Here is a 56,725-nt window from a genome sequence, read left to right on the forward strand (position 1 = left end):
CCGTCGCCTGCATGATCGGGCAACTGCTCAAGGACGCCCTGCACGAGACCGTCCACACCGCCGGGGTCCCCGAGGAAGCGGCCAAGGCGATGCTGTTCGGGCACGTGCAGATCGCGCTGACCAACACGCTGCGCGGGTCCAACCCGTTCTCCGACGCCTGCCTCATCGCCATGGACTACGGCCGCGAATCCATCGTCAAGGACGACTGGAAGAAGATCTTCCGCGACGACGAACTCGACCGCGTCATCACCAAGATGCTGAAGCTGGAGAAGATCGAGCGCTGAGCCGGGTCGATGCGACGAGGGGCCGGGACGAGTTCGTCCCGGCCCCTCGTCGCGCGGTGGGTCAGGAGTGCGCGCGGCCGGAACCGCTCTGCACGCCGGGGGTGCTGGTCCCGGCCCAGGAGGCGAGCAGGCCGAGTCGCTCGGCGGAGGACGAACCGGGCTCGGCCGTGTAGATCAGCATCGTCAGACCGGGCTCGTCGGTCAGCGCCAGCTCCTGGTACGCCAGGGTCACCTCCCCGACGACGGGGTGGTGGAACCGCTTGGTGCCGGTCCCGTGGGTGCGGACGTCGTGCGACCCCCACAGGCGGCGGAACACCTCGCTGCGCGTCGACAGCTCCCCCACCAGGTCCTGCATGGCCCGGTCGTGCGGGTCACGGCCGGCGTCGGCGCGCATCACCGCCACGCACATCTGCGCGAACACCTCCCAGTCGGGGTAGAAGTCGCGCGAGGCGGGATCGAGGAACTGGAAGCGGGCCAGGTTCACCGGCCGGGCACCGGCACCCCCCGCGACGCCGTCGCCGTCCCCGATGGCGGGGGCGTAGAACGCGCGCCCCAGGGCGTTCAGCGCGACGAGGTCCTGACGGGCGTTGCGCACGAAGGCAGGACCACCGGTGATCGACTCCAGCGTCCACCGCAGGGAGGGGCTCGGCGTGGCGGCCTTGTCCGTGCGGCGACGGGCGCGGCGGGAGACCGGGACACCGTCCGCGGCCCGGGCGAGGTCGAGCAGGTGCGCCTGCTCGGTCTCGTCCAGCTTCAGCGCCGTGCCGATGGCGTCGAGGACCGAAGCGGAGGCACCGGCGATGTCGCCGCGCTCGATGCGCGAGTAGTACTCGACGCTGACCCCGGCCAGGATCGCGACCTCGGCCCGTCGCAGCCCGGCCACGCGCCGGTTCACCCCCGCGGGCAGCCCTGCGGCCGCGGGGGTGACCTTCGCGCGCCGCGACATCAGGAAGTCGCGCACCTCAGACCGGTTGTCCACGGGTTCCACGCTAGGTGAGCGGGTCGCCGGTGGGGGTGCCCTGTCAGGGCACCCCTCGCCGGCCCGGTCCCACGCGCTGAGGGGTGCCCTGTCAGTACGTGCTCCAGCAGGGACTCCCGCGACCTCGTCGCGAGGTGTTGCCTGGAGGCAACGCCGCTCCGGCCCCCGGAGCGGTCAGTCCGCAGCCGAGTGAGGAGATCGTCCGCGTGCGTGGAGCAGAGGTACCGGTGCGGGGGGACGTTCCCCGGACCCACCGCGGCGACGGTCCGCCGGACGCACCCGTCGGGCAGCGCGGACCCGCTCAGGCCGAGGTCGCCGCGGCCCTGGTGGCCACGGTGGTCTTCCTGACCGCCATCGCCCCGCTGGCCACCGACACCTACGTCCCGGCCTTCCCGGCCGTGGCCGACGACCTGGCCGCCGCCGCGACGCAGGTGCAGCTGACGCTGACCACCTTCTTCGTCGGGATGGCCCTGGGGCAGCTGATCGGCGGGCCGGTCTCGGACCAGCGCGGCCGCAAGCGGCCGCTGATCGCCGCGGTGGTCGTCATGACGCTCGCCTCCGTCGCCTGCGCGCTGGCCCCGGGCATCGCGGTGATGATGGTCGCCCGCGCCGTGCAGGGTTTCGCCGGCGGCTGGGCCATGGTCATCGGCCGCGCCGTCATCGTCGACCTGGCCTCCGGCGCCCAGCTGGTCCGCGTCCTCAACGTCATCGCCGCCGTCGGCGGCATCGCCCCCGTCGCCGGTCCGCTGCTGGGGGCGGTGATCCTGCACCTGTCGGGCTGGCGAGCCTCCTTCTGGGCCCTCGCCGTGCTCGGGGTGGCCATGACGGTCGCCGTCCTCCTGGTGGTGCCCGAGACGCTGCCGCCGGCCGCGCGGCACGGCGGGGGCCTGCGCGCCGTCGTCACCTCCGGGCGCCAGGTGCTGCGCAACCGCCGCTACGTCGGGTACGTCCTGGTCGCCGGGTCCTCGATGGGCGCGATCTTCGCCTACGTCTCCACCTCGGCGTTCGTGCTGCAGTCCGTGAACGGACTCTCCCCGATCGTCTACTCCCTCGACTTCGCCGCCAACGCCGTCGGGATGACGATCGCGGCACTCGTCGCGGCCCGCCTGGCGGGACGGGTCCCCACCCGCAGGATCATCGTCTTCGGGCAGGTCCCGGCCCTGGCCGCGGGGATCGCGATGCTCATCGGGGCGCTGTGGTTCCAGACACCCCTGCTGCTGGTGATCGTCGTCTTCTTCGTGCTGATGACCACCGCGGGACTCATCGGCCCCAACGGCGGAGCCCTGGCCTCCGCCGAGGTGCCCGAGCACCCCGGCACCGGCTCCGCCGTCCTGGGTTTCGTGCAGTGGTCGTTCGCCGGTCTCACCGCCCCCCTGGCCGGCCTCGGCGGCGAGCGCAGCGCCGTGCCGATGGCGGTGCTGGTGATCGCCTGCACCACCCTGTCCGTGGTCGGCCTGGCCGTGGCCCGCCCGCGGCGGACCACCGGCCCCGCCCCCGGCCCACCCGAGAACTGACCAGAGGAAGGACACGACCGTGCAGATCACGCGGAACTCGATCCAGACCGTCAAGGGCCCGCCCGCCTGGTTCACCGGCGACGTCCACATCGACGCCGTCGCCGCAGCACCGGCCCCCTCCCGGGTCAGCGCGAACCTCGTGCGCTTCGCGCCCGGGGCCCGCACCCACTGGCACCGCCACCCGTTGAGCCAGACCGTCTTCGTCACCGAGGGCGTCGGGCTGTGCCAGCGCCGTGGCGGACCGGTGGAGGTCATCCGCCCCGGGGACCGGGTCCTGTTCGAGGCCGACGAGGAGCACTGGCACGGCGCCGCGCCGGGCCGGTTCATGGTCCACCTGGCCATCAACGAGGGCGACGACGAGAACGCCGTCGTGCACTGGTCGACCCCGGTCACCGACGAGGAGTACAGCGCGCCGCCCGCGCCGTGAAACCCCCGGTGACGCTGCACCGCACCACCACCCCCACCGATCGACCACCGACAGGAACGAGCACACCGTGAGCACCACCGTCCCCGCATACGCCGCCCCCGCCGCCGGGGAACCGCTGGTTCCCACCACCGTCGAACGCCGCGACGTGGGCCCGAACGACGTCCTCATCGACGTCCGGTACGCCGGCATCTGCCACTCCGACATCCACACCGTCCGCGGTGAGTGGGGTCCGCAGGACTACCCCCTGACGCCCGGCCACGAGATCTTCGGCCACGTCGCCGCCGTCGGACCCGACGTCACCACCCGCCGGGTCGGCGACCGCGTCGGCGTCGGCTGCATGGTGAACTCCTGCGGCGAGTGCGCCAACTGCGTCCGCGGGGAGCAGCAGTTCTGCCTCGACGGAACGGTCTTCACCTACGGTTCCCCCGACCGCGACGGCACCACCACCCAGGGCGGGTACTCCACCCAGGTCGTCGTCGACGCCGGGTTCGTCCTGTCGGTGCCCGAGGGCATCGAGGACGAGCAGGTCGCCCCGCTGCTGTGCGCGGGAGTCACCACCTACAACCCGCTGAAGCACTGGGGCGCCGGCCCGGGCGAGAAGGTCGCCGTCGTCGGCCTCGGCGGACTGGGGCACCTGGCTGTCAAGATCGCCCACGCCATGGGCGCTGAGGTCACCGTGCTGTCGCAGTCGCTGAAGAAGCAGGAGGACGCCCTGCGCCTGGGCGCGGACCACTACTACGCCACCAGCGACCCGGCCACGTTCGAAACCCTCGCCGGCACCTTCGACATCATCGTCAACACCGTCAGCGCGGACCTCGACGTCGCCGCCTACCTCGGTCTGCTGAACCTGCACGGGGCCATGAGCAACGTCGGGGTCGCCCCGAGCCCGATGAGCGTGCCCGGCGGGCTGCTGAACGGGCACAAGTCGCTGACCGGTTCGATGATCGGCGGGATCCCCGTCACCCAGGAGGTGCTGGACTTCTGCGCCGAGCACGGCATCGGCGCCGACGTCGAGGTCGTCCCCGCCGCGAGGATCAACGAGGCGTACGAGCGGGTCCTGGCCTCCGACGTGCGCTACCGCTTCGTCATCGACACCACCACCCTCACCGCCTGAGGGCCTCGCCCGCGGTCCGCGGCGGGTCCGGGCAGCGGCCCGCCCGCCGCGTCGCGCTGACGGTCGCGTCAGCCGACGACCTCCCAGGCGACCTCGGGCACCGGCGCCGACGGGTCCAGGGCGGCCCGCGCGCACGCCCGCCCCTGCTCCCGCAGCGGGTTGGTGACCGAGACGACGCCCGCGGCCAGCGCCGCCGCCGAGGCGTCCCACCCGGCGATCCGGGCCGCGCGCCCACCCAGTTCGGCGTGGACGCCGAGGGCCAGTTCGTCGCTCATCGCCAGGACGACGGCCCCCGCGCCCAGGCCCAGCGCGCGGGCGGCCCACGCCCCCTGCGCACGCTCGTTGCGCTCCACGACGGCGACCGGGACGGTCGCCCAGTCCCGGCCCGCGGCGGTGACCGCGTCGCGGTACCCGGCCAGCCGTTCCCGGGTCACCGGGAACGGGACGTGCCCGGGCAGCCCGGCCGCCGGGCCCACCCGGGCCTCGCGGGAACGGTCCAGCGGGAAGCTCACGACGACCGGGGTGCCGCCGTCGGCGAGCGCGGCCGTCGCCACCGCCGCCGCCGCGGCCCGGTCGTCGGGCCCGACGCGGACGATGCCCGGGCGGGCGGGGCCGCCCTGGACGGCGGCGGGGCGGCCGCCGGCGCTGACGGCCGCGAGCACGGGGTCGTCCTCCGTGGTGGTCCACAGGACGTAGGCGTCGACGGCGGCGTCCCGGACGCGGTCGACGTCACCGCTGTCCCCCCCGGTGGGGATGAGCACCATCCCGAGGTCGTCCTCGACGCAGACGTCGGCGACGCCGGCGAGGAACTGCGCCGCCTGCGGGTCGTCGAACGCGTAGGACAGGTGCTCGCCCAGGACGACGCCGAGCTGCCCGGAGCGGCCCGAGCGCAGGGCGCGGGCGGTGCGGTCGGGCCGGTACCCGAGCCGGTCGGCGACCTCCAGGACCCGCCGGCGGGTGTCCTCGGCGACCCGGCCGGGGCGGTTGAACGCGTAGGAGACCGTCATGGCGCTGACGCCCGCCTGCGCGGCCACGTCCTTCACGGTCACTCGTCCTGGCACGACCGCAGCCTATGTGTGTAACGTTACGCAAATGACGTCGAGAACGTCCACCACCACCGCCGCCCACTCCGCCTTCGCCGCCTTCGGCGTCTTCTGGGGGACCTGGGGCGCCGCCCTGCCCGCCGTCCGCGACCAGGCCGGCCTGAGCGCCGCCCAGCTCGGCACCACCCTCGTCTTCGTCGGCGCCGGCGCCGCCCCCGCCATGGCGCTCACCGGCCGGCTCGTCGACCGCGCCGGGCCGCGCACCGCCGCCGCGCTCCTGCTCGCCCTCGGCCTGGCCGGGCTGCTCGTCGCCGCCGGCGCCCGCGGACCGGCCACCGCGATCCTCACGACCCTGCTGGTCGGCGCCTGCTCCGGCGCCGCCGACGTCGCCGCCAACAGCCTCGCCGGCCAGGTCGAGCACCGCACCGGCCGCCCCGTGCTCACCCGCGCCCACGGCGTGTTCTCCCTCGCCGTCGTCGCCTCCAGCCTGGGCGCCGGCGCGCTGCTCGGCACCGGCGCCGGGCTCACCGGCGCCTTCGCCGCGAGCGCCGCCGTCGTGACCGCCCTGGCCGCCGTCGCCTGGTGCGGCGCCGGACCCCGACCCGCGCCCTCCCCCACCGGCCCGGCCGCGCGCCGCGGGCCGCTGCCGCCCCTGGTGGCGCTCGGGGTCGTCGGCGCCCTCGCCTTCGCCACCGAGAACGGCCACCAGAGCTGGGGCGCCGTCCTGGTCACCGACCGGTTCGCGGCGGCGCCGGAACTGGCCGCGACCGCACCCGCGACGTTCGCGGCCGGTGCGGCGCTGGCGCGGCTGACGCTGGCCCCGCTGTCCCGCAGCCACCCCACCGCGCTGCTGCTGGGCGGCGGCGTCACCGCCGTCGCGGGCAGCGTCACCCTCGCCCTGGCCCCCACCGTGCCGATCGCCCTGGCCGGTCTCGTGGTCGCCGCCCTCGGCACCGCCCCCCTGTTCCCGACCCTGCTCAGCCGCGGCCTGCGCGCCGTCCCGCCCGAGCAGCACGGCCGCGCGACCTCCGCCGTCGCCGCCACCGCCTACCTCGGTTTCCTGCTCGGGCCCGCCTACGTGGGGTTCCTCGCCGGGGCCGGGGGCCTGCGCACCGCGGTGCTGGGGGTGGCGGCGCTCGCGGTGCTGTTCACCCTCGCCGCGGCGCCGGTGAGCCGCTGGGCCGGTCGCCGCGTCCCCGCGGCCTTCGCGGTGAGCGACCGGTGACCGCCCCCGGTGACGACGTCCCCCGCGTCCGGGTACCCCGCCCGCGTCGCCCGGTGGAGCACGTCCGGGGCGGCCCGGCCGTCCCCCGGCCGCGGCGGGGGACCGCCCTAGGCTGGCGCCCCACCCCCGACGACGAGGACGTGACCATGGACAGCCTGACGTTCCCCTCCGACGCCGACGGCCTGGAGGTCCACGCCTACCACTGGCCCGCCCCCTCGCCCCGGGCCACCGTGCAGGTCGTGCACGGCCTCAGCGAGCACGCTCCGCGCTACGACCGGCTGGCCCGGGAACTCGTGGCCGCCGGGTACGACGTCTGGGCCCACGACCACCGCGGCCACGGGGCCTCGGTCGACGCCCGGACACCGCTGGGGAGTTTCGGCGCCGGCGGCTGGGCGGGCCTGCTGTCCGACGTCGTGCGGTTCTCCGGGCACGTCGAGGCGCAGCACCCCGGCCTGCCGCACTTCGTGATCGCGCACTCGATGGGTTCCTTCGCGCTGCAGAGCGTCCTGCTGGACCACTCCGCGCGCTACGACGGCGTCGTGCTCAGCGGGTCCACCGCGATCGACGTGTTCGCCGCGGGCCTGCCGGCCCCGCAGGAGGGCCGCAGCGGGGACCTGTCGGCGTTCAACGCCGCCTTCGAGCACCGCACGGGGTACGAGTGGCTCAGCCGCGACGAGGCGGAGGTGGACGCCTACGTCGCCGACCCGCTGTGCGGGCAGGACAGCGCGCCGGAGGTGATGCCGGCGTTGTTCTCCTCCCCCCGGGTCGCCGACCCCGCGGAACTGGCCGGCATCGAACCGGACCTGGCGCTGCTCGTCGTCAGCGGCGGCGACGACCCGCTCGCCGGCGGGGGCGAACTCCCGCACCTGCTCGGCCGGCGCTACCGGGAGGCGGGGGTCCGCGACGTCGAGGTGGAGGTGTACCCCGGGGCGCGGCACGAGGTGTTCAACGAGACCAACCGCGACGAGGTCACCCGCCAGGTGGTCGGCTGGCTGGACGCGCACGCGGGGCGCCCGGCCACCAGGAACTGAGGCACCCCGGCCCGCACCTCTCCCCGTGATCAAGGAAACCCGCACGGCGATCAAGGACAGCCGGGGCCGCACCCTGCCGGGTGTCCTTGATCGCCGCGCGGGTTTCCTTGATCACGGAGGGCTGATCGCAACCTGGGTTGACACGACCCCGTGCGCAACCTAAGTTGACGACGTGGACGCCACCCGGTTGGCCGGCGCCGCCGCCGACACCAGCGACACCTCGCGCGGCCTGCGGGCCGTGGCGGCGCTGCGGCTGCTGCTGGAAACCCTGGAACTGCGCCAGGTCGAGCAGGCCCTGCGGCAGGGGACGTCGTGGTCGGAGATCGCCGCCGACCTCGGCGTGACCCGCCAGGCCGTCCACAAGAAGTACGCCCGGCGACTGCGCGACGTCGCCGCCGACGAACGGGGGGAACGGTCGTGACGGTGTTCCGACGGGGCAGGAACCGCGGGCAGGGGCGTTCGATGCTGCGCCAGTCCCGCTACGTCACCTCCGCAGCGCTGGAGGAGGCCGCACGCCTGGGCCACCCCGAACTCGACCTGGAACACCTGCTGCTGGGGTTGCTGGTCACCGGTGGCCCCAGCGCCGCCCTGCTCACCACCGCCGGGATCGACCTGCCCGCGCTGCGCCGCGCCGTGGCCGAAGTGCAGCAGCACGACCTGGCCCACCTCGGCGTCCAGGTCCCCGCCCCCGCCTCCCCCGACGGACCGGAACCCTCGTTCCGCGCAGCGCAGGCGATCCCGTTCAACGACCGCGCGATGGCGGTCATGAAGCGGATCCCCTACGACGGCGACGACCGCGAACTGCTGCTCGCGCTGCTGGACGACGAGGGCCGCCGCGTCGAACGCGTCCTGGCCCACCTCGGCGCCGACGTGGACGCGCTGCGCGCGGCGAGCGCGCCGGACGCGGCCGCCCCCGGGATCACCGCGGGAGAATCGGACGGGGCGGGTTTCGTCCACGTCCAGGACGTCCCGGTCGACGCCGCCCGCGTGTGGGACCTCGTCTCCGACGTGCGCCGCCGGTCGGAGTGGGACGACGCGTGCGTCGAGGCCGGCACCGGACCCGACGGGGTGGAACGGCTCACCTACCGCGGGCGGCGCCGCGAGGTGGTCGTGGAACGGGTCGTCACCCACCTCGTCCCCGGCCGCGAGATCGCCTGGCGGAGCTTCCGCGTCGGGGGCCGCGAGAGCGGGTCGACGTCCCGGGTCCGGGTCGAACCGGTGGGCGTCGGCTGCCGGCTGCACCTGGAGGTGTCACCCGGACGGCCAACCCTGCTGCGCCGGGTGCTGCGGCCGCTCATCGCGCGACTGGCGGCGAGCCAGTTGCGCTGGCACGCCCAGGCCATCGCCCGCGCCGCCACCCGCTGAAACCCGTCCGCAGAACTCCCCGAACCCCTGGAGGATCCTCGTGCCCACCCTGCGCGGCGTCGTCGCGGCGACCGGAGGAACCGTGCTGCTGCTGGCCGCCGTCGTGGCTCTGGCCGTCGGCCGGGCACCGCTGAGAAGCGCGTTCCCGGTGCTGGACGGGGTGGTCCTGCACGTCGCGGTCCTGGGCGCGGTGTCCGCCGGGAGCTGGCTGCTGGTGCACGCCTGGAACACCCGGCGCCACGCCGGACGCCCCGATGGGATCCGGGTCCCCGACGACCAGACCCAGGCCCCGGCAACCCCCACGACGATCAAGGAAACCCACCCCGCGATCAAGGACAGCTGAGCGACACCCCCGCAGCGGCGTCCTTGATCGCCGCCGGAGTTTCCTTGATCGCCGTTCGGGTTTCCTTGATCGCCGGGGTCACCAGCGCAGCAGCACCTTGCCGGAGGCGGTGGGGTCGGCGGCCACCGCGAACGCCTCCACCGCGTCGGCCACGCCGAACTCGTGGGTGACGACCCCGTCGACGCGCAGCGACCCGTCGGCCAGGGCGTCCAGCACGTCGCCCATCTCGTCGACGAACCGGAAACTGCCCAGGATCCGCAGTTCCGCGGTGATGGCCCGCGCCATCGGCACCGGCACCTCCCCCGGCGGCAGCAGGCCGACCAGGACGAGGGTGGCCGCCGGACCCACCCCGGCGACGGCGGAGACGAAACCCCGGGGGGAACCGGAGGACTCGAAACCGACGTCGGCCCCGACCGCGGCGATCGCCCCGGCGTCGGTCGCGACGATCCCGCGGTCCGCGCCCAGGGCGAGCGCCCGCTCGATCGCGGAGGCGTGCAGGTCGGTGACGACGACCTCCCCGGCCCCGGCGCGGCGCAGCACCGCGACGATCAGCAGCCCGATCGGCCCGCAGCCGATGACCAGCACCTTGCGGCCGGTGACGTCACCGGCGCGGGCGACGGCGTGCCAGGCCACCGAGGCGGGTTCGGCGAGGGCGGCGGTGCGCAGCGGCAGCCCGTCGGGGACCACGCGCAGCGCGCCGGCGGCCACGGTGAAGCGGGCGGTGAAGGCGCCGTCGGTGTGCGGGACGTGCGCGGCGCTGCCCAGGTAGGTCCCGGCCGGGGAGAGGTTCGGGCGCCCGAGCGGGTGCGGGGCGTGGGGGTCGAGGGTTCCCGCGGGGTGGACGGCGACGCGCGTCCCGGCGGCCGGGCCCGACCCGTCGGCGGCGGCGCGCTCGACGACGCCCACGACCTCGTGCCCCAGGACCAGGGGCGCGCGCAGGACCGACTCCCCCGCCCGGCCGTGGGACACGTAGTGCAGGTCGCTGCCGCACACGCCGCCGTGGGTGATGGCGACGAGCGCCTCGTGGTCGGCGGGTTCGCGCACCGGACGGTCCTCGACGCGCAGGTCGCCCACGCCGTGCACGACGACGGAGGGGTTCACAGGACCGCCAGCATGCCGCCGTCGACGTGCAGCGTCTGCCCGTTGACGAAGTTCGAGGCGTCGGAGGCGAAGAACAGCAGCGCGCCGACGAGGTCCTCGGTCTGGCCCCACCGCCCGGCGGGGGTCCGCCCCTCCACCCACCGGCTGAACTGCTCGTCGGCGACGAGGGCCGCGGTGAGCTCGGTGGCGAAGTAGCCCGGGCCGATGGCGTTGACCTGGATGCCGGAACCGGCGAGGTCGGCGCACATGCCCTTGGTGAGCATCTTCAGCCCGCCCTTGGTCGCCGAGTAGGGGGCGATTCCGGGGCGGACGACCTCGCTCTGCACGGAGAGGATGTTGATGATCTTCCCTCGGCCGCGGGCCCGCATGCGCCGGGCCACCGACCGCGCGACGTAGAAGGCGCTGGACAGGTTGACGTCGAGCATCCGCTGCCAGTCGGCGTCGGAGAACTCGGTGAACGGGGCGCGCTGCTGCACGCCGGTGTTGTTGACGAGGACGCCGATCGCGGTGCCCGCGTCCTCCAGTCCCGCGACCGCGGCCTCCACGGCGGCGGGGTCGGTGACGTCGAAGGCGCAGGCGACGGCCCGGCCGGTGGCGCCGTCCAGGGCGGTGAGCTTCTGCGCGACGTCCTCGGCGACGGCCTGGTCACGGCCGTTGACGACGACGGTCGCCCCGGCCCGCACCAGCCCCTCGGCCAGGGACCGGCCGATGCCGCGGGTGGAGCCGGTGACCAGCGCGACCCGGCCGGTGACGTCGAAGAGCGCGTTCACCCGCCCCCCGCCGGCCGGTCGGTCGTCAGGCCCTCGGCCTCCAGGACGTTCTGCGGTCCGCACAGGTCGATGGTGGGGCGTCCGGCGCGGTGCTGCCCGACGAGGCGCCGGGGGCCGGGGGCGGTACCGGCTGCCGGGGTCAGCGCGTCCCGGTGTCCCGGCTCGTCGGCGCGGTGGTCCCCGCGCCCGGACCCGCGGCGGGATCGACGACGACGACGGCGGTGCCGGTGTGCGAGCGCCACTGCTGCGCGGCGTCGTCGACGTCGGTGACCAGGACGTCGACGGCTCCGGGCGTCAGCACCAGGTGGGGGGCGGTGGTGTTCAGCTTGGTCCGGTCCGCGAGCACCGCGACCCGGGTGGCGCTGTTCGCCATCGCCACCTTCACGGCGGCGTCGCCGGCGTCGACGGAGGTGGCCCCGGCTTCGGGGTCCAGGGCGCAGGTGCCGAGGAACGCCCAGTCGGCCCGGTACCGCTGCACCCCGGCGACGGCGCCGGGTCCGGTGAGGAAGCGGGAGCGGCCGTCCCACTGCCCACCGGTGACGTGGACGGTGATGGCCGGGTCCGCGTCGAGGACCGACGTCACGTCCACGGAGTTGGTCACCACGGTCAGCGGGCGGACCTGGCGTGCGGCCACGAGGGCGTGCGCCAGGCCGAGGACCGTGGAACCGGTGTCGAGCACGATCGTCTGGCCCGGGCGGACCAGTTGCGCCGCAGCGACACCGATGGCCTGCTTCGCCCCGGCGGCCAGGTGCTCGCGCGCGCCCCAGGACATGCGGGCGGGGTCGAGGGCGATGGCCCCGCCGTGGGTCTTCTGCAGGTGCCCGGCGCCGGCCAGGGCGCGCAGGTCCCGGCGGACGGTGTCCTCGGAGACGCCCAGTTCCTGCGCCAGCGCGGCGACCTCGACGCGGCCGTCCCGCTGCAGCCTCAGCAGCACCTCCTGCCGACGTTCCCTCGTGAACATGCCTGGATCCTCTCACGCATGCCGAAATGGCCTTGACTGTGCCGAAGTGTGCACGATCTACTCCTCGGGTGCCCGACCACGCGACCTCCCCACGACCACCCGGCGCCACAGCGGACGCCCCGACCGCCCGGGACGGCGCCGGCCCGGTGGCCGGGCTCGCGGTGGCGGGGGTGGTCGGCTTCCTCGTGCTCGGCGCCCTCAGCAGCGCGCTGGGCCCCGCCCTGCCGGTCCTGAGCTCGCGCCACGGCCTCGACGCCTCCGGCGCGGCCCTCCTGCTGGCGGCGTTCTCGGCGGGCGCGACCCTCGGCGCGGGCCTGGCCGGGTCCGTGCGGGGCCGCGTGCCGGACCGGACGTCGCTGACGGTGGGGGCGACGGTCGTGGCCCTGGGCAGCGCGGTGCTGCCGCTGACCACCGGCGTCGCCGGCGCGATCGGGTGCCTCGTGCTCGTCGGCGTCGGCTTCGGCGCCGTGGACCTGCTGCTCAACCTGGTCCTGGCCGCCTCCGGAGACGGCGGCGGTTCGCTCCTGATGGCGGTCAGCGCCGCCTTCGGCGTCGGCGCGGTGGGCGTGCCGCTGCTCATCGGGTGGCAGCCGGGACGGCTGGCCCTGCCGTTCTGGGTGTGCGCTGGCGGCGCCCTGCTGCTGCTGGCGCTCACCTCCCGCCTGCGGCTGCCGGCCGTCGCCCGGTCCCGCCCCGGCGCCGCCCGGACGCGCGGCGGGAGCCGGGGCACGGCCCCGGCCGTCCTGCTGGGAGCCGTGCTGCTCGGCTACGTCACCCTCGAGGGCGGGGTGGCCGGCTGGGAGACCACCCACCTGCGCGCCACCACCGACGCCTCACCCGCTCAGGCGGCCACCGCGGTGGCGCTGTTCTGGGGCGGGCTGACCCTCGGTCGCCTGCTGGCCGCGCCCCTGGTCGCGCGCCTGCACCCGCGCCGCCTGCTCCTGCTGGCCCTGGGTGCGTCCACCCTCGGCCTCCTGGTGGCGGCGGTCCCCGGCGCCGCGGTCCCGGCCTACGCCGCCACGGGTCTCCTGCTCGCCCCCGTCTTCCCCGCGGTCGTCGCCTGGCACACCGCGCGCCGCCCCGACGGGCGCGGAGTGGTCGCGCTGTTCGCCGCGGCCCTGGCCGGGCCCGTGGTCACCGCACCGCTCACCGGCGCGGTGATCGAGGCTCACGGCGCCGCGGCGATCCCGTGGGTCCTGGCCGCCCTCGCGGCGGGCACCACCGCCCTCGCCGCCTCCACCCGATCCTCGGGGGCGCTGCGGTGATCGAGTCGCACGGGGATCCCGAAGGGGTGCAGGTCATCGTCCTCAACCCCCGGGGAGAGGTCCTGCTGCAGTTGCGCGACGACGTCCCGGGCATCCCCTACCCGGGCCGCTGGTGCCTGCCCGGCGGCCACCTCGAGGACGGCGAGGAACCCGCGGCCGCGGCGGTGCGCGAACTGCGGGAGGAGATGTCGCTGGACCTGCCGCCCTCCTGCCTGCACCACGTGGTCACCGCCCGACGCCACTACGGGGTCGAGCACACCTTCTGGACGCCCCTGGACCTGGACGCGCGACGGGTGCCGCTCACCGAGGGACGAGCCGTGCGCTTCCACGCGATCCAGCGGATCAGGTCCCTGGACCTGGGGTACGAGGACGACCGCGTCCTGGAGGAGTTCTTCGCCGGCCCGGGCCCGCGGTGACGCGGACGGGGCGGGGACGGGCGCACCCCTGCACCCTCGCCGACGTGGCCGGGGCGGCGGGGGTTTCGCCCAGCACGGTGTCGAAGGTGGTGCGCGGGGTTCCCGGCGTCTCGGCGGGAGTGCACGAGCGGGTGGACCGGGCAGTGGCGGAACTGGACTACCGCCCCCACCTCGCGGGCCGGTCCCTGAGCACCGGGGCGAACCACCAGCCGGTGACCGTGGCGGTCCCCACCCTCGTGAGCGCCTACCACCGCCGACTCGCCGGGGAACTGATCCGCGCCGCCCGATCGGCGGGACTGCGGAGCGTGGTCGTCGAGACGAGCGGGGCGGCCGACGTCGAGGCCGACCTCCTGGCGGCGGCCGCTCACCGGCGCGCACCGCTGCTGCTGGCCTCGCCCCACCCGCGCGACGATCCCTCCTGCGGGGCGGTCCCCGCCGTCCTGCTCACCGACCTGCCCGTCGGCCGGCCGGCCGACGGGCCCCGCGGCGCCCACCCGGACCGCGTCGCGGTGGACTCCGCGGGTGCGGCGGACCTGTGCACCACCCACCTGCTGCAGCGAGGCCGACGTCGCCTCGCGCTCGTCGGTTCCGTCGGCGGCGCGGGCCGGGCCGGCGGTGGCCTGCGCGAGCAGGGTTTCCGTCGAGCCACCCGCCGCTTCGGCGTCACCGTCCCCGCCGCGCGGGCACGTCCCCTGCCCCGGTGGACGACCCGGCACGGGGTCGAGGCCACGACGGCGCTGGTGCGCGCGGACCCGGCGCTCGACGGCATCGTCGCCGTCGACGACCAGGCCGCCGTGGGGGTGCTGCACGCCCTGCGCACCCTCGGACGACGGGTTCCGGACGACGTCGCCGTCACCGGCGTCGACGACGACCTGGCCTGCGACGGTTCACCCGCCCTGACCTCGGTCCTGTTCCCCGTCCGCGAGATGGCCGGTACCGCCGTCCTGCTGCTCGGCGACAGGATCGCCGGTGCGGACGAGCCCGGCCGGACCCGGGTGTTCACCGGGGAACTCGTCGTGCGACCCAGCTCCAGCGTCGAACCGCACCTCGCCGGGGAGGACCCGGTGAGCGGTCCTGGACGGTTCCGCACCGGACCTCCCCGACACGGCCCCGCGCCGGGGTGACCCCGGGGACGGGATCGTGCGGTGCCGGTCTCAGGAACTCCGCAGGTGCGCGACCGCGGTGCGGCTCATCAGGGACCAGCCTCCCCCCGGGCCGGGCTGCACGAGCGCGTCGCTGACGCTGTCGACGACCATGCCCCGCTGGTCCGCCCGGGCCCTCAGGTCGACCTCCAGCGCCGCGGCGGTGTCCAGGTTCGTCACGCCCCCGGCCCCGCCGTGGAAGACGCGGGTGATGGTGAAGGTCGTCTGCTGGCCCATCGGCGGACTCCTGGATCGTGGCCGAGATCACCGGGAGGTGCAGTTCTCGATGCCGTGCGCTCCGGCGCACCGTCCCAGCATGGGACGCCTCGCCCGTTCCCGCGACCCGGCGGGGCGGGCGCAGTCGTGGACGTCACCGGATCACGACCGGGGACCTCGCCGGGGGGAGCGGCGCAGGTCGTCCACCGTGCGCCGCTCGTCGTCCTGCCGGGTCTCCTCGACGTCCCACGCGTCGGTCGTCGAGCGGTCGCTGAGAGCGGTGAGGCACTCCCGGCACACCGCCCGCCCGTTCCAGACCGTCACCGCCTCGATCTCCGAGCCCTCCCCCAGGAGGTGCTCGGCGCAGAGCAGGCCCATCTCAGCTCCGGTCAGTCGAGGTAGTCGCGCAGGATGCTCGAGCGCGAGGGGTGACGCAGCTTCGACATCGTCTTGGACTCGATCTGGCGGATCCGCTCGCGGGTCACGCCGTAGACCCTGCCGATCTCGTCGAGCGTCCTGGGCCGGCCGTCGGCCAGGCCGAAACGCATCGAGACCACGCCGGCCTCGCGCTCGGACAGGGTGCCCAGGACCGAGTGCAGCTGCTCGCGCAGCAGGGTGGAGGTGACCGCGTCCAGGGCGTCGACCGCTCGCGCGTCCTCGATGAGGTCACCGAACTCGGAGGCGCCGTCCTCGCCCAGCGGGGCCTGCAGCGAGATGGGCTCGCGGCTGTGCCTGCGCACCTCGGCGATCTTCTCCGGGGTCGTGTCGAGCTCCACGGCGAGCTCCTCCGGAGTGGGCTCGCGGCCCAGGTCCTGCAGCATCTGCCGCTGGACGCGGGCGAGCCTGTTGATGACCTCGACCACGTGCACCGGGATGCGGATGGTGCGGGCCTGGTCGGCCATCGCGCGGGTGATGGCCTGGCGGATCCACCACGTCGCGTACGTCGAGAACTTGAAACCCCTGGTGTAGTCGAACTTCTCGACCGCGCGGATCAGACCGAGGTTGCCCTCCTGGATCAGGTCCAGGAACAGCATCCCGCGGCCGGTGTAGCGCTTGGCGAGCGAGACGACCAGACGCAGGTTCGCCTCGATCAGGTGGGCGCCGGCCGTCCGGCCGTCCTGCACGATCCACCACAGCTCGCGCCTGAGGACCGGGTCGACGTCGCCGCCGGAGTGCAGCTTCTCCTCGGCGTACAGACCGACTTCGATGCGCTGGGCGAGTTCGACCTCCGAAGCGGCGGTCAGCAGGGGCACCCGGCCGATCAACCGCAGGTAGTCCTTGACCGGGTCCCCCGTGGCGCCGGCCGTGGTGAGCTGCGCCGCCGGTTCCCCGCTCTCCTCACCGGCACCGCCGCCGTCGACGGCTCCACCGTCCTCGTCCCGGACGCTGCGCGAGCGGGTCACCCGGCTCGCGGGGACCGCCCGCACCGGCGGCCGGGCACGGACGGTCTGCACCGCGGACCCGTCGCCGACCGGGCGCCGGCCGACGTCAGCCACCGCCCCGACGAGCCGCAGGTCCTCCTCCGTGCCGGGCACCGCGACCACGCCGGTCGTGCGGAACCTGCTCGGGAGGTCCTCGAGGGTGGGTGTGGGTGACATGTGCGGCCCTTCGTCGCGAGTGTGGTGCCGAACCGTGCTCGAACCTCTCACCGCGACGTGCCCGGAAGCCGTGGGACGTGGGTGCTGCCTGAGCACCGACGTCGCACGAACACGGCATCACCGATACCGCCATCAGACCACAGAACCGGCCGAGATCGGCACGATCGCCGTCCGCACCTCCCGAGGAGCCGGAGCCGAGTTCGTGCGGCGGGGGTCCAGGAGGTCCCCGCTGCACCACCGAACCCTGGAGGTGCCCGGCCAGGGCGCGCAGCCGACGGTGTGCGCCTCGCGCAGCAGCGTGTCCCACCGCAGCCGGTCCGGGTGGTCGTGGACGACGTCGAAGGCCACGTCGGCGGGGACGCTCACGCCGTCCAGGCGTGCCGGCCCGCGCGGCTCCGGGCCCACGCCCGTGCGCGCCGCGGTCGCTGCCGGGGGCAGACTGGCGCCGTGGACGAGCCGAGAGCAGGAGGGACGCCGGGGATCGGCATCGCCGACGCGGCGGACCGGCTGGGGATCAGCGCGCACACCCTGCGCTACTACGAGACGGCCGGGTTGCTGGTGGACCCGCCGGGGCGGGACGAGGCCGGCCGCCGCTGGTACACCGAGGACCACCTGCGCTGGATCGAGATGGTGCAGCGGCTGCGGGCCACCGGGATGCCGGTGCGGGGGGTGCGGGCCTACGCGGACCTGTGCCGGGCCGGGGCGGGGAACGAGGAGGCGCGCCTGACGCTGCTGCACGCCCACCGCGACCAGGTGCGCGCCCAGCTCGCGGAGGTCGCCGCCCACCTGGCGGCGATCGAGGTGAAGATCGCGCTCTACGAGGGCTCGCGGGCCGTCCCCGCTTGACTTCGAGCGCGCTCGAAGGCGCAGGCTCGGCGACATGAGCGAAACACTGCCGACCCGTGTCCTGGGCCGCGCCGACCACGGCACCGCCCTCACCGTCTCCGCCCTCGGCCTCGGCTGCATGGGCATGAGCGAGTTCTACGGCGCCGGTGACGAACAGGAGTCGTCCGCCACGATCGGCGCCTTCCTCGACGCCGGCGGCACGTTCCTCGACACCGCCGACATGTACGGCCCCTTCACCAACGAGGAACTCGTCGGCCGCGCGATCGCCGGCCGCCGCGACGAGGTCGTGCTCGCCACGAAGTTCGGGAACGAGCGCCGTCCCGACGGGACCCGCCGCGTCAACGGCACCCCCGGGTACGTGCGCGCGGCGTGCGACGCGAGCCTGCGGCGCCTCGGCGTCGACCACGTCGACCTGTACTACCAGCACCGCGTCGACCCCACCGTCCCCGTGGAGGAGACGTGGGGCGCGATGGCCGAGCTGGTCACCGCCGGGAAGGTCCGTCACCTCGGCATCAGCGAGGCCGCCCCCGACACGATCCGCCGCGCGCACGCCACCCACCCGGTGACGGCCGTGCAGACCGAGTGGTCGCTTTGGACGCGCGACGTCGAGGAGAACGGCGTCCTGGCGACGGTGCGGGAGCTGGGCATCGGCTTCGTGCCGTACTCCCCGCTGGGCCGGGGGTTCCTGTCGGGGGCGATCCGCAGCGTCGACGACCTCGCCGCGGACGACTTCCGCCGCGCGAACCCCCGCTTCCAGGGGGAGAACTTCCAGCGCAACCTGCAGCTCGTGGACGAGGTGCGTTCCCTGGCCGCCGACCGGGGCGTCACCGCGGGGCAGGTGGCGCTGGCGTGGTTGCTCGCGCAGGGCGGGGACGTCGTGCCGATCCCCGGCACCAAGCGCCGCACCTACCTCGCGGAGAACCTGTCGGCCCTGGACGTGGAGCTGACCGGCGAGGACCTCGCCCGTCTCGACGCGGTGCTGCCGGTGGGGGTGACGGCCGGGGACCGCTACCCGGACATGTCCACCGTGCACCGCTGAGTCGTCCCCGCGGGACGGGCCGGGCGGCGGCCGGGAACCCCGGCAGCCCCCCGGCCCGCGTCCGGGACGGGTTCAGGACGCGACGGTCTGCGCGGCAGCGCCTTCCCGGGCGGCGCGCTCGGCGGCGGCGTCGGACAGGCGGCGCGACAGCGGGTTCGTGTCGCGGGTGAGGGCGGCGGCGACGAGGCCGATCAGGCCGTAGACGCTGAACAGGACGGCCGGGCCGTGCCAGCCGAACGACTCGTACAGGCTGACCGCCCAGAAGGCGGTGAACCCGGAGACGACGGCCGACAGCTGGTAGGCCAGCGAGGCGCCGCTGCTGCGGGTCCCGGTCTCGAACAGCTCGGGGAACCAGCTCGACTGCGTCCCGGCCAGGGAGTTCTGGCAGATCGTGAAGCTCACGACGAAGGCGACGACGATGAGGACGAGGTTCCCGGTGTTGGCCAGCAGGAACAGCGGGATGCCCATGACGACCATGAGCGCGGTGCCGAACAGGTAGACGGGTTTGCGGCCGACGCGGTCGGTGAGGCGGCCCCACAGCAGGGTGGCCGGGAAACCCAGGAGCGCGGCGATCACGAGCGCCATGATGGTGTCGGAGGCGGTGGCGAGGTCGCGCTGCTTCACGTACGCCGTGAGGTAGGTGATGGCGACGGCGTACCCGGCGGTCTCGGCGATCCGCATCCCGAACGCGCGCAGCAGGTTCCGCCAGTCGGAGCGGATGACCTCGACGAGCGGGTTCTTCGCGATCTCGCCGCTCTCCTTGGCCGTCTCGAACTCCGGCGACTCGGTGATCCTCAGGCGGATCCAGATCCCGGCGACGATGAGGACACCGCTGAGCAGGAACGGGACGCGCCACACCCAGTCCCCGGGCAGGCCGGCGCTGGCGAAGAAGGCGAGGTTGGCGAGCAGCAGCCCGAGGGGGAAACCGGCCTGCGGGATCGCGCCGTACTGGCCCTTGCGCCGCCAGGGGGCGTGCTCGTAGGTCATGAGGATCGCCCCGCCCCACTCGGCACCGAACGCCAGGCCCTGGATGATCCGGACGACCGCGAGCAGGATCCCGGCCGTCGCGCCGATGCTGGCGTAGGTGGGCAGCAGGCCGATGCTGAACGTCGCCAGGCCCATGACGATGAGCGAGCCGATGAGGACCGGCTTGCGGCCGATCTTGTCCCCGAGGTACCCGCCGACGATCCCGCCGAGCGGGCGGGCGGCGAACCCGACGCCCAGGGTGGCGAAGGACAGCAGCACGGCCGTCGTGGGGTCGGACTCGGGGAAGAACACGTCACCGAAGTAGAGGCCGGCCGCGGTGCCGTACCCGATGAAGTCGTAGTTCTCGATGGTGGTGCCGACGGTCGACCCGAGCGCCACCCGCTTGCGGTGCGGGGTACCCAGGACCGGCGTGCTGGTGGCGGGCGCCGAGGGGTGTGAAGTCACTCGTCCATCTCCTTCGATTGGACCCGTCCGTCCCACTCTGGACCGGGCGGACCCAGTGTGTGGATGCTGCCGAACTCTGTCAACAGTGCAACACGACGAGGGTCTTCGGGACGCACCCCTCCCCCGGGAGGGGGGTCGGGGGAATCAGCTCAGCGACGCGGCGACGTGGTCGGCCGCCTGGACCATGTGGGTGCGCAGGAACGCCCGGCCGGCCTCGGCCTCGCCGCGCTCGATGATGTCGACGAGCGGCGCGTGCCGGTCCACGGCCATGTTGTCCAGGGCCATGTCGGCCCCGGCGGCGGTGATCGCCGCCCGCGCCTGGCCGCTGACGTGCAGCCAGGACTGCAGCAGCGTCTCGTTGCCGCAGGCCCGGCACAGCGCCTCGTGGAACTCCAGGTCGCGGGTGACGAGCTCGGCCAGCGGCAGGCCGGGCTCGGCCATGCGGTCCAGGCGCGCGCGCAGCTCGGCCACCACCGCCGACCGGTCCTCCAGGCGGCACAGCTCCTCGCAGGCCAGGGCCTCCAGCGCGGCGCGGACGGCGAAGACCTCCCGCACCTCGCGGGCGTCCAGGACGCGCACGCTGAGCCGGCCGCGGGCGTCGGGGACGAGCAGCCCCTCCTGCTGCAGGTGGCGCAGCGCCTCGCGCAGCGTGCCGCGGGACACCCCGAGGGACTCGCTGAGCTCGATCTCGGCGAGGTGGGTGCCGGGGGCGAGCACCCCGGTGCTGACCGCGTCGCGCAGCTTGACGAGGATCTGCTCGCGGCGCGTCGTGCGCTCGACGGCGCCCAGGGAGCTGAGGGGACCGCCGCTGGAGACCATGCGTCGGAACCTACCGCCCGGCCGCGCGGGAGGGGGAACCCGCAGGGGGGCTCGTTGACTGTCAACAGTTCGACAGTTACCGTGGAGCTCTGCCTCGACGCGGAGGGAACCCGCTGTGACGACACACCCCCTGGACGCCGATCGCGTGCTCTGCTCGACGATCACCTTCCGGCACCTGCCGCTGGCCGCCGCCCTGCGCACCACCACCGACCTCGGGTTCCGCGGCATCGACCTCGGCGCCCTGCCCGGCGTGTGCGACCACGTCCCCTACGACCTCACCCGCGAGGCCGTGCGCGAGGTCACCGACGTCGTCCGCGCCTCCGGCGTCACCGTCCGCTCGGTCAACGGCGACGTCGGCGACCTCAACGTCCCGCTCGACCACGACGGGTACGCGCAGCGGCGCCTGCACACCGAGCGCCTGCTCGACCTGTGCGAGGGCATCGGCGCCACGGCCCTCGTGCTGCCCAACGGCCGCCAGGACCACGACCCCGTCCGCGACCTCGCCGCCGACCAGCAGCTCGTCGCCGAGGAGCTGTCGACGACCGCCGAGCTCGCCGCCGACCGCGGCCTGCAGCTGTGGGTCGAAGCCCCCCACTACTTCCGCCTGAACTTCGACCTCGAACGGTCCCTGGCGCTGTACGACCTGCTGCCCGCCACCGTCGGCGCCGTGCTCGACGTCAGCCACGTCGTCGCCTCCGGCTCCACTCCCCGCGAGTTCCTGCGGCGCCTCGGGCACCGCACCAAGCACGTCCACCTGCGCGACGCCACACCCGCGCGGGACGGGGCGCCGGGGTACATCAACCACAGCATCGGCAACGGCGAGGTCGACTTCGACGACGCCGTCGCCGCCCTGGCCGGGATCGGCTACGACGGCGCCCTCGCCCTCGAGCTCGAGACCCGCGACGTCACGGACGACGAACGCCCCGCCGCCGCCCTGCGCGCCGGGGAGCACATCAGTTCCCTACTGGCCCGGCACCACGAGGAGATCAGCGCATGACCGAGAAGACCCAGCGGACCGTCGTCGTGACCGGAGCCGGATCGCCGCGCGGCATCGGCCGCGCCACCGCCCGCCGCCTGGCCCGGGGCGGGGGGGGGGGGGCCGGCCGTGGCCGGGGGGGGGGGGGGGGGGGGGGGGGGGGGGGGGGGGGGGGGGGGGGGGGGGGTGGGGGGGCCGCGGGGGGGGGGGGGTGGGGGGGGGGGGGGGGGGGCGGCCCCCCCCCCCCCCCCTCGACCCGAACTGCTCGGCCAGCGCCCGGGCCGCGGTCGGGCCGACGTGCCGGATCGACAACCCGACCAGGACCCGCCACAACGGCTGGGACTTCGCCGCGTCGAGGTTCTTCAGGAGCTTGCGGCCGTTGGCCGAGACCGCCCCGGCCTTGGTGGTGAACAGCGGGGTGGCGGCCAGGTCCTCCTCGGTGAGGGTGAACACGTCCCCCTCGTCCTCGATGACCCCGCTGGCCAGGAGGGCGGTCGCGGCCTCGTACCCGAGGGCCTCGACGTCGAAGGACCCGCGCCCGGCGAGGTGGAACACGCGCTCGCGCAGCTGCGCGGGGCAGCTGCGGGAGTTGGGGCAGCGGATGTCGACGTCGTCGGCCTTCTGCCGGGCCAGGGGCGTCCCGCACTCGGGGCACTCGGTGGGCATGACGAACTCGCGCTCGTCGCCGGTGCGGGAGTCCACGACGGGCCCGAGCACCTCGGGGATCACGTCACCGGCCTTGCGGACCACGACGGTGTCGCCGATGAGCACGCCCTTGCGCTTGACCTCGTCGGCGTTGTGCAGGGTCGCCATCTTCACGGTGGACCCGGCGACGAGCACGGGTTCGAGGACGGCGAACGGGGTGACCCGGCCGGTGCGGCCGACGTTGACCTGGACGTCGTGCAGGACCGTGGTCACCTCCTCCGGCGGGTACTTGTACGCGATGGCCCAGCGGGGCGCGCGCGAGGTCGTCCCCAGCCTGCGCTGCAACGGGACCTGGTCGACCTTGACGACGACGCCGTCGATCTCGTGCTCGACGTCGTGCCGGTGCTCGCCGTAGTACCGGACGTAGTCGGCGACCTCGGGCAGGGTGTCGACGACCTTCACCCGCGGCGACGTCGGAAGCCCCCAGGCGGCGAGCTTGGCGTACGCCTCGAACTGGGACGCGTTCTCCATGCCGCGGCGGGACCCGATGCCGTGCACCAGCATCCGCAGCGGGCGGGTCGCGGTGACGCGGGGGTCCTTCTGCCGCAACGACCCCGCCGCGGCGTTGCGGGGGTTCGCGAACGGCGCCCTGCCCGCCTCGACCAGCCCGGCGTTGATCGCCGCGAAACCGTCGAGGTGGAAGAACACCTCGCCGCGGACCTCCAGGAACTCGGGGACATCGTCGCCGGTGAGTTCCTGCGGGACGTCGTCGATGGTGCGGACGTTGTACGTGACGTCCTCGCCCGTGCGGCCGTCGCCGCGGGTGACCCCGCGCACGAGCCGGCCGCGCTCGTAGACGAGGTCGATCGCGAGGCCGTCGATCTTCGGCTCGCACAGGTACCGCGCGCCCGCGCCGACCTCCTTCTCCACCCGGGCCGCCCACGCGGACAGCTCGTCGAGGGTGAAGGCGTTGTCCAGGCTGAGCATCCGCTCGGGGTGGTCGACGGTGGCGAACTCGGTGGAGAACGTGCCGCCGACGGTCTGGGTGGGCGAGTCGGGGGTCCGCAGCTGGGGGTGCTCCTCCTCCAGCGCGCGCAGCTCCCGCTCCAGCTCGTCGTACTGCCCGTCGCTCAGGGGCGAGGAGTTGCGCACGTAGTAGGCGAAGCGCGCGGCCTCGATCCGCGCCACGAGCTCCTCCCAGCGGTGTCGCGCCGGGGCCGGCGGGGAGCTGGGGATGGCACTGTCGTCGCTCACGGGTCCCATCCTGCCGCGAGGGTCCGACACGCGCCCACGAGCGTTCACCGGCAGGACGCTCAGGGGACGCTCAGCGACCCTACGGTCACCGCCATGATCACCCCCCGCACCTGCAGGACGCTCGCCCTCTCGGCCGCGCTGGCCACCGCCGCCGTCGCCGGCTCGGCCCTGACCGCCACCGCGGGCGACGACGCCCCCTCCCTCGCCGTGCCCGCGCAGAGCGCGAAGCTCCTCGACCGGCAGGTCCTGCCCGCGCTGACCTTCGGCGAGCCGGTGCCCAGCGGCGCCGGCATCGAGACCGCCAACGGGGTGCCCGTCCCCTTCGAGGCCCAGCCCGTCCAGGGCTTCTCCGGCAACCTCGTCCAGCCCGACGGCTCCTACCTGGTGCTGTCGGACAACGGCTACGGCACGAAGGCCAACAGCGGCGACTTCCTGCTCGCCGTGCACCGCCTCACCGACAGCGGCGACGGGACCCTCGCCGTGGCCCCCGGCGGCTTCACCCTGTCCGACCCGTACCGGAAGGTCACCTGGGACCTGACCCGCGAGGACCGCCGCCTGACCGGTTCCGACTTCGACCCCGAGAGCTTCCGCCAGGCCCCCGACGGGACGTTCTGGTTCGGCGAGGAGTTCGGCCCGTACCTGCTGCACACCGACGCCGCCGGCCGGCTGATCGACGTACCGGTGCCACTGCCCGGCGTCGCCTCGCCCGACAACCCCGAACTCGGGACCGCCGAACCGAACCTCGCCTCCAGCAAGGGTTTCGAGGGCATGGCCCAGTCGGCCGACGGGCGCTACCTGTTCCCGATGCTCGAGGGCCCCGTCGCCGGCGACGACCCGCAGGACCTGCGGGTGCTCCGGTTCGACACCGTCGAGGACCGGTACCGCGGCGAGGCGTTCACCTACCGGATGGAGTCGCCGCGCAACGCGATCGGGGACCTGACCCAGGTCGACGACCACCGTTTCCTCGTCCTGGAGCGTGACAACGGCCAGGGCCCGACGGCCGTGTTCAAGGCGGTGTTCCTCGTCGACACCAGCGTCACCGACGCCGCCGGGCACCCGCTGAAGACCCAGCTGGTGAACCTCATGGCCGTGCCGGACCCGGACGGGGTGGCGGGCGAGCTCAGCGAGGAGTCGGGTTTCCTCACGTTCCCGTTCACGACGATCGAGAGCGTCGACGTCACCGGCGAGCACACCATCGTCGTCGGCAACGACAACAACTTCCCGTTCTCGGCCGGCCGCGCCGAGGGCACGCCGGACGACGACGAGTTCCTCACCATCGAGGTGCAGGCCGACCTGTCCTGACCCGCACCGCCGCCACCCCCGGTCAGGGCACCTGGGCCGGGGTGGCGGTGGGGCGCCGCAGCACGACGAACTCCAGGTCGTCGCGCAGCGGGCGCCCGAACCGCTCGTCGCCGTACGGGAAGGGCTTCCGGTCCCCGGTGCGGGCGAACCCGAGCCGCTCGTACCAGGCGATGAGGTCCCCGCGCTGGGCGATGACCGTCATCTCCAGGAACGCCGACCGCCAGCGCCGCACGGCCTCGGCGTCGGCGTGCGCGAGGAGCCGGCGGCCGATCCCGCCGCCCTGGGCGGCGGGACTCACGGCGAACGTCCCGAAGTACCCGCCCTCCCCCGCGCGGCGCAGTTCGCAGCAGCCCAGCAGGTCCTCGCCGCGCTGGGCCAGCAGCAGCACCGAGTCCTCGCCGCCGACGACCGCGCCGATCCCCGCGGCGTCGGTGCGCTGCCCCTCCAGCAGGTCCGCCTCGGTCGTCCAGCCGCCGCGGCTGGGCTCCCCGCGGTAGGCGGACTCGACGAGCGCGACGACGGCCGCGACGTCGGCCGCGGTCGCCTCGCGGAACACCAGGTCAGTCACCGGACGCCTCCTCCAGGGCAGCGGCCGCCTCGCGCAGCCGGGTCAGCAGGCCGCGCACCGCGGCGGGGTCGGTGCCGGCCAGTCCCGCGACCGGGGTCACGACGACGTCGGCGAGCCCGGTCGCGGGCAGGCCCACGCGCCGCCACGGCACCCGGACGGCGTCGACGAGCCCGGCCACCGGCGGCGGGGCCGCGTCCACCGGCAGCACCCCGGCCCACAGCCGCAGACCCTCCTCGACGCAGGCCGCGACGGACTCCCACCCGGCCGCACCGAGCGCCCGCACGTCCACGGCGACCCCCGCGGCCCCGGCCTCGCGGACCAGCGCCCACGGCGCCTCCTCGACGGGCAGCCGGACGACCGGTTCGGCCCCGGCGGCCCGGACCGCGGCCAGCACGTCCCGCAGGCCGTCGCGCACCTCGGCGCGGTCCACGGCCCGCAGCGTCCCGTACCCCGACTGCGTCGGCAGCCGCCCGGCCAGGACCGCGGCGAGCGAGGGTTCCTCCACGTGCACGACCGGCCGGGCCCCGGGCACGAGGCGGCGCACGTCCGCGACGTGCCGGGCCAGGCCCTCGGCGAGGGAGGCCACGACGTCGCGGCGGGCGCCGGGGTCGGAGACGGACCGCTCCCCGCGGGTCAGCTCGACGGCCGCCAGCAGCGACCAGGGGCCGACGACCGCGAGCGCGAGCGGCCCGGCCCACCCGTCGGCGGCCTCGGCCAGCTCGTCGAGGTCGGCCCGCCAGAACGCGCCCGCGCGGGCGGCGTCGCGGCCGGGGGCGTCGACGAACCGCCAGCCGGCGGGCTGCCGGTCCACCGGCAGGTCCACGAGCAGCGCCGCGGTGCGGCCCACCGGGTCGGCGCCGGGGCCGCGGGCGGGCAGCTGGGCCAGGTGCGGCACGTGCGGGGGGTCGCCGAGCTCGCCGAAGACGGTCCGGGCGGCCTCGCGGGGGTCCTCGCCGGGCATCGACCCGACGGCGGCAGCGGTTCCTGGCACGCCGCGACGCTACCGGCTGCGCCGCACCCGTCCCGCCCGGGCGGTCCGACGAAGGTCGGACCCGGCCCCCACCGCAGGTCACTGGCGCGCGGCCGCGGGGGGCGAGTGGATGGGTGTCGTTCACAGCAGACTCCTGGGAAGGGCTCACCGTGCACCACCGCCGCCGTCCAGCCGTCGCCGCCGCAGGCGTCCTCGCCCTCGCCGGCTCGTTCCTGCTGGCCGTCCAGCCCGCCGCGGCCGCTCCCGTCAGCGCCGTCGAGCGCGAGTTCACCGAGCGCACGCCCGAGCGCTACCGCGACCAGCAGCTGGCCTGGGCCCCGTGCTCGGCGCAGCAGGTCGGCCCCCTCGCGAGCCTGGTCGGCGGGCTGGAGTGCGCGCAAGTCGCCGTCCCGCGCGACTGGGACTCCCCCGAGGAGGGGGAGGCGCTGCAGGTCACCATCAGCCGGGAACCGCGGCAGGGCCCGCGACCGGAGCGCACGATCATCACCAACCCCGGCGGCCCCGGCGGGGCGGGGCTGTCGATGGCCGCGCTGGGCTCCTCGGTGCCCGCGCTGGCCGGCACCGAGGTCATCGGGCTCGACGTGCGCGGCACCGGGGCCAGCTCCGCCCTGACCTGCGGGGCGGACGTCCCGGCGGGCGAAGCGGCGCCGGACGTGCGCGACCGCTCCCCCGAGGCGCTGGCCCTGGCGGCGAAGCAGGCGCGCACGGTGGCCGAGGCGTGCGCGGCGGACCCGCTGGCGGACGTCGTGAACACCCGGCAGACGGTCTACGACATCGACCTCGTCCGCGACGCGCTGGACCGCGAGACCGTCGACTGGGTCGGGTACTCCGGCGGGACGTGGCTGGGGACGCAGTACGCGACGCACCTGCCCGGCCGCGTCGGCCGGTTCGTGCTCGACTCCACGGTCGACGCCACGGCCGGGTACCAGGAGGTGTTCTCCTACCAGCCCATGGCGTTCCAGCGCCGGTTCGAGCAGGACTTCCTGCCGTGGGTGGCCTCCCAGCACGCCACGTTCGGGCTCGGGACGAACGCCGAGGAGGTCGGGGCGACGTACGAGCGGCTGCGCGCGGGCCTGGTGCGGCACCCCCTGGTGCTGCCGGGGCTGCTGCACGTCGACGGCAACGTGCTGGACTCCCTGACCGTCCAGGCCCTCTACTCGAAGGACTCCTTCGCGCTGCAGGCGTGGGTCCTGACCGCCCTGCAGGCCGTCGAGGCGCTGCGCGGCGGCACCGGCGCCCCGGTCCCGGCGGGGGTGTCGGCGCACCTGGCGGACCTGGTGCGGCAGCTGGACCCGACCGGCCCCACCGAGGCGCAGAAGATGCAGGCCACGTTCTTCGCCACCACCTGCAACGACAGCCCGTGGACCACCGACCAGGCCTACTGGGACGCCCGGGGGAACGAGCAGGGCGCGAAGTACCCGCTGGTGGGGTACTCGCAGTCCACGCAGGTCTGCGCGTACTGGGACCGCCCTGAGCTGGACCTGCCCGAGGTGACCGGGGCGGACCTGCCGCCGCTGCTCATCGTGCAGTCCCGCAACGACCCCGCGACGGCGTACGAGGGCGCCCTGAAGACGCACGAGGCGCTGGGCTCCTCGGTGATGATCACCGTCGAGGACGAGGGCGATCACGGCCTGTACGGGATGGGCAACGCCTGCGTCGACGACGTCGTCGGGGCGTTCCTCACCACCGGTGAGGTCCCGGCGGGCGACGTGACCTGCCAGGGTTCGCCGGCCCCGGTGCCCTCCGGGACCGGTGGCGGCGACGTCGTGGCCGAGGTGCTGCGCGCGGCCCGGGCAGCGGTGACCCGGTGAGACCCCCGGTGGGGGCGAGGTCGTTCGTGGCGTCCCCCGCGGGTGGGTGAGGATGACCCCGTGAGGTCGACCACGTGAGCACCCCCCGCCCGCCCGCCCTCGGCGCCGACGGCGTCTCCGACGACGAGCGCCGCCGGGCGCTGCGCCGCATGCGGCTGCTGGCCACCGGCCTGCTGGTCCTGGCCGCCGTCGTGTACGCGCTGACGACCGGGCGCGCGGGCGGGTGGGGGTTCGTCAACGCGGCCGCCGAGGCGGCCATGGTGGGGGCCGTGGCGGACTGGTTCGCCGTGACGGCGATCTTCCGGCACCCGCTGCGGCTGCCCATCCCGCACACCGCGCTCATCCCGCGCCGCAAGGAGGCCCTCGGGCAGAGCCTGGAGCAGTTCGTCGCGGAGAACTTCCTCGCCGAGGACGTCGTGCGGGACAAGGTGGTGCGGGCCGGCATCCCCCGGCGGGTGGGGACCTGGCTGGTCGAGCGGGGCGGGTCCGAGCGCGTCGTGGAGGAGGCGTCCACGATCCTCACCGGCGCGCTGGGCATCCTGCGCGACGAGGAGGTCACCACCGTCATCGACCAGGTCCTGGTGCGCCGCCTCGGGGCGCAGCCGTGGAGCCCGACGCTGGGGCGGCTGCTGGGCGAGGTCGTCAACGAGGGCACCCACCACCCCGTCGTGGACCTCACGCTCGTGGAGGTCCAGACGTGGCTGCGCGCCAACGAGGACCGCGTGCGCCGCATGGTCACCGACCGCGCCCCGCTGTGGGCGCCGGACTGGCTCAACGACCGCCTCGGCAAGCGGGTCTACACCGAGGCCCGGACGTGGGTGGACGACGTCGTGGCCGACCCCGGGCACGCCGGGCGCAAGGCCATCGACGACCTGCTGGCCCGCTACGCCGACGCGCTGCAGAACGACCCCGAGACCCGCGCCAAGGCCGACGAGTTCCAGCAGCGGCTGCTGAGCTCGCCCGGCCTGGCCGACACCGTCGCCGGGTTGTGGTCCACCGTGCGCGGCCTGCTGCGCGAGGCGCTGGACGACCCGGGCAGCTCGCTGCGGGTGCGCAGCACCGAGGCCCTCGTCGACGTCGGGCACCGGCTGGTGCAGGACGAGGCGTTCGCGCTGCGCGTCCAGGGGCACCTCACCGACGCCGCCGGGCACGTCGTGCGCCGCTTCGCGCCCGAGCTCGCGACCGTCATCTCCGACACCGTCGCCCGCTGGGACGGCGACGACGCCGCCCGCCGCATCGAGCTGCACGTGGGCCGGGACCTGCAGTTCATCCGGATCAACGGGACCGTCGTCGGCGGCCTCGTCGGCCTCGCCATCCACGCCGTGACGGTCCTGGTCAGCTGAGCACCGCCTGAGCACGGGCGGGGCACCGGCCCCCTCGCCTGGGCCGATCGGGTGTTCTAGACGCGGGTCGGGGCCCCGGCGCGTCGATGGACACCCGGTGAGCCCCACCCGTGACCTGCTGCGACGCGCCGGCACCGCCTTCTCGCTGCTGCCGCGGGGGCGGATGCTGCCCGACGAGGTGTGGCAGCGGCGGCACGGGGCGATCGTGCGGGTCGCCGCCGTCCAGGCCGCCCTCCTGGTGGTGTTCGGCGCGTTCCTGGGGCACCCGCCGCTGGTCTGCGTGGCCGGCGGGGTGCTCGTCGCGGCCCCCCTGGCGCTGGCGCTGCCCGCCTCGTACGGGCGGAAGGTGCGCTCGGCGGGGGCCTCGATCAGCCTGTTCCTCGCCTCCACGGTGCTCGTGCAGTTCTGGGAGGGGCAGACCGAGGCGCACTTCCACTTCTTCGTCATGGTCGGCCTCGTCGCCCTCTACCAGGACTGGGTGCCGTTCTCGATCGGGCTGGGCGTCGTCGTCGTCCACCACGGCCTGCTGGGCACGCTGGAACCGCGGTTCGTCTACAGCCACCACGCCGCGCAGCACCACCCGTGGGGGTGGATGGCGATCCACGCCGGGTTCGTCCTGGCCGCCAGCGCGACGCACCTGGCGTCGTGGCGGCTCAACGAGCAGCAGGGCCTGCGGGACCCGCTGACGGGGCTGGCGAACCGGACGCTGCTGCTGGAGTTCCTGACCCGGGCGGTGGCCCGGCGCGAGCAGGTCGGGGTCCTGTTCGTCGACCTCGACGACTTCAAGAACGTCAACGACTCCCGCGGTCACGCCGCCGGCGACCAGCTGCTGCTGGCCGTGGCGCAGCGGCTGCGGGCCTCGGTGCGCGGCGGTGACCTCGTCGCCCGCCTGGGCGGGGACGAGTTCGCCGTCGTCATCCACGGCGGGCAGGCCCCGGCCCGCCGCGTCGGGGAACGGTTCCTGGGCAGCCTGGCCCAGCCCGTCGACGTCGAGGGCCAGCAGGTGTACGTCCACGCCAGCCTCGGCACGGCCGACACCTCCACGATGTGCGGGTCCCGCTCGGAGCTGGACGCCTCCGCCGAGCTGCTGCGCAACGCCGACCTGGCGATGTACTGGGCCAAGTCCAGCGGCAAGAACCGGCTCGTCGCCTACTCCGAGGGCATGGCGCAGGAGGCGCACGACAAGGCGGTGCTGCGCGAGGACCTGGGCCAGGCGCTCGCGGCCGGCCAGCTGGAGGTCCACTACCAGGCGACGATCGACTTCCGCCGCACCGGCGACGGCGAGCAGCCGCAGGCCAAGGGGTACGAGGCGCTGCTGCGCTGGCGCCACCCCGAGCGCGGCATGATCTCCCCGCTGGAGTTCGTGCCGCTGGCCGAGGCCAGCGGCGACATCCTGCCCATCGGCTCGTGGGTGCTGCGCACGGCCACGCAGCAGGCCGCGCGGTGGACCGCCGAGCGCGGCCACCCCGTCGGTGTCGCGGTGAACCTGTCGGCCGTGCAGCTGGCCTCCGACGACGTCCTCACCGTCGTGCGGGACGCGTTGCGCGACAGCGGGCTCCGTCCGCACCAGCTGACGCTGGAGGTCACCGAGAGCCTGCTGGTCGACGACCTGGAGGCGGTGTCGGCGCGGCTGGCGCAGCTGCGCGCGGCGGGGGTGCTCGTCGCGATCGACGACTTCGGGACGGGGTACTCCAGCCTGTCGTACCTGCGCCGGCTGCCCGTGGACACCGTGAAGATCGACCGGTCGTTCATCAGCGACCTGGCCCACGGCGGGTCGGCCACGACGCTGGTCGCCTCGATCATCGAACTGGCCCGCAGCCTGGGCCTGGACGTGGTCGCCGAGGGCGTGGAGACCGAGCAGCAGGCGCAGGTGCTGCGCGACCTCAGCTGCACGTACGCGCAGGGCTACCTGTACGCCCGGCCCCAGCCGGCCGGGGAGCTGGCGACGGACCGGGCCACGCCCCAGGTCCCGGCCCAGGTCCCGGCCCGGGCTCAGGCCCCGGTGGTGCCCGCGATCGTCGCCGAGCCCAGGACGCGGGTCCCCCGGTAGACCGCGACCGTCTGGCCGGGCGCGACCCCGGTCAGCGGCTCGCGCAGGTCCACGTGCAGCTGCGGGTCCGCCCCGGCGGACGACCGCAGCTCGGCGACCGCGGGCACGGGCTCGCCGTGGGCGCGCACCTGGACGTGGACCTCCACGGGCCCGGCCGGGGGCGGGCAGTTCCAGACCGGGTCCACGGCCCGCAGCCCCGACACCGACAGCCGCCCGGCCGGGCCGACGGTCACGGTGCGCCGGACCGGTTCGATGCTCAGGACGTAGCGGGGGCGGCCGTCCGGCGCCGGCCGGGAGATCCCCAGGCCCTTGCGCTGGCCCACGGTGAAGCCGTACGTGCCGGTGTGGGTGCCCAGGACCTGCCCGTCCTCGTCGAGGATCTCCCCGGGCACCTCCCCCAGCTTGTCGGCCAGGAACCCGCGGGTGTCGCCGTCGGGGATGAAGCAGATGTCGTGGCTGTCGGGCTTGGCCGCCACCGGCAGCCCCCGGCGCTCGGCCTCGGCCCGGACCTGCGCCTTCGTGGGGGCGTCGCCGAGGGGGAACATCGCGTGGGCGACCTGGTCGGCGTCCAGCACCGCCAGCACGTACGACTGGTCCTTGGCGGCGTCGGCGGCGCGGTGCAGCTCGGCGGTGCCGTCCGGGCCGGTCACGACGCGGGCGTAGTGGCCGGTGGCGACGGCGTCGAAGCCCAGGGCGATGCCCTTGTCCAGCAGCGCCGCGAACTTGATGCGCTCGTTGCAGCGCACGCACGGGTTGGGCGTGCGGCCGGCGGCGTACTCGGCGACGAAGTCCGCCACGACGTCCTCGACGAAGTCGTCGGACAGGTCCCACACGTAGAACGGGATGCCCAGCAGGTCCGCGGCGCGGCGGGCGTCGAGGGAGTCCTCGATGGTGCAGCACCCCCGCGAGCCGGTCCGCAGGGTGCCGGGGTTGCGGTTCAGGGCCATGTGCACGCCGACGACCTCGTGCCCGGCGTCGACGACCCGGGCGGCGGCGACCGCGGAGTCCACGCCGCCGCTCATGGCGGCCAGGACGCGCATCAGGCACCCCCGGCCAGGGCCGGACGGCGGCGGGACCGGTCGCGGCGGGCCCCGGAGGCGCGCCGGGCGCGCTCCACGGCCGGGCCGACGGCGGCCAGCGCGGCGTCGACGTCGGCGTCGGTGGAGCTCCAGCCCAGGGAGAAGCGCAGCGCCCCGGCCGCCTCGGCCGCCTCCACGCCCATCGCGAGCAGGACGTGGCTGGGCTGCGGGACACCGGCCTGGCAGGCCGACCCGGTGGAGCACTGCACGCCCGCCGCGTCGAGCAGGTAGGTCAGGGAGTCGCCCTCGCAGCCGGCGAAGGTGACGTGCGCGTTGCCCGGCAGCCGCCCCGGGCCGGGCGCGGCGCCGCGGACCACCGCCCCGGGCACCGCCGCCAGCCCCGCCAGCAGCCGGTCGCGCAGCGCGGACACCCGCGCGACCTCCTCCGGCAGGGCGTCGACGGCGGCGCGCAGCGCGGCGGCCGTCGCCACCGCCCCGGCGGCGTCGAGGCTGCCGGAGCGGACCCCGAGCTCCTGCCCGCCGCCCTGCAGCAGCGGCACCAGCGTCGTCCCGCGCCGCACCAGCAGGGCGCCGGTGCCGACCGGGCCGCCGAACTTGTGCGCCGACAGCGACAGCAGGTCCGCGCCGGAGGCGGCGAAGTCGACGGGCAGGTGCCCCACGGCCTGCACGGCGTCGGTGTGCAGGGGCACCCCGGCCGCGCGGGCGAGCGCCGCGGCGCGCGCGACCGGCTGGACGGTCCCGACCTCGTTGTTCGCCCACATCAGGGACACGCAGGCCACCGTGGCCGCGGCGTCGCCGTCGAGCTGCTCGGCCAGGGCGTCGAGGTCCACCAGGCCGGTGCCGTCGACCGGCAGCCAGGTGACCTGCGCGCCCTCGCGCGCTTCGAGCCACTCCACGCAGTCCAGGACGGCGTGGTGCTCGGTGGCGGTGAGCAGGATGCGCCGGCGGCGGGGGTCGGCGTCGCGGCGCGCGCGGTAGAGACCGGTGAGGGCGAGGTTGTCGCTCTCGGTGCCGCCGGAGGTCCAGACGACCTCGCCGGGGCGGGCGCCGAGCAGCTCGGCGACGGTCTCGCGGCTCTCCTCCACGCTCACCCGGGCCGCTCGCCCGGCCGAGTGCAGCGAGGAGGGGTTGCCCGCGCCCCGGGCCGTCTGGGCGACCCACGCGTCGAGGGCCTGCGGGCGCAGGGCCGTCGTGGAGGCGTGGTCGAGGTAGGCGCGCTGGGGGTCCGCCGTCACGCCCTCGAGTGTAGGTAACTGACAGACTGCCCCGGTGCCCGTCCCCACCCGCCCCGCGACCGCCGCCGAGACCACCCGCAGCCACCCGCTGGGCGTCACACCGCGCGCGGACGGGTCGGGGTCGGACGTCGCGGTGCTCGCCGCGCACGCCGACGCCGTCGAGGTGTGCGTGTTCGCCGCCGACGGCACCGAGACCCGCACCCGGCTGCCGGACGTCGAGCTCGGCGTCTGGCACGGGCACGTGCCGGGGCTGGTCGTGGGGTCGCGGTACGGCCTGCGCGTGCACGGCCGCTGGGACCCCGAGCGGGGGCTGCGGCACAACCCGGCGAAGCTGCTGCTGGACCCCTACGCCCGCGGCGTCGAGGGCGAGGTGGGGCTGCGGCCGGAGATCTTCGGCCACGCCGTGGACGAGGACCTGCGCGGCGACCTGGCCGTCGCCGACCCCCGCGACAGCGCCCCGCACGTCCCCCGCGGCGTCGTCGTGGCCCCGCTGCCGCCGGACCTGCGGGTGCGCGAGGACGAACGGCCGCGGGTGCCGTGGGCGGACACGGTGGTCTACGAGGCCCACGTGCGCGGCCTGACGCAGCGCTTCCCCGGCCTCCCCGAGGACGTGCGCGGCACGTACGCGGCGCTGGCCCACCCCGCCGTCCTGGAGCACCTGACGTCCCTGGGCGTCACCGCGCTGGAACTGCTGCCGATCCACGCCAGCACCTCGGAGATCGCGCTGCGCCGGCGCGGGCTGTCGAACTACTGGGGGTACAACACCCTCGCCTTCAACGCCCCGCACCCGGGGTACGCGACCCGCGCGGCGCAGCAGGCCGGGCCGCAGGCGGTGCGCGAGGAGTTCCGCGGGGCGGTCGCGGCCCTGCACGCCGCGGGCATCGAGGTCCTGCTCGACGTCGTCTACAACCACACCTGCGAGGAGGGGCCCGACGGCCCGCACCTGTCGCTGCGCGGGCTGGACGACGCCACGTACTACCTGCGCGACGCCGGGGGGCGGCCGTTCGACGTCACCGGCTGCGGGAACTCCCTCGACTTCGCCGAGCGCCGCGTCGTGCAGTTCGCGCTGGACTCCCTGCGGTACTGGGTCACCGAGTACGGCGTGGACGGTTTCCGGTTCGACCTCATGACGACGCTGGCCCGCGGCCGCGACGGGTTCTCCCCCGACCACCCGTTCCTCGTCGCGCTGGCCGCGGACCCGGTCCTGACGCAGACCAAGCTCGTCGCCGAACCCTGGGACGTCGGCCCCTTCGGCTGGCGCACCGGGCAGTTCCCGCCGCCGCTGCACGAGTGGAACGACCGGTTCCGCGACGGGGTGCGCCGGTTCTGGTTGTCGGACGCGCGGGAGATCGGCGCGGGGTACTCCCCGCCGGTCGCCGCCGGCCGGGGCCTGCGGGAACTGGCGACCCGCTTCGCCGGGTCCGCCGACACGTTCGACGTCCAGCGGGGCCGGCTGACGAGCGTGAACTTCGTGACGGCCCACGACGGGTTCACGCTGGCCGACCTCGTGTCGTACGACCGCAAGCACAACGAGGCCAACGGCGAGGGCAACCGCGACGGCAGCGACTCCGACACCAGCTGGAACCACGGCGTGGAGGGCGAGACGTCCGACGCGACGGTCCTGGAGCTGCGCCGCCGCAGCATCCGGAACCTGTTCGCGACGCTCGTGCTGTCCTCCGGCGTCCCGATGATCACCGCGGGCGACGAGTTCGGCCGCACCCAGGGCGGGAACAACAACGCCTACTGCCAGGACAACGAGGTCGGCTGGATCGACTGGGACCTGGACGGCTGGCAGCACGACCTGCTCGGCGACGTGCGTGAGCTGCTGGCCCTGCGGCGGCGTTACCCGGTGCTGCGCGAGGCCGGGGTGCGGCGCGGGTCGCCGGTGCGCGAGCAGCGGCAGGACCTGCTGTGGTTCGCCGAGGACGGCGCGCCGATGAGCGTGGAGAAGTGGCACGAGGGCGACCGGCGGATCCTGCAGGTCCTCGTCGACGGCCGCGACCGGGGCCAGGACTCGGTGCTGGTCGTCGTCAACGGCGGGGCGCGGCAGCTGGACGTCACCCTGCCCACCGTCGAGGGACTGCCGAAGTTCTTCCCCCGCTGGGCCTCCACCCCCGACCGCCGCCGGCGGGCCGCCCCGGCGGGCCGTTCGCTGCGGCTGGCGCCGTGGTCGGTGCGGGTGCTGGCCAGTTCGTGACCGGGCCGCCGGGACCGCTGGTCCTGGTCCCCGGGATCGGCTGCGGTACCACGCAGTTCCGCCGCCTGCGGCCGGGGCTGGCCGGTCGCGACGTCCTGGCGCTGGACCTGCCCGGCCACCGCGGCGCCCCGCCGGTCCCCCGGGTGTCGCTGGCGGCGGTCGCCGCGCGGATCGCCGAGCAGGTGCCGCCGGGGTCGGTGCTGGTCGGGCACAGCACCGGCGGCGTCGTGGGGCTGCTCGTCGCAGTCCGCCGCCCCGACCTGGTGTCGCGGCTGGTGGTGCTGGACTCCAACCTGCCGGTCACCGCCGACGCGCTGGCCCGCAAGGCCGCGCGCGCCGCGCAGGTCCGTTCCCCGCGCTGGCGCGAGGTGCTGGAGGAGTCCATGCGCACCGCGTGGGGCCCGCGGGAACCGGGACTGCGCGAGCAGGTCGTGGCCGGGATCCTCGCCACGCCGCCGGAGGCGGTGCGGGGGCTGTGGGCCGACGTCCTCGACCTGGACCCGCGGGAGCTGCTCGCGGCGCTGGCCGTCCCGGCGCTGCACGTGCGCTCCAGCCGGGACGTCGACCTGGCGGCGCTGGCGGCGCTGAACCCGCGGGTGCGCGGGGTGGACCTGCGAGGGCTGGAACCCGGGCACTGGCCGCACCTGACCGAACCGGCGGCGGTGCTGCGGGCCCTGCACGGGTTCCTGGGGAGCCCTAGCCTCGAGGGGTGAGCGGGACGACGCGGCGGGCCGTGGTGCTGGGGGCGCTGGCCGCCCCGCTGCTGACGGCCTGCCGGGACACCCCACCGGAGGCGGCCCCGCGGGTGCGGCCCTCCCCCGACGTCCGGGGCTGGACGGAACTGCCCGCCGCCCCGATCGGCGCGCCGGTGCTGCGCCGGGGGCAGGCCGGGGTGTGGACCGGGGAGCAGGTGCTCGTCTGGGGCGGTGCGTCCCCGCGCGCCGACGGGTGCGCGGTGGCCGTCACCGCGGACGGCGCCGCCTGGACGCCCGGTGGGGCGGACCGGCGCGGGTCCTGGGCGACGCTGGCGGCGGCTCCGCTGGAACCGCGCAGCGGTGCGGGGTTCTGGTGGACGGGCAGCAGCGCCGTCGTGGTCGGCGGGGTCGACCCGTGGGCGGAGTGCGAGACGCGCCCGGCGGGCCGGCTCGACGTCGCCGCGTACGACCCCGGCACCGGTTCCTGGCTGCGGTGGCCCGACCTGCCCTGGCCCGCGGGCACCGTCGTCGACGCGAGCGGCTGGACCGGCGAGGCGCTCCTGGTGTTCTCGGTGTCGGCGGGGGCGTGGACCCTGCGGCCGGGCGGGGCGGCGTGGACCCGGCTGCCCGACCCGCCGCTCGCCCCGCAGGGCCCGTCGTCGCGGGCCTGGCTGAACGGCTGGTGGACCGGGTCGGAGTGGCTCCTGCTCGGCGCGGCGCACGACGCCGCCCCGGTGCCCGTGGGCCTGGCCCTGGACCCGGCGCGCCCGGCCTGGCGGGTCCTGGACCCCGGGCCGCTGGCGGGCTACGCCGTGGACGCCGTGTGGACCGGGACCGAACTGCTCGCGTTCGACCCCGCGGCCGGGCTCAGCCGCCTCGACCCGGCGACCGGCCGGTGGAGCCGGGGCGGACCGGGCCCGCTGGACGGCCTCGGCGGCCGGGACGACGGACCGGTCCTGGCGTGGACGGGCACCGAGCTCCTCGTCTGGGGCGGCTACCGCGCCGCCCGGGACGGGGGGGGGGTGTGCATGGACGGCAACGGCGTGGACGACGCCGCGTTCGCGTACGGCGGGACGTGCAACCCCGCGACCGGTCCGCTCGCGGCGGCCCACGCCCCGGCGACCGGTGCGTGGCGCTCGCTGCCGGACGGGCCGTGGCAGCGCCGCACCGGCAGCACCGCCGTGTGGACCGGGCGGGAGCTGTTCCTGGCCGGGGGCGTCGACCTGGAGGAACGCCGCGCCGGGGGGACGCCGCCGTTCCCCGACCGCGCGGGGCACGCGTTCGCGGTCCTCGACCCCTCCGCCGGCGGCTGAGCCGGGCTCACCACCCCGGGGCACCGGCCCGCATCAGCCCAGACCGGGGACGTGGAGGAGGTCCAGGACGGTCCCGGCCCCCAGCAGGATCGCCAGGAACCGCAGGAACCGGCCGGCCACACCGACGACGAGGAAGTCCAGGGTGCGCACGCGGGCCAGTCCGGCGCTGACGCTGACCAGCAGCAGGGGCGGCAGGCCGATCGAGGAACTGAGCCCGATGACGAGGACCCCGCGCCACCGCCCGCCGGACAACGCCGCCTCGCTCCAGGCGTTCAGCTTCTCCTGCCAGCGCGGGAGCGCCTTCCCCTTCCTGGACGAGCGCCAGTACCCCAGCCGGAAGTAGAGGTACTTCGCGCCCATCTGCCCGGCCGCGGCGACCAGGGCCGCGGGGACCACCGGGACCGGTTCCTCCAGGGCCTGGGTCGCGACGAGGGCGGCCTCGGCGTTGACGAACGGTGTCAGGGCCGAGACGAACGACAACCCGAGCAGCGAGGCCAGGCCGACGAGCAGGGTCACGGCGAGACGGCCCGCACGTAGGTGTCGACGCAGTCGACGTCGGGCCGCCGGGGCAGCGAGCGCGTCCGGACCAGGGAGTAGCTCTTCACGCCGATCAGGGCCACGGCGATCGCGGCCGGCACCCACGTGCTGACGGGCGTGAACAGCAGCACGGCGACGAGCCCGCTGTTCAGCGACTTCGCGACCTTCGACCAGTTGAGCCGGAACACGCGCCGGTCGACCCGGCCGAAGTAGTTCGGGCTGTTGACCGGGAACAGGAAGAAGGCCAGGGACAGGAGCAGGTCCAGCACCATGAACTCGGCCAGGAAGAGGACCACGACCGGTGCGGTGGCGGGGTCCAGCGCCGCCATGCCCAGGAAGAAGCACGCCCCGCAGACCCGGTCGCAGACGATGTCGAAGACGGCCCCGGCCGTCGTCTCCTGCCGCAGCCGGCGGGCGATCGCCCCGTCGGCGATGTCACCGATCCAGTAGACGGCCAGCGCGAGGGCGAGCCAGCCCAGCGAACCGCCGAGGATGCCGGCGGCGGAGGACGTGAGGCTGAGCACCGTCCGCACGGCCGTGACCGCGTTGGGCAGGTTGCACAGCGGCCCGCGGCCCTCGTGGCGGCAGCCGCGGAAGTGCTCGGCCACCGGGTCGGCGCGCAGGTCCAGCGGGGTGCTCGTCACCGGGCCACCCCCGCGGACTCCCCCGCGGGCGTGGACGACCGGCGGACGGCGGGGCTCACGGGACCCTCAGGTTCTCGAGGGCGGCCGCGGTGCGGACGCGGCCGCGCAGCAGGTGGGCCAGGACGGAGCAGGCGCCGGTCATCAGGACGGCCACCAGGACGGCGACGGCGAGCGGCAGGAGCGCGGCCCACCAGACGGCGGACTCCTGGACCGGCCACCCGAGCATGAGGGCCGAGTAGGGCAGGGCGGAGACGAGGACTCCGAGGGAGGTCGTCGGGACCGCCGTGCGCATCAGCGACAGCGCCTGGACCCGGACGAGCCGGGAGGTCGGCACACCCAGGGCCGCCGTGGAGGCCACGGCCCGGCGGTTGCCCAGGAGGTGGTCGGTGAGGCTGAGCACCAGGGCGGCGATCGCGACCACGGCGGCCACCAGGCCGACCGCCCCGGCCAGGGCCGTACCGCCGAGGTAGAAGCGGAGGTCGTCGGACGTGTGGTTCCGGTCCATCAGGGTCCCGGCGGCCAGCGCGGACTCGACGCCGAAGGAGAGCCCGCACAGGAACAGCACCCCGGCCGTCCCGGTCACGGCGGTCGTGCTGCCCCGCCGTTGGGCGTCGGCCAGCAGGCCGGTGGCCGCGTCACCGCGACCGCGGACCGCGCGGCGGCGACGGCCGCGCGTGCCCGGCGGGGTGTCGGGCGTGCGGAAGATCCCGGCGGAGGACCGGGCGGCCCCGGCCCCCGCCGCGAGCACGAACAGGACCAGGGCCACGACGAGGAACACCGGGAACAGCAGGTCGTTCGCCACCTGCCCCCCGACGGCCGGTGCGGCCAGCAGGACGACGGCACCGGCGACGGCGGTCAGCAGCACGAACATCCGCGACGGAACTCCCGGAGCGGCGCCGGTGCGCTGCCAGACCAGCACGTCCTGGCGTCGGAACGCGGTGATCCCCAGGACGCGGGCCAGCAGCCACAGGACCCCGACGACCGCCAGCCAGATCACGGGCATCGCCCAGTGCAGCGGGGGCAGCATGCGGTACCCCGGCGGGAGCGCCAGGCCCAGGACGAGCCAGAGCACGAGGTAGAGCGGCCCGGCCAGGAGCCCACCGCGCACGAACGCCGCGGTGGTGCGCGCGGTGCGCAACCGGCGCAGGTCCCCCGAGGTCGCCCCGGCGATCAGCAGTTGCCGGGCCCGGCGGTCCTCGACGACCTGCCCGACCCGCAGGGCCTGCACGGCGAGGGCCAGGAACGGCAGGACGAGCAGGACCGCGGCGACCGCGAAACCCGGGCGCAGGCCGGGCTGGGCCAGGAACGGGGCCAGGCCGCCGGCGGCCTCGAACAGGTCCTCGGTGTGCGGCCGGCCGTCGGCGTCGGTCCACTGGGCGGTGCCCGTGGACACGGTGTCCTGCACCGTCGGGACGGACCCGGCGATGAGCAGGGCCAGGCCGGTGCCGGCCGCGGCGGCGGTCGTGGCCCGGGCGCGGACCCGGTCGACGCGGGACCGCGCGGCGGTCATCGACCGCACGGCCTCGGCGGTCAGGGCCGACCGCCGGGCCGGGACCTGCACGACGCTCACCGGAGCACCGACTCGCGCTCGACGTTCCCGCCCCGCAGGCGGATCTCGCGGTCGGCCCGCGCTGCCGCCGTGTTGTCGTGCGTGACCAGGACGACGGCGCCGCCGTCGCGCCGGGCGACGGTCAGCAGCAGGTCCAGGACGTCCTGCCCGGTGACCGGGTCGAGGCTGGCGACGGGTTCGTCGGCGAAGACGATGCGCGGTGAGGTGATCAGGGCCCGGGCGACCGCCGCACGTTGCGCCTCGCCCCCGGACAGCTCCTGCGGCACGGCCAGCCCGGCCTGCTCGAGCCCGACCGTCGCCAGGGCTGCTCGGGCCGCCGTGCGGGACGCGGCGACCTCCCCTCCTTCGAGCAGCAGGGGCAACGCGACGTTGTCCTCGAGCGTCATGTCCGGCACGAGCTGCCCGTACTGCAGGACGATGCCGACCTCCCGGCGCCGCAGGACCGCCCGGCCGGGCTCGTCGAGGGCGCGCAGGTCGCGGCCCAGCAAGGTGACGTCCCCGGTCTGCGGCAGCAGCAGGCCGGCGGCGACGTGCAGCAGGGTGGACTTCCCGCAGCCGCTGGGCCCGGTGATCGCCACCACTTCCCCGGGCTCGACCTGCAGCGAGACCTGCCGCAGGGCGGGTGTTCGCGCGTAGGCGTGCCCCACACCGCGCAGCGTGAGCGGGATCGTCGCGTCGGTACGGGTCGTGTTGCCGGTCATGACTGCCCTCCGGGGGTGGTCGGTGCGGTCTCACCGAGGGCGGCGGCCGCCTCGTCGAGCCAGCGCAGGTCGGCGTCGAGGTGCAGGACGGCGTAGCGCCGGGCCAGGCGGGCCCCGAGGTCGTCGCCGTCCGGGGGTGCGGCGGACAGGGCCCGCATCGCCCGCAGGTGGGCGGTGCGCTGGTCGGCCACGACCGAGCCGGCGCCGCCGCCGGTGCGCAGGGCGACGATCGCCTTGCGCACCAGCTCTTCGGTCCCCGTCGCCGTGGGCGGTGCGGGTTCGGCGAGCCACGCCCGGAGCCGTTCCCGGCCCGCGGCGGTGATCGCGTAGACGGTGCGTTCGGGGCCCCCCTCCGAACGCGTCTCCACCACCTCGACCAGGTCGTCGCGGGCCAGCCGGGCCAGGGTCGAGTACACCTGCCCGAAGGGCAGCGGTTTGGCGTCGGGGAACCACGCGTCGTACTCGCGCTTGAGGTCGTACCCGTGGGCGGGCCCCCGGGACAACAGCGCGAGGTGCAACTCGGCGATGGACACGGCGCGACTCTACACACGGAGTACGTACTGAGTGAATAGTCGATCGACCCCGACTCCCGCGTCACTCCCGAGCGAGCCGGAGGGGCCCTACTCCTCGAACCGGGCGCGCGCCGCCTCCACCTGCGGCAGGTGCGCGGTGGTCCACCGCAGCAGCGCGTCGACCGGTTCGCGCAGGGTCTTGCCCAGGGCCGTGATGCGGTACTCCACCGCCACCGGCCGCGAGCTCACGACCGTGCGTTCCACGACGCCGTTGCGCTCCAGGCGGCGCAGCGTCGCGGTGAGGGACTTCCCGGTCACCGACGGGATCGCGCGCCGCAGGTCGCTGAACCGCGAGGGCCGTTCGCACAGCTCCTCGAGCACCTGCAGCGACCACTTGTCCATGACCTGGTCGAGCAGCTCCCGGTGCGGGGCGGCGATCTCGAGAGCCTCGGGGCGGGGGTGGGTGGTTTCCGGCACGACACCTAGTCTCGTTGAAGTTCCCTGCGACTACCAAGTATCAAGGGGATACCGAAATCCACCCGACCCGGGGAGCCCTCCGTGCCCGTGCAGCTGTTCACCCCCGACGGCCTGATGCAGCCCGTCCCCTACCACCACGTCGCCGTCGCCACCGGCACCCGCCACGTCCACGTCGCCGGGCAGATCGCCCGCGACGCCGCAGGGCGGGCGCTGGCCCCGGGCGACCTCGCCGGGCAGGTCGCCCAGGCCCTGCGGAACACCGGCGCCGGCCTGCGCGCCGCCGGCGCCGACTTCGGCGACGTCGTCCGGCTCACCTTCTACGTCACCGGCTGGAGCCCGGAGAAGATCGGGGCCTTCATGGACGGCGTCGAGCAGGTCGCCGGGGAACTGGGCCTGCCCCGGCCGCTGCCGCCGTCCTCGCTGATCGGGGTCGACGTCCTGTTCGAGCCCGACGTCCTCGTGGAGGTCGAGGCCACCGCCGTCACCGCCTGAGCGGACCGCCTCAGGCGTTGGCGACGAGCCCCAGCTCGGCGGGGACCGCGAGCCCGGCGTGCCGCGGCAGGACCCGGACGGTGTAGCCGAACGGCCCGGTCTGGTGCAGCGTGAACTCCCCCTCGAACCGGTGCCGGCCGTCCCCGAGGGACTCGGTGGGTTCGAGCCGGACGGTCCCCGACGGCCGCAGCTCGTCGGACTCGCTGACGCGGCCGTGCACGACCTGCACCTCCACGTCCTCCACGGACAGCTCCCCCAGGGAGACGACGCCGCGCACGTGGACGACGTCGCCGATCTGCGCGGAGTCGCCCACCCCGGAGGACTCCACGTGGTCGACCCGCACCGCCGGCCAGGAACCGCGCACGGCCCGCTTCCACCGGGCCAGGTCCTTGGCCCCGGCCGCCGAGGACGCCAGCGCCGCCCGCCCGGCGCGGGCGGCCGGCACGTACAGCTGCTCGACGTAGTCGGTCACCATGCGGCTGGCCAGGACCTTCGGGCCCAGGGAAGCCAGGGTGTGCCGCACCATCTCCAGCCAGCGCGCCGGCAGGCCCCGTTCGTCGCGGTCGTAGAACCGCGCCGCCACGGAGTTCTCCACGAGGTCGTACAGCGCGGCGGCCTCGAGGTCGTCGCGGTGGTCGGGGTCCTCGACGCCGTCGGCGGTGGGGATGGCCCAGCCGTTCCCGCCGTCGAACCACTCGTCCCACCAGCCGTCGAGGATCGACAGGTTCAGCCCGCCGTTGAGGGCGGCCTTCATCCCCGACGTGCCGCACGCCTCGAAGGGCCGCAGCGGGTTGTTCAGCCACACGTCGCAGCCGGGGTACAGGCTCAGGGCCATGGTGATGTCGTAGTTCGGCAGGAACACGATGCGGTGCCGGACGGCGGGGTCGTCGGCGAAGCGGACCATCTGCTGGATGAGGCGCTTGCCGGTCTCGTCGGCCGGGTGGGACTTGCCGGCGATGACGAGCTGCACGGGCCGCTGCGGGTGCAGCAGCAGCGACTTCAGCCGCTCGGGGTCGCGCAGCATCAGCGTCAGGCGCTTGTACGTGGGGACCCGGCGGGCGAACCCGATCGTCAGGACGTCGGGGTCGAGGACGTCCTTGGTCCAGGCGAGCTCGGGTTCGGAGGCCCCGCGCTGGAGCCAGGACAGCTTCAGCCGGCGGCGGGCGTCCTCGACGAGCCGGCCGCGCAGCAGCCGCCGCGTCCGCCAGATCTCCTCGTCGGGCACCTGGCCGACCTTCTCGAAACCCAGCCCGTCCCGGGGCAGTTCGGGCCCGATGTACTGCTTGCCCATCGCGATGACCTCCGGGGCCACCCACGTGGGGGCGTGCACCCCGTTGGTGATGGACGAGATCGGCACCTCCGGGACGTCGAACCCGGGCCACAACCCGTCGAACATGCCGCGGCTGACGGCGCCGTGCAGCTGGGACACGCCGTTGGCGCGCTGGGCCAGGCGCAGGCCCATGACGGCCATGTTGAACACGTTCGGGTCCCCGCCGGGGTAGTCCTCCGCGCCGAGGGCCAGGATGCGCTCGGTCGGGACCCCCGGCAGCGGGTTGTCCCCCCCGAAGTACAGCTCGATCTGGTCGCGGCCGAACCGGTCGATCCCGGCCGGCACCGGGGTGTGGGTCGTGAACACGGTGGCCGCGCGCACGGCCTCCAGGGCCTCGTCGAAGGACAGCCCGCGCTCGACCTGCTCGCGGATGCGCTCGACCGACAGGAACCCCGCGTGCCCCTCGTTGGTGTGGTAGACCTCCGGCTCGGGCGCGCCGGTGAACCGCGACCACAGCCGCAGCGCGCGGACCCCGCCGATCCCGCACAGCAGTTCCTGCTGCAGCCGGTGCTCGCCGCCGCCGCCGTAGAGGCGGTCGGTGACCGCGCGGGCGGCGTCGTCGTTGTCCTCCACGTCGGAGTCCAGCAGCAGCAGCGGCACCCGCCCGACCTGCGCCTTCCAGATCTGCGCGTGCAGCCGGCGGCCACCGGGCAGGTCCACCGACACCTTCGCCGGGCTGCCGTCAAGTTCGCGCAGCAGCGCCAGCGGCAGGCCGTCGGGGTCCAGGACCGGGTAGGTCTCCTGCTGCCAGCCGTCGCGGGACAGCGACTGCTTGAAGTAGCCGGTGGCGTAGAACAGCCCGACGCCCACCACGGGCACGGCCAGGTCGCTCGCGGACTTCAGGTGGTCCCCGGCGAGGATGCCCAGGCCACCGGAGTACTGGGGCAGGGCCCCGGTGATGCCGAACTCCATGGAGAAGTAGGCGATCGAGGCCGGGGCGTCGGCGCCCAGACCGGCGTACCACCCCGGCCGGGACAGGTAGGCCCGCAGGTCGGCGGCCGTGGCGCGGACCCGCTCGACGAACCCGGTGTCGGCGGCGAGGGCCTGGAGGCGTTCGGTGCTCAGGGCACCCAGCAGCGCGCCCGGCTCCCGGTGGACGGCCACCCACGCCGCCGGGTCCATCGACTCGAACAGGTCCCGGGTGGGTTTGTGCCACGACCAGCGCAGGTTGCTCGCCAGCTCCCCCAGGGGCGCGAGCGGGGCGGGCAGGACGGTCCGGACGGTGAAGCGCCTGATAGCTCTCACGGCGCCGACAGTAGACCGGTGATCACCCCCGCGCGACGGGATGCGCGCACTCCCGGCACTCCCGCGCGACGAGCGGCCCCCCTCTCGGTAGGTTCGCACCGTGACGATCGACCAGGACCGGCTGACCGTGCAGAAGAGCGCTACCGGGACCCCGGTGGTGGGGCGCATCCCCGTGCTCGACGTCCAACCCGTCGTCGACGGCGGCAAGTGGCCCTCCCAGGCCGTCCCCGGCGAACTGATCCCGGTGCGCGCCACCGTGTTCCGCGAGGGGCACGACGCCGTCGCCGCCACCGCGGTGCTCGTGCGGCCCGACGGCACCGACGGCCCGTCGGCCCGCATGGACCTGCAGAACGCGGGCCTGAGCACCTGGAGCGCGACCCTGTCCCCCGACGCCGAGGGCCTGTGGGGCCTGCGGGTGGAGGGCTGGTCGGACCCGTACGGCACCTGGGACCACGACGCGACGATCAAGGTGGAGGCCGGGGTCGACGTCGCCCTCATGCTCGAGGAGGGCGCGCGGCTCATGGAGCGCGCCGCCGGGCAGCCCGGCCGGCCGGACGAGGACGCGCACGTGCTGCGCGAGGCGGCCACCGGCCTGCGCGACACCTCCCGCGGCGACCACGAGCGCCTGGACGCCGGGCGCAGCGACGCCGTGCGCGCCGTCCTGGACCGGATGCCGGTGCGTGAGCTGGTCAGCCCGTCGGCGACGTACCCCGTGCGGGTCGAGCGCAAGCTCGCCGCGTTCAGCGCCTGGTACGAGTTCTTCCCCCGTTCCGAGGGGGCGTACTGGGACGAGCAGGAGCAGCGCTGGGTCTCCGGGACGTTCCGCACCGCGGCCGAGCGCCTCCCGGCGATCAAGGAGATGGGTTTCGACATCGCCTACCTGACCCCGATCCACCCCATCGGCCGCATCAACCGCAAGGGCCCGAACAACTCCCTCACGGCGGGCCCGCTGGACCCCGGCTCGCCCTACGCGATCGGGGCGGCCGAGGGCGGTCACGACGCCCTGCACCCGGACCTGGGGACCTTCGAGGACTTCGACTTCTTCGTCGCCCGGGCCAAGGAGCTGGGGCTGGAGGTCGCGATGGACATCGCCCTGCAGTGCGCCCCCGACCACCCGTGGGTCACCGAGCACCCCGAGTGGTTCACCACCCGCGCCGACGGGTCCATCGCCTACGCGGAGAACCCGCCGAAGAAGTACCAGGACATCTACCCGCTGAACTTCGACAACGACCCCGCCGGGATCTACGCCGAGGTCAAGCGCGTCATCGACGTCTGGGTCGACCACGGCGTCACGCTGTTCCGCGTCGACAACCCGCACACCAAGCCCGTCGAGTTCTGGGAGTGGCTGATCGCGGAGGTGAACGCCGAGCACCCCGAGGTGATCTGGCTGGCCGAGGCGTTCACCAAGCCCGCGATGATGCACACGCTGGCGAAGGTGGGTTTCCAGCAGTCGTACACGTACTTCGCCTGGCGCAACCAGGCGTGGGAGCTGCGGGAGTACCTGACGCAGCTGACGACCGAGTCGGCGCACTACATGATCCCGAACTTCTGGCCGACGACCCACGACATCCTCACCCCCACCATGCAGTACGGCGGGCCGCCGGTCTTCAAGCTGCGCGCGGCGCTGGCGGCGCTGCTGTCGCCGTCGTGGGGCATCTACACCGGGTACGAGCTGATCGAGCACGCCGCCCGCCCCGGCGCGGAGGAGCAGCTGGACAACGAGAAGTACCAGTACCGCCCGCGGGACTTCGCCAAGGCCGAGCGCGAGGGCTGGTCGCTGGCGCCGTACCTGGCGAAGCTCAACCGGGTCCGCAACCAGCACCCGGCGCTGCAGCAGCTGCGGGGCACCGCGTTCCACGCCAGCGACGATGAGAACGTCCTGGCCTTCTCCCGTCGCCGCGTCGAGGCCGACGGCACCGAGGACCTCCTGATCGTCGTGGTGAACCTCGACCCGCACGCCACGCGGCAGACGACCGTCCACCTGGACATGGGCGCGCTGGGCCGGCAGTGGTGGGACCGCTTCACCGTCCACGACGAGCTGACGGGCGCGGAGTACGAGTGGGGCGAGCACAACTTCGTGCGGCTCGACCCGCACGTCGAACCCGCGCACGTGTTCCACGTCCGGGGCTGAGGGTGGGACCCGGCCGGGGCGGCGCGTTCGGCGGCGCGCCCCGGCCTCCCCGCCCGCGCTCAGGAGGTCGGCCGGTCCCCGGGGTGAGACGGTGCTGCCCGTGAACCGACCGTCCGACCTCTTCGACGCGACCCCGGGTCCCCGGGGTCCCTACTGGCTGGAGGTGTCCTGACCGTGGGAGCACCCGTGAAGACGTCGCAGGCCTCCGACGAGGCGATCGCCGAGCTCCTGCGCGAGTGGGCGCCGCGGCAGCGCTGGTTCGCGCACAAGGGCGTCGCGACGCACGTCGTGCGCCTCGAGCGCACCCCGCTGGACGAGGGCGGGGTGGCCCAGCTCGTCGCGCTCACCGTGCGCGCCGGGGAGGGCGAGGACGCGGCCCGCACCGTCTACTCCGTCCCGATCTCGGTGCGCCCGGCCCCCGACGAGGCGCTGACCGCCGCGCTCATCGGGGAACTGCCCGACGTCGACGGCGCCCGGGCCTGGGTCTACGACGGCCCGCACGACCCGACGTGGACGCGGGCGCTGCTGACGCTGGTCGCCGGCGAGGAGGGCGCGGGGTCGCGCACGTTCGGCGTGCACGGGCACAGCGCCGAGGGCGGCCTGCCGGTGCCCGCCGGGTTGCGGACGAAGGTGCTCTCGGGTGAGCAGTCGAACACCTCGATCGTGGTGTCGGCCGACGAGGGCGAGGTGCCGCTCATCGCGAAGGTGTTCCGGGTGCTGTCCGCCGGCGACAACCCCGACGTCGTCGTGCAGACCGCGCTGGCCGACGCCGGGTGCGGGCGGGTGCCCCGGCCGGCCGGGTGGGTCGACGGTCAGTGGACCGGCCCCGACGGCACGGCGGCGCACGGCCACCTCGCGCACGTCACCGAGTTCCTGGCCGGTTCCCAGGACGCCTGGCGGGTCGCCACCGCCGCGGTCGCCGAGGGTCGCGACTTCTCCGCCGAGGCGGCCGAGCTGGGCCGCGCCACCGCCGAGGTGCACGCCGTGCTGGCCGCCGAGCTGCCCACGCAGCCGGCGACCCCCGAACGCCTCGCGGCCCTGGCCGACGGCCTGCTCGAGCGGGTCGCGTGGGCCACGACCGCCGTCCCGCAGCTGCACGGCGTCGCCACCGCGGCCCGCGAGCGCGTCGACGCCGTCCGGCACGTCACCGGCGCCCCGGACCTGCAGCGCGTCCACGGCGACTACCACCTGGGCCAGGTGCTGCACTCGGCCGCGCGCGGCTGGGTGCTGCTGGACTTCGAGGGCGAACCGCTGCGGCCGCTGGCCGAGCGCAGCCTGCCCGACCTGGCCCTGCGCGACGTCGCGGGCATGCTGCGCTCGTTCGACTACGCCGCCTCCACCGTCGCCGACCCGGGGAACTGGGGCCCGGCGGCCCGGGAGGCGTTCCTCGACGGCTACGCGGCCGTCGCCGGGTCCGACCCCCGGGTGGGGCCGTCGGCGGTGCTGCTGGCCGCGCTGGAGCTGGACAAGGCCCTCTACGAGGTGGTGTACGAAGCGCGCAACCGGCCCGACTGGCTGCGCATCCCGCTGGACGCCGTCCACCGGTTGCTCTCCGACCCGTCCTGAGAGGCGGGTCCCCCACGATCACGGGAGACTCACACGCATGTCCGGTCACCCCCCCACCCCCCGCCCCGTGGACGCCGACGACCTGGCCCGCGTCGCCGCCGGGGCGCACTGGTCGCCGCACTCGGTCCTCGGGGCGCACGTGCACGACGGCGCGGTGACGTACCGCGTCCTGAAGCCGTTCGCCTCCGCCGTGACGGTCGTCACCGAGGACGGCGGCCGCGTCGGTCTGGTGCACGAGTACGACGGCGTCTGGGCCGGGGTGCTGCCCGGCGGGACCGTCGGCGACTACCGCGTCGAGGTGACCTACCCGGACGCCGAGCCGGTGCTCGTGGACGACCCGTACCGGTTCCTGCCCAGCGTCGGCGAGGTCGACCTGCACCTCATCGGCGAGGGCCGGCACGAGGAGCTGTGGAACGTCCTGGGCTCGCACGTGCGGCACTGGCAGGGCCCGATGGGCCCGGTCGACGGCACGTCGTTCGCGGTGTGGGCGCCCAGCGCCCGCGCGGTGCGCGTCGTCGGCGACCACAACCACTGGAACGGCCGCGGTGAGGCGATGCGGTCGCTGGGGTCCTCCGGGGTCTGGGAGGTCTTCCTGCCCGGCGTCGGGGCCGGTTCCCGGTACAAGTACGAGATCCTCGGCGCCGACGGGCACTGGCGGCAGAAGGCCGACCCGATGGCCCGGTTCAGCGAGGTGCCGCCCGCGACGGCGTCGGTCGTCACGGAGTCGTCCTACACCTGGAACGACGGCGAGTGGATGCAGCAGCGCGCCGCCACCGCCGCCCAGGACGGGCCGGTCTCCATCTACGAGGTCCACCTCGGGTCGTGGCGGCAGGGGCTGTCCTACACCGAGCTCGCCACCGAGCTGGTCGCGTACGTCAAGGACGCCGGGTTCACCCACGTCGAGTTCCTGCCCGTCATGGAGCACCCGTTCGGCGGCTCGTGGGGGTACCAGGTCACCGGGTACTTCGCGCCGACCTCGCGGTTCGGCACCCCCGACGAGCTGCGGCACCTCATCGACTCCCTGCACCAGGCCGGCATCGGCGTCATCATCGACTGGGTGCCCGGGCACTTCCCCAAGGACGAGTTCGCCCTCGCCCGCTTCGACGGGACCGCGCTGTACGAGCACCCGGACCCGCGCCGCGGCGAGCACATGGACTGGGGCACCTACATCCCGAACTTCGGCCGCAGCGAGGTCCGCAACTTCCTCGTCGCGTCCGGGCTGTACTGGCTGGAGGAGTTCCACGCCGACGGCCTGCGCGTCGACGCCGTCGCCTCGATGCTCTACCTGGACTACTCCCGCAACGAGGGCGAGTGGGAGCCGAACCAGTACGGCGGCCGGGAGAACCTGGAGGCGATCGCCTTCCTGCAGGAGGCGAACGCCACGGCCTACAAGCGGACCCCCGGCATCATGATGATCGCCGAGGAGTCCACCGCCTACCCGGGCGTCACCGCGCCCACCGACGCCGGCGGGCTCGGGTTCGGGTTGAAGTGGAACATGGGCTGGATGCACGACTCGCTGAAGTACGTCAGCGAGGACCCGATGCACCGCCAGTACCACCACCAGCAGATCACCTTCAGCCTCGTCTACGCGTTCAGCGAGAACTTCTGCCTGCCGATCTCGCACGACGAGGTCGTGCACGGCAAGGGGTCCCTGCTGCGCAAGATGCCCGGCGACCGGTGGCAGCAGCTCGCGAACGTCCGCGCGTACCTGGCGTTCATGTGGTCCCACCCGGGCAAGCAGCTGCTGTTCATGGGCTCCGAGCTCGGCCAGGAGGCCGAGTGGTCCGAGGCGCGCTCGCTGGACTGGTGGCTGCTGGACACCCCGTGGCACAAGGGTCTGCACCACCTCGTCTCGCAGCTGAACGCCGTGTACAAGGCGCGGCCGGAACTGTGGTCCGACGACTTCACCGCGAACGGCTTCGAGTGGATCGACGGCGGCGACAGCGCGCGCAACATCGTCTCCTTCGTCCGCTGGAGCACCGACCGCAAACCGCTGGTGGCGGTCTGCAACTTCTCCGGCGCGGCGTACGAGGACTTCCGCGTCGGGCTGCCGCAGCCCGGGGCGTGGCGGGAGCTCCTGAACACCGACGCCCCCGAGTTCGCCGGGTCCGGGGTCGTGAACACCGGGACCCTCACCGCCGAGGACACGCCCTGGAACGGGCAGCGGTTCTCGGCCGGGTTGCGGGTGCCGCCGCTGGGCGTCACCTGGCTCGTCCCGGCCTGACCCCGGTCACGACGCAGGCCCCCACCGCGTGCGGTGGGGGCCTGCGTCTGTTCGCTCACCCGCGGGGGGCGGGTTCCTCCCCCAGCGTGACGGCGGTGCCGTCGGCGCCGCGGACGCGCAGCACGTGACCGGTTCCCCCCGGGCCGAACGCCAGGAGGTCCAGCGCCGGCCCGACCGTGGTCCCCGGGTGCGGCGTGCCGCCCCAGTCGATGAGGAACGGCACGTCGGGACGCCCGGGCCGGGGGCGGGTCAGCCGCCAGCTCAGCAGCGTCCCGTCCGGTGTCCGCCGCGACATCCCCTCCACCGGGCCGGGGTCGTCGCCGCGCTCGCGCCACGCGGCGGCCGTCGCGTCGAGGTCGGCGGGGTGCACCGCGTACGTGACCACCCGCGGCGACGTCAGCCCGGCGATCCCGAAGGTCGTGGGCTCGACGGTGCCGTCGGGGTCGGGGCCGATGAGCTCGACGTAGTGCGGGCGGCGCTCACCCCCGACGGTCAGCGCGACCAGCGCGTTCGCGGTGCCGGCCCCGGGGTGCACCCCGCCGGGGGCGGCGGTGACGCCGGTGGCGTCGGCGAACCAGGTCACGAGCGCACCGAGGTCGGGGCCGGCGACGACGACGTGGTCGAGCAGCGGCGGGAAGCTCACGCCTCCTCGCCCCGCCGGGAGGCGGGGACCTCCGGTTCACCCAGGGAGAGCATCAGGCGGTTGGCCCAGTTGAAGAACGCGGCCCCGTTGACCACGTCGACGATCTCGGCGTCGTCCAGTCCCGCCGCCCGCAACCGCTCGACGTCGGCGGCACCGAACGCGAGCGGGGTGTCGGCCAGGTGCACCGACGCGGCCACGACGGCGTTCCACCGCTCGTCGCCCAGGTCGGCGGACACGCCCTCGTCGAGCAGGCGCTGGACGTCGGCCTCGCGGCCGGACTCGCGGGTGGCGGCCGCGGCGTGCACGGAGGCGCAGAACACGCACCCGTTGTGCCGGGACGTGGCCGCCGCGGCCAGTTCCCGCTCGGCACGGCCGATCCCGCTCGTGGTGTTGAAGAAGATGTCCAGGTCGGTCAGCGTGCGGGCGCGCAGGGCCTCGGGGTCGCGGGCCAGCAGGCGGAAGTACGGCATCTTCGCCCGCGCCGGTTCGACCAGCGCCTCGCGCTGGGCGTCGGTGAGCTCCTCCTCGGCGACGGGCCGCAGCCACGGCACCCAGCCCAGGCCCTGCTGGGTGAACGCCTCCGGGCGGTGCAGGTCGGGGTGCTCGGTGACCAGGGCAGCCGTCGTCCCCCCGGCGGTCGTCGCGGTCATCGGGTGGCCTCCGTCGCGGTGGTGGGGTGGGTGGGGTGGGTCGCCGGGTGGGACTGCAGGACGGACAGCCCCCAGGCGGTGCGCAGCTGGAAGCTGAGGAAGGCGACGAGCTGGGAGAGGCTGACGACGTGGTCGGCGCTCCACCCCGCCTCGACCAGCGCCCGCAGCGCCGCCGGGCTCGCCTCGCGCGGGCGGAACACCAGCAGGTGGGTGTGGGCCAGGGCCGCGCTCAGCCGCGGCCCGAGCGCGGCCGCGAGCCCCGGGTCGGGGGTCCAGGCGGTGGCCGGTGCGCTCTCGGCGGCCAGCCCGGGTTCGCGGTAGGTCCCGCTGGGCCCGGTGGAGGCGGCGGCGCGCGCGGCGTCCTCGACGGCGGCGGGGAGGGTGTCGTCGGACTGGTCGGCGAGCAGGTCGGCGTAGAACGCGGCGGCCCGCTCGAAACCGTGCAGCCGGGCGGTGAACAGGGCGACGGCGTAGCGCTCGGCGTGGCCGAACTCCCCCGGGTCGGCCGGTTCGAGCAGGGCCTCGAAGCTGCGCTGGGCGTTCTCGCGGGCCTGGGGGCGCTGGTCGCGGGTCCGGGCCAGGGGGCTGCCGGGGGCGATGCCGGCCAGCAGGTCGATGACGTCGGCCGCCGGGACGGTCGGCGCTGCGGTGCTCATGCGGTTCCTCCGAGGCTGGGGACGAGGACGGCTTCGGGTTCGTGGGCCGGTTCGGGGGCGGGTTCGTGGGCGTGGTGCAGCGCGGTGGCCGCGTCGGGGCCGGTGGCCCAGCCCAGGCGCGGGGCGACGCCGGTGGCGAGCAGTTCCAGGCTGCGCAGAGTCAGCTCGTGGGTGGCGGCGATGGAGTGGACCTGGAACGTGACGTCGGTCGCGACGTCCAGGGTCCGGTCGGCGGCCAGGGAGGCCGTCACCTCCTCGACGGTGCCGACGTGGGTGTCGGTGACGGCGACGAGGTCGTCGAGGCCGAGGTCGTCGGCGTCGACGCCGATGAACGTCGCCGCCAGGCGGCGCAGCCCGTCCTCGGCCAGTTCCAGGGCGAGGGTGCGGTCCTCCTCGTCGACGACGAGCGCGGTGCGCGAGGCCAGGACCCGGGCCGGGGCGCCGGCGGGCAGCGCCCGCCGGTGGGCCTCGACGATCGGCAGCTGCACGTCGTGCAGCGGTGCCCGGGGGTCCGGGCCGGGGCGGGGCTGGGTGCGCGACAGCATCAGGCCGTGGCCGCCCGTCCCGGCGCGGGCGGCTCCAGCGGCGGAGAACGTGCCCTGCCAGACCCGTGCGGGCAGGGTGCCGGCGGCCGGGTAGAGGTGGGCGCCGGTCCCGCGGATCCCGTTGCCCCGCAGGGTGTCGAGGAAGACGGCGAGGTGGTCGTCGAACAGGTCGCGACGCCGGGCGGACGCGCGCGCGAAGGGGGCGAAGGAGCTGTCGGTGCCGCCGGAGGCGACGCCGAGCTGCACGCGGCCGCCGGACAGGGCGTCGAGGACGGCGGCGTCCTCGGCGGCGCGGACGGGGTCGTCGATGGGCAGGGTGACCACGCCGGTGCCCAGGGCGATGCGGGTGGTGCGCTCCGCGGCGGCGGCCAGCAGCACGAACGGCGACGGCAGGCCGCCCTCGTGCTCGCCGAAGTGGTGCTGGGCGACCCAGGCCGAGGCGAAGCCGTGGCGCTCGGCCTGCTGGACCTGCTCCAGCGCGTAGCGGTACCGGTCGGCGGCGGGGGCCGCCTCGAGCAGGCGGGTGAAGAACCCCAGGCGGGGGCCGGTGGTGGGGGTCGGGGTCGGCGGGGTCACCGTCGGGCCTCCTCGTGCGGGTCGCGCCGGGCGCCGGGCCCGGGGGTCGGGACGGGCTGGCGGGGGACGGTGCCGCCGCGGGACCGGCCCGTCCCCGGGACCGCGTCGAGCAGTTCGCGGGTGTAGGGGTGCCGGGGGTCGGCGAAGACGTCCTGCACGCGGCCGGACTCGACCTGGCGGCCGCGGCGCAGGACCGAGACGGTGTCGGCGACCTGCCGGACGACGGCGAGGTCGTGGGAGATGAACACGTAGGTCAGGCCCAGGTCGGCCTGCAACCGCGCCAGCAGGCGCAGCACCTGCGCCTGCACGCTGACGTCGAGGGCGGAGACGGCCTCGTCGAGGACGACGAGGTCGGGTTCGAGGACGAGGGCGCGGGCGATGGCGACCCGCTGGCGCTGCCCGCCGGACAGCTCCCGGGGCCGGCGGGTGGTGACGTCGGCGGGCAGCCCGACGACCTCGAGCTGGTGGGCGACCCGCTCGCGGCGCTCGGCGGCGTCCCCGAGGCGGTGGTTCAGCAGCGGTTCGGCGACGATGGTCCCCACGTCCAGGCGGGGGTCCAGCGAGGCGTACGGGTTCTGGTGGACCAGCTGGGCGGTGCGGCGGTAGGCGCGCGCGGCCCGCGAGGTGAGGCGCCCGCCGAGGGCGGTGACGTCGGTGTCGCCGACGCGGACGGTGCCGGCCGTGGGCCGCCCGAACCCCGCGAGGGCCCGCCCGGTGGTGGTCTTGCCGGAGCCGGACTCCCCCACGATGGCGTGGGTGGTGCCCCGGGCGACGGTGAAGGAGACGTCGTCGACGGCCACCAGGGGGCCGGTCCCGCGCCGGCGGAACTCCTGGCGCAGCCCCTCGACCCGCACGAGCGGTGGTCCCGCCGCGGGGGCGGCGGGGGTGCGGTCGACGACGCGGGTCAGGGAGGGCGCGTCGGCCAGCAGCGCCCGCGTGTAGTCCGCGCGCGGGCGGGCCAGCACGTCGGCCGTGGCGCCGGACTCCTCGACGGTCCCGCGGCGCAGGACGACGACCGCGTCGGAGCGTTCGGCGGCCACCGCGAGGTCGTGGGTGATGAGCAGGACGCCGGTGCCGGTGGCCGCGCGCAGCTCGTCCAGCAGGTCCAGGACGGTGGCCTGGACGGTGACGTCGAGGGCGCTGGTGGGTTCGTCGGCGATGAGCAGGTCGGGTTCGAGGGCGAGGGCGGCGGCGATGAGGACGCGCTGGCGCATGCCGCCGGACAGCTCGTGCGGGTGCTGCCGGGCCCGCCGGGCGGGGTCGTCGATGCCGACGCGCTCGAGCAGGTCCAGGACGCGGGCGCGGGTGGCCCGCCGGTCGCGCGCGCCGTGGATGCGCAACCCCGCGGCCACGCTGGCGCCGATGGTCGCGACGGGGTTCAGGGAGTTCCCGGGGTCCTGCGGGACCAGGCCGATCCGGCGCCCGCGCACCGCCCGCAGCTCCCGCTCGGACAGGGCCAGCAGGTCCTGCCCGCGCAGGTCGACCCGGCCGCCGGTGACCCGGCCGTTGCCGGCGAGCAGGCCGATGACGGCCTGCGCGACGCTGGACTTGCCCGACCCGGACTCCCCCACCAGGGCGGTGACGCGGCCGGGTTCGACGTCGAGGGACACCCCGTCGACGGCGCGGACCGCGCCGCGGCCGGTGGTGTACTCGATGCGCAGGTCGCGCACGTTCAGCAGGGGGTTCACGCCACGCTCCCGCGGATCGACTGGCTGAGGCGGTTGGTGGCCAGGACGACGGCCACGACCACGACCCCGGGCAGGACGGTCAGCCACCAGGCGGTGGCGACGTAGTTGCGGCCCTCGGCGATGAGCAGGCCCCACTCCGGGGTGGGCGGCGGGGCGCCGTAGCCGAGGAAGCCGAGGGTGGAGATCTGC

Annotated in this window: 55 protein-coding genes (1 of these 55 cut by a window edge); 26 read left to right on the forward strand and 29 right to left on the reverse strand. The window is 75.2% G+C overall.

Annotated features, from left to right (window positions below):
- A partial coding sequence (locus ACRYRX_RS09125) for a phosphogluconate dehydrogenase C-terminal domain-containing protein (protein ID WP_432511540.1) occupies positions 1–284 on the forward strand: 284 nt, incomplete at its 5' end.
- A gap of 61 nt (positions 285–345) precedes the next feature.
- On the opposite strand, the gene ACRYRX_RS09130 is transcribed toward ACRYRX_RS09125, so the two are convergent.
- Positions 346–1,263 carry a helix-turn-helix domain-containing protein gene (locus ACRYRX_RS09130; RefSeq protein ID WP_432511541.1) on the reverse strand — a complete coding sequence of 306 codons (918 nt, stop codon included), beginning with the start codon at positions 1,261–1,263 and terminating at the stop codon, positions 346–348.
- Between the two features lie 206 nt (positions 1,264–1,469).
- On the opposite strand from ACRYRX_RS09130, the gene ACRYRX_RS09135 reads away from it, so the two are divergent.
- The 3 genes from ACRYRX_RS09135 (at position 1,470) to ACRYRX_RS09145 (ending at position 4,318) form a co-directional block, all read left to right on the forward strand.
- Positions 1,470–2,777: a multidrug effflux MFS transporter gene (locus tag ACRYRX_RS09135; RefSeq protein WP_432511542.1), complete on the forward strand. Its 1,308-nt coding sequence runs from the start codon at positions 1,470–1,472 to the stop codon at positions 2,775–2,777.
- 19 nt (positions 2,778–2,796) lie between these two features.
- Positions 2,797–3,204 carry a (R)-mandelonitrile lyase gene (locus ACRYRX_RS09140; protein ID WP_432511543.1) on the forward strand — a complete coding sequence of 136 codons (408 nt, stop codon included), beginning with the start codon at positions 2,797–2,799 and terminating at the stop codon, positions 3,202–3,204.
- A 67-nt stretch (positions 3,205–3,271) separates the two neighbouring features.
- The gene (locus ACRYRX_RS09145; protein ID WP_432511544.1) at positions 3,272–4,318 is read left to right on the forward strand and encodes an NAD(P)-dependent alcohol dehydrogenase; all 1,047 of its coding nucleotides are present in this window, start codon (positions 3,272–3,274) and stop codon (positions 4,316–4,318) included.
- Between the two features lie 68 nt (positions 4,319–4,386).
- On the opposite strand, the gene ACRYRX_RS09150 is transcribed toward ACRYRX_RS09145, so the two are convergent.
- On the reverse strand, positions 4,387–5,379 hold the full coding sequence (locus ACRYRX_RS09150) for a LacI family DNA-binding transcriptional regulator (protein WP_432511545.1): 993 nt from the start codon (positions 5,377–5,379) through the stop codon (positions 4,387–4,389).
- 31 nt (positions 5,380–5,410) lie between these two features.
- Between ACRYRX_RS09150 and ACRYRX_RS09155 the strand changes: the two genes are divergently transcribed.
- From ACRYRX_RS09155 to ACRYRX_RS09175, 5 genes are all read left to right on the forward strand, one after another.
- On the forward strand, positions 5,411–6,586 hold the full coding sequence (locus tag ACRYRX_RS09155) for an MFS transporter (protein ID WP_432511546.1): 1,176 nt from the start codon (positions 5,411–5,413) through the stop codon (positions 6,584–6,586).
- Positions 6,587–6,732: 146 nt separating this feature from the next.
- Complete coding sequence (locus tag ACRYRX_RS09160) at positions 6,733–7,617, forward strand: alpha/beta fold hydrolase (RefSeq protein WP_432511547.1); 885 nt, start codon at positions 6,733–6,735, stop codon at positions 7,615–7,617.
- Positions 7,618–7,789: 172 nt separating this feature from the next.
- The gene (locus ACRYRX_RS09165) at positions 7,790–8,038 is read left to right on the forward strand and encodes a hypothetical protein (RefSeq protein ID WP_432511548.1); all 249 of its coding nucleotides are present in this window, start codon (positions 7,790–7,792) and stop codon (positions 8,036–8,038) included.
- A 41-nt stretch (positions 8,039–8,079) separates the two neighbouring features.
- Entirely contained in the window at positions 8,080–8,982 is a 903-nt protein-coding gene (locus ACRYRX_RS09170) for an SRPBCC family protein (RefSeq protein ID WP_432511549.1), read from the forward strand.
- Between the two features lie 40 nt (positions 8,983–9,022).
- Positions 9,023–9,325 (forward strand): hypothetical protein, encoded by a 303-nt coding sequence (locus ACRYRX_RS09175; RefSeq protein ID WP_432511550.1) that lies wholly within the window; start codon positions 9,023–9,025, stop codon positions 9,323–9,325.
- A 78-nt stretch (positions 9,326–9,403) separates the two neighbouring features.
- On the opposite strand, the gene ACRYRX_RS09180 is transcribed toward ACRYRX_RS09175, so the two are convergent.
- The 3 genes from ACRYRX_RS09180 to ACRYRX_RS09190 form a co-directional block, all read right to left on the reverse strand.
- On the reverse strand, positions 9,404–10,426 hold the full coding sequence (locus ACRYRX_RS09180) for a zinc-binding dehydrogenase (protein WP_432511551.1): 1,023 nt from the start codon (positions 10,424–10,426) through the stop codon (positions 9,404–9,406).
- On the reverse strand, positions 10,423–11,196 hold the full coding sequence (locus ACRYRX_RS09185) for an SDR family oxidoreductase (RefSeq protein WP_432511552.1): 774 nt from the start codon (positions 11,194–11,196) through the stop codon (positions 10,423–10,425). The genes ACRYRX_RS09180 and ACRYRX_RS09185 overlap by 4 nt, the downstream gene beginning before the upstream one ends.
- 139 nt (positions 11,197–11,335) lie before the next feature.
- Complete coding sequence (locus tag ACRYRX_RS09190; protein ID WP_432511553.1) at positions 11,336–12,157, reverse strand: DeoR/GlpR family DNA-binding transcription regulator; 822 nt, start codon at positions 12,155–12,157, stop codon at positions 11,336–11,338.
- A 68-nt stretch (positions 12,158–12,225) separates the two neighbouring features.
- On the opposite strand from ACRYRX_RS09190, the gene ACRYRX_RS09195 reads away from it, so the two are divergent.
- The 3 genes from ACRYRX_RS09195 to ACRYRX_RS09205 are packed head-to-tail and all read left to right on the forward strand — an operon-like array spanning position 12,226 to position 14,962.
- The gene (locus ACRYRX_RS09195; protein ID WP_432511554.1) at positions 12,226–13,422 is read left to right on the forward strand and encodes an MFS transporter; all 1,197 of its coding nucleotides are present in this window, start codon (positions 12,226–12,228) and stop codon (positions 13,420–13,422) included.
- A gap of 26 nt (positions 13,423–13,448) precedes the next feature.
- Complete coding sequence (locus ACRYRX_RS09200) at positions 13,449–13,838, forward strand: NUDIX hydrolase (protein ID WP_432511555.1); 390 nt, start codon at positions 13,449–13,451, stop codon at positions 13,836–13,838.
- A 44-nt stretch (positions 13,839–13,882) separates the two neighbouring features.
- Positions 13,883–14,962, forward strand: a complete 1,080-nt coding sequence (locus ACRYRX_RS09205) for a LacI family DNA-binding transcriptional regulator (protein ID WP_432511556.1) — start codon at positions 13,883–13,885, stop codon at positions 14,960–14,962.
- Between the two features lie 30 nt (positions 14,963–14,992).
- Here ACRYRX_RS09205 and ACRYRX_RS09210 read toward each other — a convergent pair whose 3' ends face one another.
- The 4 genes from ACRYRX_RS09210 to ACRYRX_RS09225 form a co-directional block, all read right to left on the reverse strand.
- Positions 14,993–15,217 (reverse strand): hypothetical protein, encoded by a 225-nt coding sequence (locus tag ACRYRX_RS09210; RefSeq protein WP_432511557.1) that lies wholly within the window; start codon positions 15,215–15,217, stop codon positions 14,993–14,995.
- Between the two features lie 141 nt (positions 15,218–15,358).
- Entirely contained in the window at positions 15,359–15,574 is a 216-nt protein-coding gene (locus ACRYRX_RS09215; protein WP_432511558.1) for a hypothetical protein, read from the reverse strand.
- Between the two features lie 11 nt (positions 15,575–15,585).
- A complete protein-coding gene (locus tag ACRYRX_RS09220) occupies positions 15,586–16,794 on the reverse strand; it encodes an RNA polymerase sigma factor (protein ID WP_432511559.1) in 1,209 nt (402 codons plus the stop codon).
- A gap of 132 nt (positions 16,795–16,926) precedes the next feature.
- The gene (locus tag ACRYRX_RS09225) at positions 16,927–17,160 is read right to left on the reverse strand and encodes a hypothetical protein (RefSeq protein ID WP_432511560.1); all 234 of its coding nucleotides are present in this window, start codon (positions 17,158–17,160) and stop codon (positions 16,927–16,929) included.
- 81 nt (positions 17,161–17,241) lie between these two features.
- Between ACRYRX_RS09225 and ACRYRX_RS09230 the strand changes: the two genes are divergently transcribed.
- Together ACRYRX_RS09230 and ACRYRX_RS09235 are read left to right on the forward strand one after the other, a co-directional pair.
- Positions 17,242–17,640, forward strand: coding sequence for a MerR family transcriptional regulator (locus ACRYRX_RS09230; protein ID WP_432511561.1), 399 nt, complete (start codon positions 17,242–17,244; stop codon positions 17,638–17,640).
- Between the two features lie 34 nt (positions 17,641–17,674).
- The gene (locus ACRYRX_RS09235) at positions 17,675–18,679 is read left to right on the forward strand and encodes an aldo/keto reductase (RefSeq protein WP_432511562.1); all 1,005 of its coding nucleotides are present in this window, start codon (positions 17,675–17,677) and stop codon (positions 18,677–18,679) included.
- Between the two features lie 72 nt (positions 18,680–18,751).
- Here ACRYRX_RS09235 and ACRYRX_RS09240 read toward each other — a convergent pair whose 3' ends face one another.
- Together ACRYRX_RS09240 and ACRYRX_RS09245 are read right to left on the reverse strand one after the other, a co-directional pair.
- Positions 18,752–20,110, reverse strand: a complete 1,359-nt coding sequence (locus ACRYRX_RS09240; protein WP_432511563.1) for an MFS transporter — start codon at positions 20,108–20,110, stop codon at positions 18,752–18,754.
- 144 nt (positions 20,111–20,254) lie between these two features.
- Entirely contained in the window at positions 20,255–20,929 is a 675-nt protein-coding gene (locus ACRYRX_RS09245; RefSeq protein WP_432511564.1) for a GntR family transcriptional regulator, read from the reverse strand.
- A 115-nt stretch (positions 20,930–21,044) separates the two neighbouring features.
- Between ACRYRX_RS09245 and ACRYRX_RS09250 the strand changes: the two genes are divergently transcribed.
- On the forward strand, positions 21,045–21,926 hold the full coding sequence (locus ACRYRX_RS09250; RefSeq protein WP_432511565.1) for a sugar phosphate isomerase/epimerase family protein: 882 nt from the start codon (positions 21,045–21,047) through the stop codon (positions 21,924–21,926).
- Here the strand turns inward: ACRYRX_RS09250 and ligA are convergent.
- Positions 21,891–23,813 (reverse strand): NAD-dependent DNA ligase LigA, encoded by a 1,923-nt coding sequence (gene ligA / locus ACRYRX_RS09255; protein WP_432511566.1) that lies wholly within the window; start codon positions 23,811–23,813, stop codon positions 21,891–21,893. The genes ACRYRX_RS09250 and ligA overlap by 36 nt on opposite strands.
- An 84-nt stretch (positions 23,814–23,897) precedes the next feature.
- Between ligA and ACRYRX_RS09260 the strand changes: the two genes are divergently transcribed.
- Positions 23,898–25,106, forward strand: coding sequence for an esterase-like activity of phytase family protein (locus ACRYRX_RS09260; RefSeq protein WP_432511567.1), 1,209 nt, complete (start codon positions 23,898–23,900; stop codon positions 25,104–25,106).
- Positions 25,107–25,128: 22 nt separating this feature from the next.
- Here ACRYRX_RS09260 and ACRYRX_RS09265 read toward each other — a convergent pair whose 3' ends face one another.
- Positions 25,129–25,674, reverse strand: a complete 546-nt coding sequence (locus ACRYRX_RS09265) for a GNAT family N-acetyltransferase (RefSeq protein ID WP_432511568.1) — start codon at positions 25,672–25,674, stop codon at positions 25,129–25,131.
- A complete protein-coding gene (locus ACRYRX_RS09270; protein ID WP_432511569.1) occupies positions 25,667–26,665 on the reverse strand; it encodes a uroporphyrinogen decarboxylase/cobalamine-independent methonine synthase family protein in 999 nt (332 codons plus the stop codon). The genes ACRYRX_RS09265 and ACRYRX_RS09270 overlap by 8 nt, the downstream gene beginning before the upstream one ends.
- A 113-nt stretch (positions 26,666–26,778) precedes the next feature.
- On the opposite strand from ACRYRX_RS09270, the gene ACRYRX_RS09275 reads away from it, so the two are divergent.
- The 3 genes from ACRYRX_RS09275 to ACRYRX_RS09285 all read left to right on the forward strand — a co-directional run bounded on the left by ACRYRX_RS09275 (position 26,779) and on the right by ACRYRX_RS09285 (position 31,869).
- Entirely contained in the window at positions 26,779–28,476 is a 1,698-nt protein-coding gene (locus ACRYRX_RS09275; protein ID WP_432511570.1) for an alpha/beta hydrolase, read from the forward strand.
- A 74-nt stretch (positions 28,477–28,550) separates the two neighbouring features.
- The gene (locus ACRYRX_RS09280; protein WP_432511571.1) at positions 28,551–29,819 is read left to right on the forward strand and encodes a DUF445 domain-containing protein; all 1,269 of its coding nucleotides are present in this window, start codon (positions 28,551–28,553) and stop codon (positions 29,817–29,819) included.
- A gap of 97 nt (positions 29,820–29,916) precedes the next feature.
- Complete coding sequence (locus ACRYRX_RS09285) at positions 29,917–31,869, forward strand: putative bifunctional diguanylate cyclase/phosphodiesterase (RefSeq protein ID WP_432511572.1); 1,953 nt, start codon at positions 29,917–29,919, stop codon at positions 31,867–31,869.
- Here ACRYRX_RS09285 and mnmA read toward each other — a convergent pair.
- The gene (mnmA, locus tag ACRYRX_RS09290; protein ID WP_432511573.1) at positions 31,812–32,909 is read right to left on the reverse strand and encodes a tRNA 2-thiouridine(34) synthase MnmA; all 1,098 of its coding nucleotides are present in this window, start codon (positions 32,907–32,909) and stop codon (positions 31,812–31,814) included. The genes ACRYRX_RS09285 and mnmA overlap by 58 nt on opposite strands.
- Positions 32,909–34,144 (reverse strand): cysteine desulfurase family protein, encoded by a 1,236-nt coding sequence (locus ACRYRX_RS09295; protein ID WP_432511574.1) that lies wholly within the window; start codon positions 34,142–34,144, stop codon positions 32,909–32,911. The genes mnmA and ACRYRX_RS09295 overlap by 1 nt, the downstream gene beginning before the upstream one ends.
- A 34-nt stretch (positions 34,145–34,178) precedes the next feature.
- On the opposite strand from ACRYRX_RS09295, the gene glgX reads away from it, so the two are divergent.
- From glgX to ACRYRX_RS09310, 3 genes are read left to right on the forward strand one after another with little or no spacing between them, the layout of a single operon-like run.
- On the forward strand, positions 34,179–36,341 hold the full coding sequence (gene glgX, locus ACRYRX_RS09300) for a glycogen debranching protein GlgX (protein ID WP_432511575.1): 2,163 nt from the start codon (positions 34,179–34,181) through the stop codon (positions 36,339–36,341).
- Complete coding sequence (locus ACRYRX_RS09305; RefSeq protein WP_432511576.1) at positions 36,338–37,054, forward strand: alpha/beta fold hydrolase; 717 nt, start codon at positions 36,338–36,340, stop codon at positions 37,052–37,054. Before glgX ends, ACRYRX_RS09305 begins: the two co-directional genes overlap by 4 nt.
- Positions 37,051–38,349, forward strand: coding sequence for a Kelch repeat-containing protein (locus ACRYRX_RS09310; protein ID WP_432511577.1), 1,299 nt, complete (start codon positions 37,051–37,053; stop codon positions 38,347–38,349). Before ACRYRX_RS09305 ends, ACRYRX_RS09310 begins: the two co-directional genes overlap by 4 nt.
- Positions 38,350–38,382: 33 nt before the next feature.
- Here ACRYRX_RS09310 and ACRYRX_RS09315 read toward each other — a convergent pair whose 3' ends face one another.
- The 6 genes from ACRYRX_RS09315 to ACRYRX_RS09340 form a co-directional block, all read right to left on the reverse strand.
- On the reverse strand, positions 38,383–38,865 hold the full coding sequence (locus ACRYRX_RS09315; RefSeq protein WP_432511578.1) for a hypothetical protein: 483 nt from the start codon (positions 38,863–38,865) through the stop codon (positions 38,383–38,385).
- Positions 38,862–39,530, reverse strand: coding sequence for a CDP-alcohol phosphatidyltransferase family protein (locus ACRYRX_RS09320; protein ID WP_432511579.1), 669 nt, complete (start codon positions 39,528–39,530; stop codon positions 38,862–38,864). The genes ACRYRX_RS09315 and ACRYRX_RS09320 overlap by 4 nt, the downstream gene beginning before the upstream one ends.
- 55 nt (positions 39,531–39,585) lie before the next feature.
- Positions 39,586–41,100, reverse strand: coding sequence for a hypothetical protein (locus tag ACRYRX_RS09325; protein ID WP_432511580.1), 1,515 nt, complete (start codon positions 41,098–41,100; stop codon positions 39,586–39,588).
- Positions 41,097–41,801 (reverse strand): ABC transporter ATP-binding protein, encoded by a 705-nt coding sequence (locus tag ACRYRX_RS09330; protein WP_432511581.1) that lies wholly within the window; start codon positions 41,799–41,801, stop codon positions 41,097–41,099. The genes ACRYRX_RS09325 and ACRYRX_RS09330 overlap by 4 nt, the downstream gene beginning before the upstream one ends.
- A complete protein-coding gene (locus tag ACRYRX_RS09335) occupies positions 41,798–42,334 on the reverse strand; it encodes a PadR family transcriptional regulator (RefSeq protein WP_432511582.1) in 537 nt (178 codons plus the stop codon). Before ACRYRX_RS09335 ends, ACRYRX_RS09330 begins: the two co-directional genes overlap by 4 nt.
- Before the next feature lie 87 nt (positions 42,335–42,421).
- Positions 42,422–42,715, reverse strand: coding sequence for a winged helix-turn-helix transcriptional regulator (locus tag ACRYRX_RS09340; RefSeq protein WP_432511683.1), 294 nt, complete (start codon positions 42,713–42,715; stop codon positions 42,422–42,424).
- A 156-nt stretch (positions 42,716–42,871) separates the two neighbouring features.
- Between ACRYRX_RS09340 and ACRYRX_RS09345 the strand changes: the two genes are divergently transcribed.
- Entirely contained in the window at positions 42,872–43,282 is a 411-nt protein-coding gene (locus tag ACRYRX_RS09345; protein ID WP_432511583.1) for a RidA family protein, read from the forward strand.
- 10 nt (positions 43,283–43,292) lie between these two features.
- Here ACRYRX_RS09345 and glgP read toward each other — a convergent pair whose 3' ends face one another.
- Complete coding sequence (glgP, locus tag ACRYRX_RS09350; RefSeq protein ID WP_432511584.1) at positions 43,293–45,857, reverse strand: alpha-glucan family phosphorylase; 2,565 nt, start codon at positions 45,855–45,857, stop codon at positions 43,293–43,295.
- A gap of 100 nt (positions 45,858–45,957) precedes the next feature.
- On the opposite strand from glgP, the gene ACRYRX_RS09355 reads away from it, so the two are divergent.
- The 3 genes from ACRYRX_RS09355 (at position 45,958) to glgB (ending at position 51,778) form a co-directional block, all read left to right on the forward strand.
- On the forward strand, positions 45,958–47,988 hold the full coding sequence (locus ACRYRX_RS09355) for an alpha-1,4-glucan--maltose-1-phosphate maltosyltransferase (protein WP_432511585.1): 2,031 nt from the start codon (positions 45,958–45,960) through the stop codon (positions 47,986–47,988).
- A gap of 174 nt (positions 47,989–48,162) precedes the next feature.
- The gene (locus ACRYRX_RS09360; RefSeq protein ID WP_432511586.1) at positions 48,163–49,554 is read left to right on the forward strand and encodes a maltokinase N-terminal cap-like domain-containing protein; all 1,392 of its coding nucleotides are present in this window, start codon (positions 48,163–48,165) and stop codon (positions 49,552–49,554) included.
- A 37-nt stretch (positions 49,555–49,591) separates the two neighbouring features.
- The gene (gene glgB, locus ACRYRX_RS09365) at positions 49,592–51,778 is read left to right on the forward strand and encodes a 1,4-alpha-glucan branching protein GlgB (RefSeq protein ID WP_432511587.1); all 2,187 of its coding nucleotides are present in this window, start codon (positions 49,592–49,594) and stop codon (positions 51,776–51,778) included.
- 55 nt (positions 51,779–51,833) lie between these two features.
- Here glgB and ACRYRX_RS09370 read toward each other — a convergent pair whose 3' ends face one another.
- The 6 genes in view from ACRYRX_RS09370 to ACRYRX_RS09395 are tightly spaced (each overlapping or abutting the next) and all read right to left on the reverse strand, a layout consistent with a single transcriptional unit that may run on beyond the window.
- Positions 51,834–52,421 (reverse strand): VOC family protein, encoded by a 588-nt coding sequence (locus ACRYRX_RS09370; RefSeq protein ID WP_432511588.1) that lies wholly within the window; start codon positions 52,419–52,421, stop codon positions 51,834–51,836.
- Complete coding sequence (locus ACRYRX_RS09375; RefSeq protein WP_432511589.1) at positions 52,418–53,071, reverse strand: alkylhydroperoxidase domain protein; 654 nt, start codon at positions 53,069–53,071, stop codon at positions 52,418–52,420. Before ACRYRX_RS09375 ends, ACRYRX_RS09370 begins: the two co-directional genes overlap by 4 nt.
- Positions 53,068–53,727, reverse strand: a complete 660-nt coding sequence (locus tag ACRYRX_RS09380; protein WP_432511590.1) for a CMD domain protein — start codon at positions 53,725–53,727, stop codon at positions 53,068–53,070. Before ACRYRX_RS09380 ends, ACRYRX_RS09375 begins: the two co-directional genes overlap by 4 nt.
- Positions 53,724–54,848 carry a putative FMN-dependent luciferase-like monooxygenase gene (locus tag ACRYRX_RS09385; RefSeq protein ID WP_432511591.1) on the reverse strand — a complete coding sequence of 375 codons (1,125 nt, stop codon included), beginning with the start codon at positions 54,846–54,848 and terminating at the stop codon, positions 53,724–53,726. Before ACRYRX_RS09385 ends, ACRYRX_RS09380 begins: the two co-directional genes overlap by 4 nt.
- Positions 54,845–56,536 carry a dipeptide ABC transporter ATP-binding protein gene (locus tag ACRYRX_RS09390; RefSeq protein WP_432511592.1) on the reverse strand — a complete coding sequence of 564 codons (1,692 nt, stop codon included), beginning with the start codon at positions 56,534–56,536 and terminating at the stop codon, positions 54,845–54,847. The genes ACRYRX_RS09385 and ACRYRX_RS09390 overlap by 4 nt, the downstream gene beginning before the upstream one ends.
- Positions 56,533–56,725, reverse strand: partial view of an ABC transporter permease gene (locus ACRYRX_RS09395; protein ID WP_432511593.1) — the 3' portion only. Its footprint extends 665 nt past the window's final position; 193 of the gene's 858 nt are visible here — the last part of the coding sequence; its start codon lies beyond the right edge, outside the window — the gene reads right to left on this strand; it ends in the stop codon at positions 56,533–56,535. Before ACRYRX_RS09395 ends, ACRYRX_RS09390 begins: the two co-directional genes overlap by 4 nt.

The sequence above is a fragment of the Kineococcus lubricus genome (assembly GCF_050871965.1).
Classification (GTDB): Bacteria; Actinomycetota; Actinomycetes; order Actinomycetales; family Kineococcaceae; genus Kineococcus.

Coding starts and splice junctions, on each gene's coding strand:
- ACRYRX_RS09155 (WP_432511546.1), top strand. CDS start 5,411: ATGACGTCGAGAACGTCCACCACCACCGCCGCCCACTCCGCCTTCGCC.
- ACRYRX_RS09160 (WP_432511547.1), top strand. CDS start 6,733: ATGGACAGCCTGACGTTCCCCTCCGACGCCGACGGCCTGGAGGTCCAC.
- ACRYRX_RS09170 (WP_432511549.1), top strand. CDS start 8,080: ATGCTGCGCCAGTCCCGCTACGTCACCTCCGCAGCGCTGGAGGAGGCC.
- ACRYRX_RS09190 (WP_432511553.1), bottom strand. CDS start 12,157: ATGTTCACGAGGGAACGTCGGCAGGAGGTGCTGCTGAGGCTGCAGCGG.
- ACRYRX_RS09210 (WP_432511557.1), bottom strand. CDS start 15,217: ATGGGCCAGCAGACGACCTTCACCATCACCCGCGTCTTCCACGGCGGG.
- ACRYRX_RS09215 (WP_432511558.1), bottom strand. CDS start 15,574: ATGGGCCTGCTCTGCGCCGAGCACCTCCTGGGGGAGGGCTCGGAGATC.
- ACRYRX_RS09220 (WP_432511559.1), bottom strand. CDS start 16,794: ATGTCACCCACACCCACCCTCGAGGACCTCCCGAGCAGGTTCCGCACG.
- ACRYRX_RS09235 (WP_432511562.1), top strand. CDS start 17,675: ATGAGCGAAACACTGCCGACCCGTGTCCTGGGCCGCGCCGACCACGGC.
- ACRYRX_RS09245 (WP_432511564.1), bottom strand. CDS start 20,929: ATGGTCTCCAGCGGCGGTCCCCTCAGCTCCCTGGGCGCCGTCGAGCGC.
- ligA (WP_432511566.1), bottom strand. CDS start 23,813: ATGGGACCCGTGAGCGACGACAGTGCCATCCCCAGCTCCCCGCCGGCC.
- ACRYRX_RS09260 (WP_432511567.1), top strand. CDS start 23,898: ATGATCACCCCCCGCACCTGCAGGACGCTCGCCCTCTCGGCCGCGCTG.
- mnmA (WP_432511573.1), bottom strand. CDS start 32,909: ATGCGCGTCCTGGCCGCCATGAGCGGCGGCGTGGACTCCGCGGTCGCC.
- ACRYRX_RS09330 (WP_432511581.1), bottom strand. CDS start 41,801: ATGACCGGCAACACGACCCGTACCGACGCGACGATCCCGCTCACGCTG.
- ACRYRX_RS09340 (WP_432511683.1), bottom strand. CDS start 42,715: ATGGACAAGTGGTCGCTGCAGGTGCTCGAGGAGCTGTGCGAACGGCCC.
- glgB (WP_432511587.1), top strand. CDS start 49,592: ATGTCCGGTCACCCCCCCACCCCCCGCCCCGTGGACGCCGACGACCTG.
- ACRYRX_RS09375 (WP_432511589.1), bottom strand. CDS start 53,071: ATGACCGCGACGACCGCCGGGGGGACGACGGCTGCCCTGGTCACCGAG.
- ACRYRX_RS09380 (WP_432511590.1), bottom strand. CDS start 53,727: ATGAGCACCGCAGCGCCGACCGTCCCGGCGGCCGACGTCATCGACCTG.